Here is a 57,671-nt window from a genome sequence, read left to right as displayed (position 1 = left end):
CCGACGAGAGGCGATCGCCCTGCCTGTGCTGCTAGAAGAGGTGCTAGAGGAACAGGAGAGCATCGCTGCCGATAAGCCCGTATCGCTGAATTTAGAAATCAGTCCAGAGCTTCAGCAATTGCCTGATGCTGTGCAGATACAGGGCGATCGCGATCAGCTCATTCGCCTGTTTACGAACCTAATCGGCAACGCGATTCAGTACACGCCTGCGAACGGCAAAGTGACCGTTTCGGTGAGTCGAAATAAGCACAATCCAACGCATGTCCAGGTTCAAGTTCGTGACACCGGGACAGGCATTCCTGCGGAATCACTGCCGTACCTGTTTGATCGCTTCTATCGCGTGGACCCCGCCCGCACCTCTGATAGCCGCAGCAAGGCCAGCGGTGGCTCCGGCCTCGGACTGGCGATCGCCAAGGTGATTACCGAAAACCACCACGGACAAATCCAGGTAGATAGCGAACTAGGCAAGGGGACAGTATTTACGGTGACGCTGCCTGCGGGGTGAGCCAGGGTTGGCGTGTTGCGAATGAGAAGACTGGATCGCCCTGCTTGACTGACAAAACAGGTTAAAGCTGGAACGAAAGCCATGCGGGAAGCAGAGCATGATTTAGGCTGAGAAGTAACCACACAAACCAGTCAAATCAATGTCACCGACTTCCCGTCTTTATGATGCGTTGAATGATTTTCTGCGTCAATGCGACATTCAGTGGCAGGATGCTCGCCATCTGCAAACACTGTGCTGGATGATCATTGGCATGATTGGAAGCCAAAACGTTCATCTCAATGGATTTGGGGTGTATGTGAGGAGTCGCGCTCAAATGGCTCAATCCCACCAACGCCGGTTTCGCCGCTGGTTGTCGAATCGGCGGATCAATGTCGCGTCCGCTCATCATGCGCTGATTGGGCAGGCTCTGTCCAACTGGCAGACCCAACGACTCTACTTAAGCCTCGATACAACGGTCGTATGGAATTGTTTCTGCATCGTCTGGGTCGCAGTGGTGTACCGAGGAAGAACGGTTCCGGTCGCTTGGAAAGTGGTGGCGCAATCAAGCAGCACCGTCAGGTTGTGGACGATTCAACGGGTACTGCGGCAAGCGCAACGGCTGATGCCCGAGGGTGTCGCGATTGTCCTTTTGGCAGACCGAGGGTTTGCCGATGGCAAGTTGATGAAATACCTCCGGGAGAATCTGGGTTGGCATTTCCGCATCCGCATCAAACGCTCCTTCCAATTTCAGCACCAAGGGCAGTGGCGCCAGGTATCGTCGGTTCAATTGCAACCAGGACAAGCTTACTTTACGCCTGCAGTGTCGGTGGGTAGAACAAAGCCCTACGACAATGTTTACCTTGCCTTTGCCCACGACAAACTCAGCAGCGAGAATTGGACAATTGTGAGTGATGAGCCGACGAACTTGCAGACGTTTGCCCAATATCGACTGAGATTTCAGGTGGAGGAGTCGTTTTTGGATTTGAAGTCCAACGGGTTTAATCTCGAAGCCTCCAGACTCAGAGACAAGGTTGCCCTTTCCCAGTTGTGTGGGGTAATCGCCTTGACGATGCTGTTCTTAGTTCTCCAAGGGGTGCAAGTGGTCGCATCCGGCAAGCGTCGCCAAGTCGATGCTCACTGGAAGCGCGGCATGAGTTATCTCAAGCTGGGCTGGAATTGGATTCGGCTGGCTATCACTCACCAGTGGAAGATTCACGTTTATCAGTTCCTCTCCTGTTCACCTGACCCTCAACCTGCCATCGCATCAAGGCGACAACACGATGACTCCCTAAAGCGTGAATTCACTGTCCTCAGCCGTATTCCAGCTTCTTAGTTTTGTCAGTCAAGCAGCTGGATCGCCCTTCATCTCCCAACACCCGTACCTCTGGGCGATCGCCCCCCGGATACCTTTTGAGACATCGCACACTGACCCAAGTCTGTCGCTACTCAACCTCTACGGCCGACCTGAAAGCTGTTGGGAGTGTTCGGCTTGACCCAGATCTTGAAGAACCGAGCCTTCGCAATTGGGGGGTGAATCGCCTACATACCGATAAGCTGACAGAACCAAGGCACTGAGGGCTAACGGTTGAGTTCAGCGGTGTCTAGTTACTTTGGCATCTCCGCCAACCATTTTTATCCCGCCGCTGCAACAATTTGTTAGCACGCACTGCAACCCTAGACCAGACCTAACTTTGCGCGATCGCCTAACCCATGAAACTCATTTAAGAACCAGCAGTTCACTTAACTTATTCTTCAAATCTGGGGATACCATCAGTGGCTGATAAACTTCGCCTTCATAAGGCTGCCAAACGTAGCCAGTGCTGAAAGGTCGAAATAAGGTCGAGGCTCCGAGCGATCGCCAAACTGTTTCACCCAAGACTAAACCTGGAAAACTGGGAATGGTCGCCTCTGAGGTCAACTCATGATAGGTTCTGAACTCATCGACTTCTACACCAACCAGGGCATACCGAAAAGGCGGAGCAGATTGTAACCGTTGATAGAGTAAGATGCCCAACTCCGTCATCTGGTAAGCAATGTCGGATCTATCAATCCCCATGTCACTGATGCCACTGGGACAAACCTGACACCACCAATTTTCTTCAATATCCTGAAAAACTGCTGTATGGCATTGGGACTGCTGACCGTTGGCAAGAACCCAGGAAAGACCGTCAAAATGCTGGGCAAATTGCTCAGCGGCAACCTGCTCTGCTCCACATTCAGCCGATAAACTAAATGCCCACACCATTTTAACTAACCCTCTCCCAGTCATTTTGGGTATTGGCTAAGGCAGTTTCGTACTTTTCTAAAAGCATCGTAACCCTTGGCCTAATGCTAACGTGTGTTGCGCTGTCTTGGACAGCCTCAAGAACACCACCGATTTTGCTGTCTTCAATTTGCAACAGGGGATCTCTCCCCATTCCTCCAAAAGCTGTAGGTCTGCGAAAGGCAGGTAAGCTCTCGATCGAGAGTGATGTGGACATCCCTTTTGTGCTTCTAACGGCTATAACCACCACCTCTCCTGTGGCTGTGGCTTTGCGCTCTGCTTCGGGTCGCAAGTATCCTTGGTCATCCAGCCAATCTTTTGGTATTTCTTCAATATCAATGTCAATGCCAAGTCTGACTCCCAAGAGTCGGGCACTACGCCCCACTTTAGGTTTACCGTTTGCTTCTGCCATGCCTCGATCCAGCAGACAGGCTTTGCAAGTCTTGATAAGGCATGGCATTTCCTGGGTGCATCCCAGTCTTACAAGACTCAGGATGAGAATTGACCATTGAGATAAGCGCAGCGATGGCGAAGGACTTGTGGAACGTTGTCTTCCTTCCACTGAGCGCCTGAAATTTTCACCCGCCTACCAATTTGCTTGATAGTCGACTCCACGGCACCCGAGCCAATTGAAATCCCCTCAGCTTGGTAGTAGCTGTAGTTAACGATACGGAGCCGATGCTTAGCCAGATAGCCGATAAACTGGTCTACCCGCTCATGGGACCAGTCGTCGAATAGCCTAACCGCCCCATCCACATCCCCTTGCCACAAGCAGGCTTCGACGGCATCAAGACGCTGTTGAGACCCACCCACGTTACCCAAATTCTCCATCAGGTGGTACCAGTCCAAGATCTCAAGGCGCTCGCTGCGATGCCCGATCTGTGAAAACAGGTTCCAGATGCCGTCGTGACCATCCCCAAGACAAACGAGGGGATGCGCTAAGGGCTGCTGGTTGAGCCAGTTGACCAAGCTGTCGTTGTCTTTGTAGAAGGCGCTAATGCTGCACTGATGCAGGTTTACCCCCTTGTAATCGCGCCACTGGCAGGGCTGCCCCTGAGGAGTCCGCAGACGGACTTTGCCCCCGTCTAAGCTCATTTCCTTAACCCCGCTGTCCACCGCTGGTGGCTCTAGGTCTTGACGATGCACCAGCCGTTGCTGGGTACTCCCTGACACGCACACCCCGGTGAGCACAGCGATATCGTCGGCAGCTCGCGCATAGGCTTCGTTGGCACTCAGCAGCAAGCAGCACGTCTCAACCTGAGGACTCCACTGGGTGCGGGCCTTGACCTTAAGCCGCTGGCTCTGGCGCTGACTCAGACTTAAGCGTCCGACGATACTCTGGATGTGCCGCTTTCGCCCAGAGCTTGTGCCGCTGCTTGTGCAGATAAAAAATTTCCGATCTCAGGCCCCACATACTCCAGTAGGTGGTCACGAACGGCGACTTCGATCCCGGCCAATGTTTTGACTTGTTCAGGGTCTGTCTCGTCGTAAAGCAACTCCGCTAACGCCAGTGCATGGGCTTTGATTTGGGCTTCCTTGGTGGCATCCATCGCTTCAACTATCCTTAGAGCAACTGCTCTGAGCCTACGGCGTCTGCCCTTAATCTGCACTAAGCACTTCTACTCATTGCATAACTGGGATGCACCCCATTTCCTCCTTGGATTTAGTTTTGCCATGCGCCTACCCATCTTTGCAAGCTTTTATCCCTAACTGACACATTCCCTCCCATTCATGCAGGAGGTCTACTATAGCACTACGTATTTGGGTTAGGACGTTATCATAGAGCCATCAGGAGAGTTTAGGAACACCTATGCCCGCCCCCTTACAGCTACGACTTGCGTTGCAAAGCGATTGAAGCCGTGAAACAAGGTCACCGCAAAGTTGATGTCTGTCGAATGTTCAACATCAGTCGCAATACCTTAGACCTGTGGTTGAAACGGGAAAAAGAAACGGGAGATTGCCGAGCGATGACTGGGTTTCAGCGAGGAAATCGGCATAAGATTACCGACTGGTCGCGCTTTCGTGAGTTTGTCAAGCAGCATGGGGATCAGACCCAAGCGAGACTGGCAACCCTGTGGGGGGATAATGTGACACAGCAGGACATCAGTCGAGCCTTGCGAAAGATTGGGTTTAGTCGAAAAAAAAGACCTATGGCTATCGGGAACGAGACGACCTGAAGCGACAAGAGTTTCAAGAGCGCTTGAGGAGTAAGCTGCCGCATCAGGTTGTCTATGTCGATGAAGCAGGCATTGATCATCGAGACGTTTATCCCTACGGCTACTGCGAGGTTGGAGACCGCTTCTATGGGCTTAAATCAGGAAAACGCACCGAACGAGTCAGTTGGATTGCGGCCTTACGAGAGAACAGCCTCTTTGCGCCAATGACCTTTGCTGGCTCGTGCAACCGGGATTTAGTGGAGAGGGGGTTGGAGGAGTGCTTAGTCCCCCAACTGCGAGCGGGAGATGTGATTGTGATTGACAATGCCAGTTTCCATCATTCTCAAACCATTGAAGAGATCGTGGCTCAAGCAGGGTGTGAGATTTGGTATTTACCCCCTTATTCCCCAGACTTGAACGAGATTGAGCATTGGTGGTTTGTGCTGAAGAATTGGATGCGGCAACGCTGGGATGAGTTTGATATAGCGTTTTTCATTCTGGCGAGGCATAGTAACAGCAATGGGAGAACCAATTCTGTAGGTCATTCAATGACACTTGGGAGAAGGACTCCTCAATGGCTTTGTCTAGATCAAGATAGCTCCGTGCCCCAAGGGAGCGCAGAATACTCTTAATCTTTGAAAAGCAATTCTCGATGGGTGAAAAGTCCGGCGAGTACGGCGGTAGAAACATCAGTTTAGCACCTGCATCCTCAATCAACCTCCTAACTTCTTCACCAAGATGAATCGAGCAGTTATCCATGATGACACATGCCCCTTTCCACAACTTAGGAACGAGTCTCTGGGAAATGAAGGCTTCAAAGGTAAGTCCATCGACTGAACCGATGAGATTGGAATAGGTAATTACCTTTTTAAGGCTAATTGCACCAAGAATCGAGACCCGTTTCCCTCGTTTGCTGGGACGCTTGCCATGGGCTCGTTTTCCTTTCGGGGCACGTGCCCGGAGTCGAGTCAAAGCCAGGTTCACTCCTGATTCGTCAATAAAGATTAAGTCTTGAGCCAGGAATCCTCGAACCAGTTGCCAAAATTTGACTCGTTCGATTTGCACCCGTTCAGTTTCCTTTTTGTCGGGATACAGCGTTTTTTTTAAGGGTTAAGTTCAGTTTCTCTAACATACGAAACATCGTCGAAACGCCAATCCGAACACCGACCCTTTGTTCCAGCAAGTCACACAACTCTGCCAATGTCGCGTCATGATTTGATTCAGCAATCGTTTTTAGGATCTCTAGTTGCTCATTACTTAATTTGGTTGGCGTTTGCTCAGTGCGGCGTTTGGGGGCAATCTCACCTGTTTCCCGATATTGTTTGATCAGCTTTCGCACGAAACTGTAAGCAACTCGAAATTGTTGAGCGATTTGACGTTGCGACGTATTCCCTTCAATGTAGACATCAATAATTTTTTGTCTAAGATCTAGTGAGTAGGGTCGCATTTGAGTTAAGGGTAAAGTAAATTCACTGAATAGATTATATCAAAATACGCCTCACTAGGCTAGAAATTGCTATAACTTTCGCGATTGTGTTGATGCTGCTTTTAGAGAATGCCCTAACGTGACTGCGTAGGGCTATATCTGCCCAGTCATCTTGGGCCTGTGCATTGGCTCGTTTGCCAATGGTCAATCCATTAAACCGATTCGATAATTGGGGCGATTCTGTCTGGCGAGATAGAGACCTGGTTGACTGACAAAACTAATCGGCGACACAGCAGTACGTGTGTACTTTGAATTCGATTCGATAGGTGCGTTGCTCATGCTGTTTGCGAGATGCCATCGCGGGTTCAGGATCGCGGTTATGAGTGAAACAGACATGACGGATGAGTGGCCACCCGTTCTCTAGGGCGGCTTTCAGCCAATCCCATCCAATGCGGAAGTAGCTATTGCCACGAAACCAATGGGGGTCAACCCATCGCCGTTTGCCTGTTGCGACGACCTCGAGACCTTGAGCGGTGACGTAGAGCGTCGCGACGGCCAAAAGGAACCAAAGCCGGGATAGGGCGCAGAGGGAGCGAATTTCAGATTTCTGGAGATTCCAGCCGTTGGATTGGTCATCGAGAAACGCCTCCTCAATGTCGAAGCGCAAGCCGTATTCCTCGAAGGTGCGCAGGTGGGTGGGTTCATCGCTGACGATGGTCCAAAACTCGCCGTTGAGGCTGTTATGACCAAAGGCGATATGCACCGGCCCGTACCACTCGCCTTTGTGGAGCTTCACGGTGTGCCAACAGAGAGCCTCCCCGCGCTGAAGGTGAATGTCCTTCAATTGACACCATCCATGGCCCGCCCGCCAAATCCAAGTATTCCGCTTGATGCGGATGCGGTAGTGCCACCCGAGTTCAGCGGTTATGGCGGCTCATGGCCTCGGTGTGAATGAAGCCCCGGTCGGCTAAGACGACCACTTTTACCCCCGCCGGCAAGCGATGGGCGGCTTGGTGGAGCATCTCCCGGTAGTCACTGAAGGCGACGGACGCACTGCGGTGCTGGAGCACCCGCCAGACCACAGGCAACGCCCGGCCTCGATGCACCACCGCTAGGCGAATCAAGCAATACTCATCCCAAAACAGCGAGGTGTCCAAGCTCAGGTACAAACAATCCTCATCCCAATGGGCTAATGCCGCTTGAATCAGGGGCTTGTACAGGCGATGGACGTTCAGGCGACTGTTGTGCAGCCAGCGGCTTAGCCGTCGTTGTTTGCTTTGTGCCTGCACCCCTCGACACGGCACATAGGGCAGCCAGCGAGTCAGGTTGATTTCTCCGCGCTGGAGCAAAGCCACCACCATCCACAGGCAGGTCGTCAGATGGCTACGATGAGCCCAGGGCACCGATTGACCCAGCCAAGCGTTCAAGGCATTGTAGAGGGGGGAGTTTTTTTCACAGCATCTACGCTTTTGAGTGGTATCTAAGCTTAGAACGCTGGCTCCCCACTTCTTCCTCCAATCCCTGAAACTACCGCGCCACAAGCTGTTCAGCAGATTTCAGGTAACTTTTGTCAGTCAACCAGCCTTGGGCGTGTTGAAGAATGGTTTCCATGACCGTCTTCTGATTTTTTGCTACGCCCTTTCTTTCAGATTTTGCTTCCTTTAGCAACCCTTACTGAGAATGGTGCAAGATCTCAGAAAACGCTCTAGCGGGCGATCGCCCCAGACTCTAGCCCGACTAGCCCAAAACGACCTGGACGGCATCTCCAACCGCTAATCCCAACTGCTGTTGAGCATTGCCTTGGTTGCAGGCAATCTCGACATAGCCGTGGCTGCCAATCAGCGCCAGCAGGCTACCGCGGGCCGAGTCGGCATAGGTTTTGCAGCCAGGAATCGGGCCATATTGCTCCGCAAGACTAGCGGCAACGCCCACGCGCAGATTCCAGATATATCCCAACACCGCGGAGCCGGGAATCGTGGTAATGGCGTTCCCAAAATGGTCGATTGCCTGGACATGTCCTGTCAGAACTTGGCCCTCTCGGTTCCAGGGCGGCAGGTCGAATTGAATCAGCGAATCGGGGGCGATCGCCCGTCCCAGTTCTGCCAAGGCCACACCGCTTGCTAGGTGAGCGCCCACGGGGGCAAACACATCGCGGCCGTGAAAGGTGGCGCTGGGGCTGGGCACACGCCAATAGGCGGGATGGGAGAGTTCCACCGCCGCCAGCACGGGACGATGCTCTAGCACGCCGCCAAACAGGCCATTGTCTGGCCCGACGAGATAGCCGTCTGACAACTGAAGCGCGATCGCCCGCCGCTGTCCACCCACCCCCGGATCGACTACTGCCACATGCACCGTGTCCGCCGGAAAATACGGGTAGGCCGTCATCAGATGAAAGCGAGCGGCGGCGATGTCCTGCGGCGGGATTTGATGCGTCAGGTCAATGACCGTCAGCGTGGGGTTAATTTGGGCGATCGCCCCTTTCATCACCCCGACGTAGGTATCCGTCAGCCCAAAGTCGGTGAGTAACGTGAGAACTCCCATCAGAATGAGGAATTACATAACGTTTTGCAGGAAGACAGAAATGCGTTTAAGAAAATACATTTAAGAATTTTTTAGTGTCTTTCGCGAGAACGATTGTAGGAATTTCAAGTGGGGGATTTCAAGTGGGAGTTTTTAAGTGGGGGCTTTCAAAGGACTTTAGTTTGGACTAACTGGCATCACAATAATGCTCAACAGGATGCCATAAAGAATCTGCTCAACCGTTCATAACAGTTGAACTTAAGGAATTGGATACAATCCTGCTCGCAGTTAAGCTGCTGTTGCAACCGGACTGTTCAGGGATTGTTCGGATGTCTTGCGTTTCGAGGCTCGTTTTTTGACCATCGGATAGCAGGGACGAGGAGTTGGCTTGTGCCCCTTGCCTCGTCCTGGCGATTTACCACGAGGTTTAGGCGCAGGAGCAGGGGTGCCAATCGCTGCCAAAATGCCTGCAAACGCTTGTGCGACCCGACCCGGAGTCAACGTTTCTTGCGGTGCCTGCCAGGGCAAGGGGTGGTCAGTACAGTCCTTTCGCGCTAACCACAACTGCCAACTGAGCAACGGCATCAGGCTGCTCCACTGTTCGGTTGCCGATACAGAACTGAACTGGGGATGTGTCCAATATAGCCTCTGCTTGGCAAAGCGATACCAGTGTTCAATGGCAAAGCGACGGAGGTAGTGCAACCACAGGGTTTCTAACGGAGGCATCTGCTCACCCAGCCAAACTAACCACAAAGGAGCCAAGCGTCGCGTGCTGCTCTGTGTCTCCAGCACCTCCACGCGCAACACTTCCATTGCCCGTTTGGGGGATTTGCGGAAATGGTATGCACTCCAACGACTGACCCGCACTCGTCCCCAGTTGGGATCATCGACTTCAACGGTTTCGACCGGGACACTCCAAGTGTCAGGGTCATTGAGTTTCATCTTATGTCCATGCTTGGCAGGTGCGCCTCGCCCTCGATACGCTGGGGGCGCGCCATAGACACATCGATTGGATGTAACCCGCAGCAGCAAGTCTGCCTCAATCCCTGCCGTTTGGTTGACAAAACTGGCATTGCCGTACCCTCGGTCGTAGATCGCCAACGGACGCACCGCTAACTGCCGAGTCACTTGTTTGAGTTGGAATGCCGCTTTACTGGCGGGTGTTTCAAAGCTGGTGATGCGCTCATGCCGCAATGGTAATGCCCAACTGCCCCTGTCTTCAGCAATCCAGGCTAAGGTACTGTAGTTTTGTCCGGCTATCGGGGCATGTCCTGTTCTGCCTGATAAGGTGCGGTCTTTCAAACGCCTGGCAGCAGGACGGTTCCACCGACTCGCATCACCTGCCAACAACGGTTGCTGCTGAGTCGGTATCTGCTGCACCAACAGCTTCAGCACCTTTGATCGGGGTAGGCGGCTATCGCGCAACGCTTCATAGGTGCTCGACCACTGGCGACGAAAGACAGGACTCTGCGATAGCCTCACAAACGACACGATGCACGCACTCACTAACACGGCATCCATCAGATCAAACAGGGCATCTCTGGCGTTTCCCAAGCTGGCATACAACGTTTGGCGAAATTGCTGAAGTTCGTTGAAAATCATGGGGTCAATGTTGGTTGTACTTCATTGACCTTACGGCAGTCGGTGCTTCTCATTGACTGCCTTCCTCTTCACCATTAGTCCAAACTAAAGCAAAGGAAAAGGGGCTTTCAAACTAAAGGGCACCTCGATTAATTGCCTTATTGATAATTGCCTTATTGAGAATTTTAGGAGCCTGAAAATCTCGTTTTCTCGTAGCCATTCTCAAGAGAATCTGAATTTTTCGAGGTGCCCTAAAGCTTGAATTCGCTTAGATGACTTAAAGCTTAAGAGGTTAACAAAAACGTGGCAACTCTTGTGAAAACTTTTAGATGATAACTCTCAAAATGTTGCCTTTTCAAAGGCTGATGAAAGGTTGATATGAAGGCGCTTGATCAAAGGGGGATGAATTTCAGAGCTAATTTATGAAGCAAATCTTAAGAAGCCTGAAACTCTTGGCATGTGTGGCTTTGAGGTCATGTTTGCCTAGGAAAAGCGGTTTCTCGGAAATCCTTGATTAACAAGGCTTTCATGCTCCTTTACAAATTAGCTCTCAGATGCGAATTATAACTTGGGCAAAAATTGGTTGCAGATGGGTTGCAGCCTGGGTACAAGTTGGTGGGAGCTGACTTCTCGACTTGGGCAAAAATTGGTTGCAGATGGGTTGCAGCCCAATCCCGAATTTAGGCTTCTTGGAGTTGGGCATTTTCGCCAAAACACAGTTCGTAGCCGTCCGGATCGGTAATGCGAATCTCGTTCATGCCATAAAACGTGACCACCGTTTTGCCGACCACCATGCCGCTGTCGATCAGGTGGGCGCGGACTCGCTCCACGCTCTCTGGGTAGAAATAAAGCACCACATCCCGAAACTCGCCCTCTGCGCGGTCATCATTCGCATCGCGAGTCGTCACCATTAGCTCCACATCCTCATCTGCCTTAAAGCGGGCCCAAAAGGGCTTGCCGCCATTTTCCAGCAGCCCCATCAACTGAAATCCGAGCGTTTGCGTATAGAAATGGATGCTGCGACCGACATCGGCGACCGCCAGCATGGGCACCATGGACTGAAATTTCATACTTGTGTACACAAGCTCAACCTTTTCATCGTACAGAAGCACTAATTTAACTGTGGATAAAACTTCGTAAAGTAGTGTAAACGAATGCGAAGGTCTTTGTTACGACGAAATTTGTTCGTTGTGTTAATGCCTTAGTCGCTCCAACAGCGTGGGCTAAACGCAATTTTTCAGCGGGCCGCCTGCTGTGATTTATTACTTCAATACATCCCCCAATTTCCGCAACAGATTGGGGGAGTGATGGGAGCGTTTTACGTCAAGCTGCTATGCAGAAATATATGCAGAAACAGTAGTTTATTCTCTCTGCTGCACGATCAATTCTCCTGTGTGGCGCGACGAATGAAATTGCCAGAAGCCTTGAAACCAGTTGACTGGCAATCCAAAATCCAAAATCGCGAATCTCTCCAAGCCGAGCGATCGCCCCTTTCCCTGCCTCCATCATCCCCAGATAGAATGAAGCTTTAGGGCGTTTGCCCCGTCCTCCTCGCTGCCTGCCTATGTTGCCCAGAGATGAATTGCTGAAGGGAATCGAAAACCGCGAAGTAGCGGTGCGCGTACTAGATCAGGCGGAGCAGGCGATCAAGACCTGGGAGGTGGTGTGTACGGATTTTCTGTCTCCCCCAGAACTGGCCGAGGCGCGGCAAATACTGGGGCGCTTGGCGGAGGTGCATCTGCTGGCGTGGGGCGGCTATCCGCAGGCCGAGCGACAGCGCGTGGCGATCGCCCGTCCCGAAATTCCCCTCGACGAAAGCCAGGTGGCACTGGCGGCGCTGGATATTAACGGCAACTTCTTGTTTGACCCGGCGACCCACCGCGATTTCTTGGGGGCGCTGCTGGGCACGGGCATCGTGCGCGAAAAGGTGGGCGATATTCTGGTGCTGGGCGAACGCGGGGCGCAGGCGGTGGTCGTCCCCGACTTGGTGGAGTTTTTGGAAATGGGGCTGACGCAGGTGCGCTCGGTGCCTGTGAAAACGCGCCGACTGGACTTTGCTGAGCTAAAAGTCCGCGAACCCAAGAAAAAAGAAATCACTACCGTAGAAGCGTCGCTGCGGCTGGATGCGATCGCCTCAGCAGGCTTTGGCATGTCGCGCAGCAAAATGGTGGATCTGATCAACGCGGGCGACGTGCGGGTGAACTGGAAAGAAATTACCCAGCCCAGCCACCCACTCAAGTCGGGCGATCTGGTGGCGATTCGCGGCAAAGGGCGGCTGGAGGTGGGAGAAATCGCCGTCACGAAGAAGGATCGCTATCGTGTACAGATGACCCGGTTTATGTAGCGTTCATGTAGCGATTTGGCGGGCATGGTGCGGCGTGTGGGGGGGCGCGCCGGGTTAATTAGCGCTTTCAGGATGGGTCTGAGGCGGGTCTGGAGCAATTCCGGGCGGGCGATCACCCTGCAAGATTATCCCCCCTGCCTCATTTCCCGCTACATTAAGAAAATGCACCCAAGTCACGGATTCCTGAACTGTTCTTGAAGAGGATATTTGTTGAGATACTTGCAGAGATATTTGCAGAGATATTTGCAGAGATATTTGCGGATATAGGGTTCCTGTGAATTTGTCCAAGGCTGTTTTGGTGCAGTTTCCAGCCCTGTATTCCCGACTTTAGACAGAGCTAAGGCTCTCACGATAGGTTCTGTCGGATCTATACACCTGTTTTACGTTAGTAGTTATTAGTAGTTATTTGGTATTCCTTGGTCAGGTACCGATCGGCAACACCGTTTAGTAAACGAGGCGATTGAGCGTTGGACGAGACTTTTCAGATTCACATTAACCGGATTGCCCGGATGACGCTGCCCGAAGCTCGCAAGACCCAGGTACAGCACATTCAATCCTCTCCCAAGTTTTCGCTAAAGGACGGACAGGTGCAGCCGTCGCCGTTCCCTGGCTACAGCATCATCACGCCGCCCTGGGTCGATGAGACAGAAAACGGCGTGTTTTATGAACAATTGCAGGCGCTTCAGCAGCAGGTGTTGCAGCAGCTTGAGCCGGGGCTGCTGGTGCCTGTGCCGTCCGCCAGCTTTCACATGACGCTGGCGGATCTGATCTGGGATAGTGCCTTTCACCATGCGGTTGAGGAAGATGCCGAGTTTGAGCCAAAATTGCGCGATCGCCTCCGCGTCCTGTTTGAACAGTTCCAGACCTCCATCGACGGCAGCCATCCTGTTTATTGGCAGGTGTTGGGGCTGATCGTCATGCCTCGTGCCGTGGGCGTGTGTCTGCTGCCCAAAGATGAAGCATCCTACCAGCGAGTAGTGGCGCTGCGCCGCTTAATTTATCAAGACCACGATCTGATCGCGCTGGGCATCGAGCAGCAGTATCATCTGACGGCTCACGTCACGCTGGGCTATTTTGGCAGTTTGCCCGATGCGCTCGACCGTGAAGCCCTGAGCGATCGCCTCAGCAAGATTAATCATGAATGGCTCGACGCGACCGATCCACAGCCGCTCTGGGTTCACCGCGCCGAACTGCGGAAGTTTGACGATATGACGCGCTACTATCGAGAGCCAGACTGGGCAGCCGTGAGTTTGTAATGAGTTTTTGATTTGTCATCAGTTTTTTGAAAGGATGAAGGATTGTTGAAAGGATGAAGGATGAGCCTTGAGCCTTCTCCGTCCCCGCTAAATCATCCCATTGTGGAGCAGAGTTTTGCGGTCATCGACCGGGAAATAGGGCCCCACCGCTTCGACCCGGCGGAATATGCGATCGCCCGTCGGGTGATCCATAGCACGGCGGATTTTGAGTTCAAAGATTTGCTGCGGTTTAGTGAGGGGGCAATTTCGGGGGCGATCGCCGCTTTGCAGCGCCAGATCCCGATTGTGGTAGACGTGAGCATGGTGCGTCAGGGCATTGCCACAATGGTCGCCAAGACGTTTTGCAATCCAATCGTGACGGCTGTAGAGGCGGCCGGTGCCGCCTTGCCCGGAAAGACCCTCACAGAAACGGGGATGCTGCGCTGTTGGGAGCAATATCCAGATGCGATATACGCCATCGGCAATGCTCCAACGGCGCTGCTCGCCCTCTGCCAAGCTGCACCAATGGCGACCGTGCAGCCCGCCCTAGTCATTGGCGCACCCGTCGGCTTTATCTCGGTGCTAGAAGCCAAGGCAACCCTCGCCCAAACCCCGCTCTCCCAGATCCGGGTAGAGGGGCGCAAGGGGGGGTCTTCCGTGGCCGCTGCCATTGTCAATGCGCTGCTGGTGCTGGCGTGGGAGGAGCATGGCAGCTAGACCTGGCAGCGATCGCCCTCATTGCACGCCAGCCGTTCTTGCCGCTGGCGCACCAGTTCCGCCAAATCTGGGCGACCCGTCAGCCGCAAGCGCCATGCAGCCCAGATGCCGTACAGCCCGTCGGCGAGCGCCCCAACCACAGGCACTCTGGTAATGGCATAAATCCAGCCCATGCCCAGCACTTCATAGACCCGGCGAAACACTTCCACGTTTTTAATCACGCTGCCGTCTGCCAGGACTGCGTGAATCCGCCCCATGGCCGTTTCAAAGTCCACGCCGCCATGCTGAGCTGGGTCGTAGTCCGCTGCGGCAATATCCACAAATTCCACCAGACCACGCCCTGCATCTTTTGCCCGCAAAAAGTTGACTTCTTTCACGCAGAGCGGGCACTCGCCATCGTAAAGCAGCTTGACCTGCCAGGTGGGGATAGCGGAGGCTCCTGGCGCGGGCACGGATGAAGACTCGGAAATTGTTGGAGATGAAGCCATACAAATTAAAAATTAATAAAAATTAAAACGCAGCGTAAACCAGAGCAAAATGCTTCAGAGAGATGCTCTTATTTTAAGAAAAATGAAGCGGCTGGGGAAATGGCTAAATCGAGGCACCAATATACTTTACGCAGCAATTTCATCCCTCGCCCTAAATTCCTCCCCCAGAGCGGGAGAGGGACTTCAAACCTTTGTCTGGCTCCCCTTCTCCCAAGCAGGGAGAAGGGGTTGGGGAATGAGGGCGGTAAGTTTGCTGTCTCAAGTATGTCAGTGCCTAAACCGACGCGGGCTGCGACAGTGGAGACTCGACCTTTGTTTGGGCGACCTTTTCTCTCTCCAGTTTTTCCTTTTCTAGCTTTTCTTTCTCCAACTTCTCAAACATCAGCTTCGAGCGCTTCACCTGTTCTGGCACGGGCACCGGATAGTTGCCCGTAAAGCAGGCTGAGCAAAAGCTTTCGGGATCGGTCTGCGTGGCCTGGAGCATTCCCTCCCAACTCAGATAGGCGAGGGAATCAACGCCAATCTGGTGGGCGATCTCTTCAACGGTTTTGGTGGCAGCGATCAGCTGATCCTGCGAATCGGTGTCGATGCCGTAGAAGCAGGGGTGCGTCACCGGGGGCGAGGAAATCCGCATGTGGACTTCTGTTGCGCCCGCATCCCGGAGGGCTTTCACGATCTTGCGGCTGGTGTTGCCCCGCACCAGCGAATCGTCCACGATTAGAATCCGCTTGCCCACCAGCACATCGCGCAGCGGGTTTAGCTTCATGCGGATGCCAGCCTCGCGCATACTCTGGGTCGGCTGAATAAAGGTGCGCCCGACATAGCGGTTTTTGATCAGCCCCTCGGCGTAGGGCACTTTGGATTCGCGGGAGTAGCCGATCGCAGCGGGAACCCCCGAATCGGGCACGCCCATCACCAGATCCACATCGGCAGGATTTTCCAGCGCCAGTTGTTTGCCTAGCCGCAGCCGATAGCTATAGAGGCTTTCCTCATGCATGAGGCTGTCAGGGCGGGCGAAGTAAATCATCTCGAAGATGCACAGCTTGCGGGTTTCGGGTTCGGCCCAGCGGACGGAGTGCAAGCCTTGCTCGTTGATCCAGACCAGTTCACCTGGCTCTACGTCGCGCAGATAATCGGCATTGATAATGTCTAGTCCGCAGGTTTCTGAGGCAACGACGTAGCGAGAGGTGCGATCGCGCTCGTCGTCCGGCAGCGTGCCAATGACCAGGGGACGGATGCCGTTGGGGTCACGGGTGACGAGTAGCCCAGCGGGTGTGCCGATGACCAGGCTAAAGGCTCCCTGACAGCGCTTGAAGGCGGCGATCGCCCCGTCGATCCAGTCCATGCCGCTGTTCACTGCTTCGGCCACGGCAAAGGCGATCGATTCAGAATCGGTCGTGGTTTGAAGCTGGGCGTTTTGTTGCAGCAGTTCCTCTCGCAGGATTCCGGCGTTGACCAGGTTGCCGTTGTGGGCCAGCGCCAGCGGGCCGAGCCGAGTTTGCACCACTGCGGGCTGGGCGTTGACCACGCGGCTCGATCCCGTCGTGGAATAGCGCGTGTGCCCCACTGCCAGGCCGCCTTTGAGCGTTGCGAGGATCTGTTCGCTGAAGACCTGCGTCACCAGCCCCATCTCTTTACATAGATGCACTTGCAGATCTAGCGGCGCGACGTTGCGGTAGCGGCTCACCTCTGAAACAGACGTGCCCTCGTAGGTGGCGATGCCGGCCGACTCTTGCCCGCGATGCTGGAGCGCAAACAGCCCAAAATAGGTTAGCTTGGCGACATCTTCGCCGGGTGCGTATACGCCAAACACACCGCAGGCTTCTTCGGGCTTGTCGGGGCGATCGCCCTCCTCTTGCTCATGCGGCTCAAACCTAGCAGACGGCAGGCAATCGTCATCATCGGGCATCATAGCGTGTCTCCAAAGGATTTGGGGTTTGGAATGGGGGATTAGGCGGAGTCCAAAGGGAAAGGCTTAACTGGTTCGCAACTTGTTTGTAACAATCCCTTAATCCTCTCATAGGCTTGCAGCGAGGCAAGGGGGAATCTTACGGACATTCGGCATGGTTTGCGGGTGGATGTCCTTTTCGGGTGGATGTCCCTTGCAGGCGGATGTCTACAGACAACATCAGTCAGCGGTGAGGCGACGCTCAATGGCATTCAACCAGCGATCGCCCATCTCGGCCATGCTAGCGTTTATCAGGCAGCGACCGTCGGCGGTAGAAATTTGCAGGGGTGCGGTTGCATCTGCGACCTGTCCCAACTTTTGCCAGCGATCGCCCAAATGCTCCCTCAAATAGGCTTCCCAGGCTGTGGTTTGCTCCGGCGCGACTGAAACTAAAATCCGCGCGCCTGCTTCCCCAAACAAAAGCAAGTCTAGCCGTTGGGACGTTGACAGCCCGCCGGACTCGCCCATCCCCAGACCCACCGTTGCACCCAAGCTGCCGCCGATGCAGCATTCTGCCAGTGCCACCGCCAGTCCGCCCTCGGCGCAGTCGTGGGCAGACTCCACCCAGCCGCGCCGGATTCCCTCCCGACAGGCTGCCTGTACCCGCCGCTCTAGGTCAAAATTCACCTCCGGCGGCCGCCCTGCCACGGTTTGGTGAACCACTGCCAGGTATTCCGAAGCGCCCAAGGTGGGCACAGCATCTGCTCCTAATAAGTAGATAACCGCACCGGGCGTTTTCCAGCCCAGCCCACATACCCGGCGCAAATCTTCGACCAAGCCCACCATGCCAACGACGGGGGTGGGGTAAATGGGCTGCGGCTTGCCCTCTGCGTCCAGCGTCTCGTTATACAGCGACACGTTACCGCCCGTGACGGGTGTTTGCAGTTCTCGACAAGCTTCCGCCAACCCCCGACAGGACTCGGCCAGTTGCCAGTAGCCAATGGGCTTTTCGGGACTGCCAAAGTTAAGATTATCCGTCACCGCCAGCGGCTCTGCCCCGACACAACTCAAGTTCCGCGCTGCCTCTGCCACAGCCATCTTTGCGCCCTCGTAGGGATGCAGGTAGACATAGCGGGCGTTGCAATCGACGGTGGCGGCAACAGCTTTGATAAAGGCAGAGGTGAGTGGGGGACTCCCTGCGGCTGTCTCCTTGCTGTCAGGTTCCTGCGGCCGCAGGCGCACCACGGCGGCATCGGCTCCACCGGGCAACAGAACCGTGTTGTTTTGCACCTGATGGTCGTATTGGCGATAGACCCAGCGCTTGGAAGCGATAGTGGGGCTATCGAGCAGGCGCAGTAGCAGGTCGTTCCAGGTGGAGAGTGTGCCGTTTATCGTGATGCCGTCGGGGGCGCTGGGGGGAAGCTGGTCTTCCGTCCAGGCCCAGGCGGTGCGGGCGTAGTCAGGCGGTTCGGGCAACAGTTCGCGATGATAAATCGGTGTGTTGTCGGAAAGGGCGGTGGCGGGCACTTCAGCGGCGATCGCCCCCTGATAGAAAATCCGCACCACGGGTTCTTCAATGACGCGCCCGGCCACCACCGCGTGCAGCCCCCAACGATGGAAGATATCGATTAGCTCTTGTTCGCGGCCAGCATGGGCCACAAACAGCATCCGCTCCTGCGATTCCGACAGCAGAAACTCGTAGGGAACCATGCCCGTCTCGCGGACGGGGATTTTGTCCAGGTCCAGCTCGATACCCACACCGCCTTTCGCCGCCATTTCCGAGGTAGAACAGGTAATTCCCGCTGCGCCCATATCCTGGGCGGCGGCAACGGCTCCGGTTTTGAAGGCTTCTAGACAGGCTTCGATCAGGGATTTTTCCAGAAACGGATCACCCACTTGAACCGCCGGGCGATCGTCCATCGACTCGTCGCTCAGTTCGGCGCTGGCAAAGCTGGCTCCGCCCATGCCGTCTCGTCCGGTCGTCGAGCCGACATACAGCACCGGATTGCCAATCCCAAACGCGCCAGACTTCACAATTTCGGGCGTTTCCATCAGCCCAATTGCCATCGCGTTCACCAGCGGATTCTCTGCATAGGCGGGGTCAAAGTAGACTTCACCCCCCACTGTCGGCACGCCCACACAGTTGCCATAGTGGGCAATGCCCGCCACCACCCCGTTCACCAGTCGTCGGGTACGCGGATCTTCCAAATTGCCAAAGCGGAGTGAGTTCAGCACCGCAATGGGGCGAGCGCCCATTGTGAAAATGTCTCGCAGGATGCCGCCTACACCCGTCGCTGCGCCCTGAAACGGCTCCACGGCCGAGGGGTGATTGTGCGACTCGATTTTGAAGGCCAGTTGCAACCCGTCGCCCATGTCCACCACACCTGCATTTTCGCCTGGGCCGACCAGGATGCGCTCTCCCGCAGTGGGGAACTGCTTCAGCAGAGGGCGCGAGTTTTTGTAGCAGCAGTGTTCCGACCACATGACACCAAACATGCCCAGTTCTGCTTTGTTGGGATGGCGACCCAGGCGGCGGACGATCTCTTCGTATTCTTCAGGCTTCAGCCCTTCGGCGGCGATTTCTTCGGGCGAAAAAGGGGGAGAGGCAGCGGCAGTCATGGAGAGGTTTGGGCGAATCGCGCAGTCGGCGCTTTGGACAAGCTTCATTGTATAGCTGCGGGTCGAGTTGCTGGGGCGATCGCCCCTCACCTGCCGCACTAGATATTTCGGCCGACGGCAGGGCAACCGTACTGAATGCGTGGCTATACGCAGCTTTTGAGGGCGATCGCAATATTTCGTTACATTTCACCCGATGGACCGTTGATGCTCTTACTCTGTCACTCGCTTCTACGTTGTCGAACATTAACGGTACTGAGACATACACGTAACTGAGCGTTACACAGTAGGGAACGCTCATTGCTATGGGTCTGTCTTATGCATCTCCGGCTTTTCAGAGGTTTAGAGCAAGAGATTCATGTACGAATTCTTAGAAAAATCAAAAGATCATCGCGAAGTGCTTTACAAGTCGAAACAGTATCGCTAAATTAGTTAACACAGGGAGGCAAAAGCACTGACCTGTACCGAATACATACCTTTCAAGCACTTATCTATCATGACAACGACCCTACAACGCACCGAACGTGCAAGCGTATGGGAACAGTTTTGCAACTGGGTAACCAGCACCGAGAACCGCCTGTACGTAGGCTGGTTCGGCGTACTGATGATCCCCACCCTGCTGACTGCCACCGCTTGCTTCATCATCGCCTTCATCGCTGCTCCCCCCGTGGACATCGACGGCATCCGTGAACCCGTCGCAGGCTCCCTGCTGTACGGCAACAACATCATCACCGGCGCAGTGGTTCCCTCCAGCAACGCCATCGGTCTGCACTTCTACCCCATCTGGGAAGCCGCCTCTCTAGACGAGTGGCTGTACAACGGTGGTCCCTACCAGCTCGTCGTCTTCCACTTCCTGATCGGCGTATTCTGCTACATGGGACGTGAATGGGAACTGAGCTACCGCCTGGGTATGCGTCCCTGGATCTGCGTCGCCTACAGCGCCCCCGTAGCCGCTGCGACCGCAGTGTTCCTGATCTACCCCATCGGACAAGGTTCCTTCTCCGACGGTATGCCCCTGGGCATCTCCGGCACCTTCAACTTCATGTTCGTGTTCCAAGCAGAGCACAACATCCTGATGCACCCCTTCCACATGCTGGGCGTAGCAGGCGTGTTCGGCGGCTCCCTGTTCTCCGCCATGCACGGTTCGTTGGTGACTTCCTCCCTAGTGCGCGAGACCACCGAAGTTGAATCGCAGAACTACGGCTACAAGTTCGGACAAGAAGAAGAAACCTACAACATCGTTGCTGCCCACGGCTACTTTGGTCGGTTGATCTTCCAATACGCCAGCTTCAACAACAGCCGCTCGCTGCACTTCTTCCTGGGTGCATGGCCTGTGATCGGCATCTGGTTCACGGCGCTGGGCATCAGCACGATGGCGTTCAACCTGAACGGGTTCAACTTCAACCAGTCCATCATCGACTCTCAGGGTCGCGTGGTGAACACCTGGGCAGACATCCTGAACCGCGCCAACCTGGGTATGGAAGTGATGCACGAGCGCAACGCTCACAACTTCCCCCTCGACTTGGCTGCTGGCGAAGCTGCTCCTGTGGCTCTGGTTGCGCCCCAAATCAATGGCTAATTCTGGCTGTGCCTTGGCGTCTGCTTAGCGTTTGCTGAGTCTGTCTGATTAGCTAGTCTCTGAGCGCCTCCTGCGGGGGGCGCTTTTTCGCGTGGGGAGGGTTTGAATATCGGCTTTTATCGGCTTTCCTGAGTGATGCTACCCATGAAATGACTAGAAGCCTCCCAAACGCTGAGACATCCAAAGTCGCAAATCCAAAACCCAAAATCTAAAATCCAAAATGAATCAGCCTTTTCCGTCCAGGCTTGCAGCGTGGTTATTGCAAACCTTTGTTGACCTGTGGATCGGGGCGATCGCCCTCTGGCTACTATTGAGCTGCTGCTGCTGAAAATGAGCAACGCTTAAACGCTACCCAGACCCACCCAGACTCATGGCCATTACGATTCGGGCAATGCAGGAAGCGGATTTGGCGATCGCCGATCATCTCTTCCGTCTGGCGTTTGGCACCTTTATCGGCCTGCCCGACCCGCAAGACTTTGCCAGAACGATGAACTACATGAATCGGTGGTATCTCGACCCATCCGCCGCGTTTGTCGCAGAAGATAATGGTCAGATCGTTGGCTCAAATATTGCGGTGAACTGGGGCAGCTTTGGCGGGTTTGGCCCACTCACTGTCCATCCCGACTACTGGAATCAGAAGGTAGGGCAGCAACTCGTCAGCGCTGCAATGGACTATTTTGCTCAGCATCAAATATCTCAGCTTGGCATCTTTACGTTTTCCAACAGCCCTAAACACCTCGCACTCTACGAGCGGTTCAGGTTTCACCCCCGCTGTTTGACGGCGGTCATGAGCAAGCCCGTTCAGCCTCAGAATTCCCAGCCCCCTCTTCAGCCCGGCCTGAGATATTCAGAGTTGGCGGCGGCCACGCAAGCAGACAGTTTGGCTCGCTGTGCTGAGCTGACCAATACAGTGTTCGAGGGACTCGACTTGAGCAACGAAATTCGCACCGTTGCCGCTCGCCACTGGGGCGAGACCGTACTGCTGGAAAGCCAGGGTTCCCCTGTCGAAAATCAACATCTGGAGGGGTTTGCGATTTGCCATTGTGGAGAAGGTACTGAAGCAGGCAAAGACGCTTGTTACGTGAAATTTGGTGCGGTGCGGTCGGGCGATTCCCGTGGGGATCGCTTCGCGAATCGCGCGTCCGAATCCCTCGCCTCTCTGTTGCAAGCCTGCGAAGGTCTGGCGGCTCAGCGCGGACTCTCAACCCTGATCTGCGGGGTCAATACGGAGCGGCAGGGTGCGTACCAGCTTTTGCGGAGCCTGGGGTTTCGCATCGACATCCTGGGCGTGGCGATGCTCTGCCCAAACCAGCCTGCGTTTAACCATCCCGGTGCGTTCGTGTTGGATGATTGGCGCTGAGGACTAGAGTCAACGATGAAACCCCTGCTGAAATCTTCCTTACCTTGAATGCGGCAGGACTTACGCAGCAAGAAATTGTCCAAAACCCCAAAAGCTTATTGCAAGTGCGTAAGTCCTGTGCGGTTCAAATGCAGTGAAATTCGGGATCGAGTCAAATCCCGACAAAAAAAGTCGGGTATGTTTGACGCTGTTTGTTGCCCATGCTACGATTCCTTGCATTGGGTGAAGGAAACCTGCAACCCTTTCCCAGACTTCATTTCACGCAAAACGAACGAGATATCACAGGACGAGACCCCTCCATGACGCTGGCAACCCACCCCACCCAAACCCGTTCCACCGCTGCTGCTTTTTCTGGCTTGAAGTGTAAAGAGTGCGGTGCAGAGTATGAAGCAAAGGCAATTCACGTTTGCGAATTGTGCTTTGGGCCACTGGAAGTGACCTACGACTACGCCCACCTGAGCAAAGTCGTGACCCGTCAAACCATCGAAGCCGGCCCCAAGTCTATCTGGCGCTATCGCTCTTTCTTGCCCGTTGCAACGGATAACCTGATTGACGTGGGCACAGGCTTTACGCCGCTGCTGAAGGCAAACCGTCTGGCGCGTCGCCTGGGTATCAAAAATCTCTACATCAAGAACGACGCAGTGAACATGCCCACCCTCAGCTTCAAAGACCGGGTGGTGTCCGTGGCGCTGACTCGCGCACGGGAACTGGGCTTTACGACGGTTTCCTGCGCTAGCACTGGGAACTTGGCAAACTCGACAGCGGCGATCGCCGCCCACGCAGGGCTAGACTGCTGTGTGTTTATTCCCTCTGACCTGGAAGCAGGCAAAGTCCTGGGTACGCTGATCTACGGGCCCACCGTCATGGCCGTTCATGGCAACTATGACCAAGTGAACCGCCTCTGCTCGGAAGTCGCCAACACCCACGGCTGGGGCTTTGTGAATATCAACCTGCGCCCCTACTATTCCGAAGGTTCCAAAACCCTGGGCTACGAAGTCATCGAGCAGCTTGGCTGGCAACTGCCGGACCACATCGTTGCGCCGCTGGCCTCTGGCTCTCTGTTCACGAAAATATACAAAGGCTTCCAAGAATTTACCAAAGTTGGCTTGGTGGAGGAGAAAGCGGTGCGTTTCAGCGGCGCTCAGGCAGACGGCTGCTCGCCTATTGCCCAGGCCTACCGCGAAGACCGCGACTTCATCACACCCGTCAAACCCAATACCATTGCCAAATCCATCGCGATTGGCAATCCGGCAGATGGGGTATATGCACTGGACATTGCCCGCAAGACCAATGGCAATATTGAATCAGTCAGCGATCCGGAAGTGGTCGAAGGCATCAAACTACTGGCCGAAACCGAAGGCATCTTCACCGAAACCGCAGGCGGCACTACGATCGCCGTTCTGAAAAAACTGGCTGAAGCAGGCAAAATCAACCCCGACGAAACCACCGTCGCCTACATCACGGGCAACGGGCTGAAGACCCAGGAAGCTGTCCAGGGCTACATTGGCGAACCCCTCACTATCGAACCCAAGCTGGAAAGCTTTGAACGGGCGCTGGAGCGGGCGCAGACGCTGGGCCGCCTGGAATGGCAGCAGGTCACGGTTTAAGAGACCCAAATTCCTAGGGGCAGGGGCTAGACTGCTTGCTTCTCAGCTTCGATAACCCTCTGTTACCCCGTCAATCCGTTTACTCCTTCCACCCCAATTTTCTCAGCTATGTCTGTCAAAGTTCTCATTCCCACGCCGCTGCAACAGTTCACTGCCAATCAGGCGACTGTAGAAGTCGAAGGCGCGACGATCGCCGAATTGCTGGATAAGCTCGATGCGTCTTTTCCTGGGATTAAGGCCCGTCTGTGCGACGACCAGGGCAAACTCCGCCGCTTTGTGAACTTCTATGTGAATAGCGAAGACATCCGGTTTTTGGACGGCGCAAACACGGTGCTGAATGCAGGCGATGAAGTGAGCATTGTGCCTGCTGTGGCGGGCGGCTAGCTGGTCTAGCCAGTCTGTGCGGGGGCGATGGCGCTCTGCGTAGGTGCTAAGAATTCGACACAGCACTCAAGAGACGGGGCCGATTTGCTGCAAGTGGGGCACTTGTCCTTGGGCAAAGGCACGGGCGATCGCATCACAGCGTTCGTTCCCGGCGTTGCCCGCGTGGCCGCGCACGTAAGTCCACTGGATCTGACGAGAATTCAGCGCGTCGAGCCGCTGCCAGAGTTCCTGGTTTAATACTGCGCCACCGCTAGAGGTTGTCCAGCCTTTGCGCTTCCAGCCATTCATCCATTGCGTGATGCCGTTGATCAGGTATTGGCTATCGGTGTAGAGCGGGATGGGCTGCGTTTGTCCGGTGGCTTTCAGGTATTCCAGCGCTGCGATCGCCGCCTGCATTTCCATGCGGTTGTTGGTGGTTTGGCGATCGCCCCCGCCCATTTCATGAACGCTGCCGTCTTCAAACACGACGAGCGTTCCCCAGCCACCCGGGCCAGGGTTTCCCGAACAGGCCCCATCGGTGTAAATCGCTTGAATTTTCATGGTTTGTCCTGACGACTGGTGCTGTAGCGACTCGTGTTGTGACTATTCAGGGTTTAGCTGACCAGGACATAACTGGATCAGGACATAACTGTTCAGAACCGTTTAGAGCAAAACTGATGATCGGATCGGGGCTAATCGCCCCCGCCCATAATCTGCGGCACTTTAAAGAACTCGCCGTCGCGATCGGGGGCGCTATCGAGAATCGCCTCGCGGTTGGGATAGGGCTGGAGCGCATCAGGACGCACGACATTGCTCACGTCGATGGCGCGAGTCGTCGGCGGCACGTCGCGGGTATCCAGCTCATTCAGTTGCTCAAAATATTCCAAAATACTGCCAAGCTGCGTGGTGAACTGCTCCTCCTCGGCGGGTGTCAGCGCCAAACGAGCGAGGTGGGCAACTTTGTGAACCTGTTCGCGATCGAGCATTTTTAGGAAAAAGGAAAAACAAAGAGACGAGGGGGGAAATCTTAGAAAAATACGTCGATCTTCATGCGGCCGGTGGTTTTCAGCCAGTTTTGGGCTTCGATGTAGTTGTTGGGCGCAAGGCGGATGGCTCGCTCCCAGTATTCCGCCGCCTGGTCATAGTTCTTGTCGGCTTCGCTGGTGTTGTTCGCCAGTTCGGCCTGTTCGCCCAGGTAGTGGTAGATCACCGCAATATTGTTGAGCGCCTGCGGCATTCGAGGGTTAAGTTCCAGCGCTTGGTGGTAGCTTTCCAGGGCGCGATCGTGTTCGCCGTTGCTGGCGTAGATTAGCCCCATGTTATATAGCACAAAGCTGCGATCGTAGGGGTCTTGCTCCAGCTTCAGCGCTTCCTCGTAGTTTGCCAGAGCTTCGGCATATTCCCCATCCGCCTGAGCCGACATGCCATCTCGATAGTAGGCAAAGGCTTCTTTGGCGGCCTTGTTCGTCGGCAGTACCTTGAGAATCAGGTCTGCCATGACGGTAAAGGTCTTATCAATGAAGTTGTCGTTGCGTTGAGATCTGGGCATAGCTGCGTTTGGGAAAAGCCTGGAAAATCCTATTTGCTACTTTATCGCTGATTTGCAACCTTTGGCCGGAGCGTTGGCAGGGGTTCCGAAAATCTACGGATTTGTCGATGATGGGCATCACGACCGGAGGGGGAAGTGAGTCACGCCGCAGGGCAAAGTGCAACCTCTCAGCCTTGGCTCCGAAACATTGTCACTTTGCTTCAAAAATTTCTAGAGTGAAGATAGTTTCTGGCTTAAGGGAAACGCTATGGCACTGGATGCCGAATTGATGAAAGCCGTCGAGCGGCTTAATTATCGAGTCACCGCAGGCGACCTGGCTTCGCTGGCAGGGCTGGACGTGAAGCGGGCCGAGCAAGGTCTGCTGGCGCTGGCATCTGAGGCGGGCGGGCACATGCAGGTGTCGGACGCGGGCGATATTGCCTATGTCTTTCCGCGCAATTTTCGCCAAGTGTTGCAAAATAAATACTTCCGGCTGCGGCTACAGGCCTGGTGGAGCAAGGTCTGGCGGGTGATGTTCTACTTGATTCGCATCAGCTTTGGGATTGCGCTGGTGGCCTCGATTGTCCTGATTGCGATCGCCATTATTGCCGCCATGCTGGCCCTCAGCGCCGCCCAGGGCGACAACGACCGCGACTTTGACGGCGGCGGCATGGTGATGCTGCCCCGCATGTGGATTGGCCCCGACTGGTACTGGATTTTTCTGCCGGACACCGATCGTCGCCATCGCCGCGAACAGGCAGAAAACGCCAGCGATCCCAAAAATCAAATGAGTTTCCTGGAATCGGTGTTTTCGTTCCTGTTTGGCGATGGCAATCCGAATGCAAATCTGGAGGAGCGGCGCTGGCGGGCGATCGCCAATGTCATCCGCAACCAGCGGGGCGTAGTGGTTGCCGAGCAAGTCACCCCTTACCTCGACCAGATCAACACCGCAACCACCGACCTAGAAGACTACATGCTGCCTGTGCTGACCCGCTTCAACGGCCGCCCAGAGGTCAGCCCCACGGGCGAACTGGTCTACCACTTCCCCGAACTGCAAGTCACCGCCCAGCAGCAAAATCGCCTCTCGGTGGCGGCATACCTGAAGGAATTGCCCTGGCGCTTTAGCCAAGCGACATCTGGGCAACTGATGATGGCGGCTGGGCTGGGCGTGGTGAATATTGTCGGCGCGCTGATGCTGGGTTCCCTGCTGCGGGGCGGCGCGGCATCGCTGGGCGGCATCGTCGGCTTGGTCGGCGGTATTTATGGGCTGCTGCTGGCCTACGCGGCGGGTTTTCTAATTGTGCCGCTGGTGCGCTATCTGTGGATTCAGGGACGCAACAAGGCGATCGCCGCCCGCAACGAAATGCGCCAGCGTCGCGCCGAAGCGCTGAATCGCCTCGGGCCGAAAATTCAGGAAAAACTCGCCTTTGCCCAGCAGTTTGCGCTGGAATCTGTCGTGGATGAAGCCAACCTGGCCTACAGCACTCAGGAAGACCTGACCCCGCAGGAACTCGCCCAGGTAGACAAAATCGATGCGGAATGGCGCAGGCGGCTGGAGGGGCATTAGGGGTGATGGGGAGGGGCGGAAAAAGGAAGAGAGAAGAACGAAGAACGAAAAGCGAAAAAAGGAAAACCAGAACCTCTTCGTTCTTCGTTCTTCTCTCTTCGTTCTTCTCTCTTCGTTCTTCCCTCCATCACTCAAACCGCTGCCTTGGCTGCCACAGGCTCCAGAGGACGACCCCTGCCAGCAGAACTGCGCCGCCGATCGCCCCAATTTGTACCAGCGGAAAGGCGGACTGTCGCACGGCGATCGCCCCATACGCCCAGATAAACACCAGCAGAAACGCGATGTCTCGCCGCTGGAAAAAGACGACAAGGGCGATCGCCGTTCCAATGACCAGCAGCAGCAGCGCCCACAGGTCTGGGGCAAGGCCGCCGCTCCAGTTGTTGGCAAACAGGGCCGAGGCAATGTTCACAATCGTCGCGACAGAAATCCACGCCAGGTAGATGCTGAAGGGAAGGTGGGCATTCCAGCGGCGATCGCGCCCCACCCGATCGCGCCCAATGCCCAGCCGCAGATAGGCAAAAATGAGCGACCCCAGGATGATCAGCATAGCCAAGACCGAGGCCCAAAACTGCCGAAATGTAAACAGATAAATCCACGCGATTTGGGCAACACAGGCGACGATCAACAGCGCGTCTGCCTGCACAATGGCAGTATCGCCAGTCTGGGCCGGGCGAATTTGGTAAATGCCGTAGGCAATCAGCCCGACGTAAATCACGCCCCAGATGATGAAGGCGTAGTTTGCAGGCAAGACCCGCACGTCCCTCAGCAGCGTGTTGGCTAGTTCGCCCACGTTCACGCCGCCGGGGGGGTTGGTGTTGGACAGGGTGTTTACCGCCAGGGTAGCCAAGATGGCAATCGGGGTGGCGATCGCCAGCACCGTTCCCCCCGTTGATTTCTGCGTTGATGATTTCATAGTGCCTACGCTGGATAAATCCGCAGCCGTCGGTTTGGCTCTTCGCCAAAACTGGAGGACTTCAGGTGATAGTGTTCCACCAGTTCATGCTGCATCTTGCGAACCTTGGCGGAGCGAGGCAGCAGTTCCACAGGTTGCCCTTTGGGAATCACAATCTGCTCCACAGCCAGCCGCGCTTCTTCCAGCGCCTCGATCTCGTCTTCGTCGCCGCTGCGCGAAAACAGGTTGAGGTTGATCGGCTCCTCCAAAAACGCATCTTCCATCTTTAGCATCCGCTGGAGGGCGCGGATAATCTGCGGCATACTATTTGACTTGACTGTAAAGATCGAAAGCTGGCGACTCTTGGCAATTTGCCGCAGTTTGGAGTGGTTCTTGATGTGCGATCGCAGCGCCAGCACCGCATCCGCCCCGTCTAGATCCTTCGTCAGCACGATGGGCAGGTTCATCGTGTGAATCACCTGTTCTACCAGATGCCGACTGACGGCGTAGGGGTAGATGTGCAGCGGCAAATCTTCGCCGTTGGGCCCTGCCGTGGGCACCTCACCGAAGGGGTCCGCTTCCTCGCTCATGAGCGATCGCTCTAGCGAGTCGTTCAGCATCTGGTCAAAGGACTGGCGCTCCGGCGACATCAGGCCGCTGAACGAATCCGTATCACGGGGAAACCGCGCTACCCGGTCATAGCGGGGCGACGGCAGCGGCATCATCTGTCCCGACGAGCGCCAGCCCGCCACCCGCGCCGCGCCCGTATCGCGCAAGGCCGTGCTGCTGTCGCCAAAGGGGAGCGATCGGACGGGTTTTGGGTCCAGCCCTTTGCCGCTCTGCTCATGGGTAATGGTGACTTCGCCTGCGTCGTTGACCTGGCGCACCTGGGGATTGGGCACGCGCCCGCGCAGCAGCGCATCCACCGTGTCTGCCACCGACTCATGCACCACCCACTTTTGCCGCTCCAGCATTTCCACCGCAATGTCGAAGGTCGGCGGCGCTTTGCGCTCCAGCACGCTCTTTTGGCTGCCCCGACGGCGGGCCTCTTCGTCGCCCAGCGTCACAGACTGAATGCCGCCCACCAGGTCGGAAAGGGTGGGGTTTTTCATCAGGTTCTCAATCTGGTTGCCGTGGGCCGTACCGATCAGTTGCACACCGCGTTCGGCAATCGTGCGGGCGGCCTGCGCTTCTAGCTCCGTACCGATTTCGTCAATGATGATCACTTCTGGCATGTGGTTTTCCACTGCCTCGATCATCACCTGATGCTGGTTTTCGGGATGGGCCACCTGCATCCGCCGGGCCCGACCGATGGCGGGATGGGGAATGTCGCCGTCGCCGGCCACTTCGTTGGAGGTGTCGATGATGACGACGCGCTTTTCTAGCTCATCTGCCAGCACGCGGGCGATTTCGCGCAGGGCCGTGGTCTTGCCCACGCCTGGACGCCCCAGCATCAGGATCGATCGCCCCGATTCTACTAGGTCACGAATCATGCCAATCGTGCCGTAGACCGCCCGCCCGACGCGACAGGTGAGGCCGATAATTTCGCCAGCGCGGTTGCGGATGGCGCTGATGCGGTGCAGGGTTTTTTCAATGCCCGCCCGGTTGTCGCCGCTAAAGATGCCCACGCGGTCGATACAGTGCTGCAAGTCTGCTTTAGTGATGGCATCTTCGGAGAGATACTCAGACGTGCCAGGAAAGCGGGCTTCGGGGCGGCGACCCAGATCTAGCACCACTTCCACCAGCACGTTGCGCTGGGGATGCTGTTCTAGGCGATCGCGAATTGGGTCAGGCAAAATCGCCAGCAGTTGATCCAGGTCGTCGGTGATTTGCAGCGGCTGGGCGGGCTTGGCATCCGCGCTGGCCGCAGCGGGGGTAACGGAGGGGCGATATTCGGCAGAATCGTTCCCGTTGAATGTCATAGGTGGTTGCTAATAAATAACGAACAACGTTGGGGGAAAAAGCGCAGGTCGCGAATTGGACACTGCTTCAAAACGAGAGCCAATAAAACGAGAGGCAATAAATTGAACAGGAAATTGAACAGGATTAAATCGAAACTGCTTGACGCTCATGGCCGGGTACCAAAGGATGTAAGAGGTTGGAAATCTAGGGGTAGCGCTGAACGTTAAAAAAACTTGTCAGGGCTGGAGGGGGATCGCGACACTTGTGGAAGCAGAATGCCAGTATTCATCCAGGCTTTAGCAAGACTGGCTCGACGGCAGGCGGGTGATGGAGGGAAAACTGCGAAGGAGGGGCTGATTCAGTTGCTAAATGCAGGTCGGCGGCGGGGGCAGGGGCGATCGCCAAGTCAGGCTGGGGCTTGAGTTGCGACACTAGGGCGATCGCCCGTGCTACGGCCTGCGTGAGTAAGTCTGGGTCACGTTCTAGATGTGCAACGTGTGCAACGTGTGCAACGTGTGCAACATGTGCAACATGTGCGACATGGGCAGGAGGGGGAGCAATTGATTCTGGCGGCGAACCTGAAAGCGGGTCATACCCCGCAGAATCCGGAGCAAAGTGAGGGAGAGCATCGGCGTGGGGAGGCGGGGAAGAAGCGCCAAGCAACTGGGGGGCGATCGCATCTAGCTGGTCGAGGATGGGCGACAGCAGCACCCTGGCATAGCTGCCGTAGGCCACGCCTGCAATGAAGGTGGAAGCAGCGGGTTGGGGCAGATCCTCAGCGCGAGGTGCGGAGTGATCCCGCCGGGCATCGCCCAGGGTAGATTCCTCAGACAACAAGCCCAGCGCCCGCAATTTCGGAACGGTGTGGTGATTCGTCCCGCCGGCCAACTGCACATAGCCCGGTAGCCCCGCCGCCAGCACCTTTTGTCCCAGCTTGACGGTGGCGCGAGTGGCTCCGGCGCCGATGTCGCCGCTCATGGGTCGCCCATCTGTCTGCCAGATCAGCGGACAGGGCAGCGGGCTATCCTCTGGTGAAATGTGCTGGTAGAGCGATCGCAGATAGTCGATCAGCCCGTCGCCGTCGGGACAGCTAATCGCCACTAGCTTGAGCCTGTGAACCACGGGGGCGATCGCCCGCCACAGTTGCCGAAATTCTGCCAGCCGCCCGACCTGCGTATGGATTTCCAGCGCGTCCACCTGCGCCAGCAGGTCCGGAATCATTTCTGGCGTAATGGTGGTGGACTGGGTGGCAATTTGCTGAATTGGGCACAGCGGCAGACAGCGCCCACAGCCATAGCAGCGGCTCTCGATCACGCCAGAGTAGCCGCCAGAATATCCCTCAGTGGGGCGATCGAAGGTAATCGCCTGGGCAGGGCAAATGGTTTCGCAGGGGCGGGGACAGTCTGCCGGACAGCGGGCCGGGTCGAAGACCGCTTTGCGGAAGTGGGGATCTTCGCCGTCGTTGAGGCTGACCATGAGCCAGGGGAGGCGATCGCACCCCAGCCCTGCCGCAGCGGCTAGCCCTTCCTTTGCCGCATGAATGACCGCCGGGTCTGCCGCCACATCCACACAGTCGGCACCCGCCAGCGCATAGGCCAGAGTTAAATTCCGAATTGCAGGGAGGTGCTGAAAGCTGGCTCCACAAATTAACTTGAACCAGCGACCCTCCCTTAAGGACTGCAAGGGAGTGTACAAATTGGTTGCCCTGACTCAGACCGCAGGGAAGCAAAGAACGAGGATAGCACCCTCTGGCGATGAACCCAGAGCTTGCTGTTAAACCATGCACCCGGATGGGGATCACCCACCTTGGCCCTCAGTGTACACCAAAAATGCCGTTTGCAAAGAGCGTCAAAACCTTTTGCAGCAAACTTTCTGGGTGGATTGACCCCAGCGATCCCCAAATCTAGAGGCGATCGCCCTAAAGCATCCCCAAAATGGCCACATATCGCGGCTCGATAGCAGCCTGGTCAGGTTCGAGAAACGATTGCTTTCGAGAAACAGTTGCTAAAGAATCTGGCTAAGCAGCCGCCAGAATGTCCTTCAGCGGTTTCCAGGTAAACTGGCGATCGCCCCCCATCTCCAGCACCACCTTGATGCGAGAGTCGGTCTGGGGCAGGGTCACCAAAAATTCTAGCTCGGAGCGCGACAGGATGTGCCCCTCCAGCATCCAGATCACCAGCCCCTTTGCGCCCTTGGGCAGCACCTCAGCCTCGTAGGTAGCCACGGGTGGCACGAAGTAGCGATAGCCGACGGCCCCTTCACGTCCCAGGTTCTTTTTGCCCAGGTGGGGCGGGCGTACCCCGTGGACATCTAGTAGGTAGGACGACAAATCGCCCAGCCCCCGCGCCGTAATGTTGAGAACCTTGTAGCCTGCGCCTCGCAGCCGTCGCTGATACCGCCCCTCCAGGCCGCCCTCCAGCGGCACGTATACGCCCAGCGTCCCGGCTGCTTCTAAAGCACGAATGAAGGGCTTGCCAGAGGTAATTAGCGTGAGCGGATTGCCGAGGATAGACATGGAAGGAATCGGGGGTAAGGACTGTGGATCAAAGGACTGTGGATCAAAGGAGGATCAAAGAATCAAACGCAGAGCGGGCCAAACGCAACGCTGACCCTAACGAAACTTGACTAAACAAAACTTTAGCATGGGCCCGATCTGCGGTGCGTGGGGCAGCGATTAGATTTTGCTAGAGTCATGGCAGGCGATCGCTTATCGATGCAAGTATCGGTTCAAGTCAAGTAGCGGTTCAAGTGTCGATTCAAATCCCCCCGCAATATTTCATGCCCGTCAAGATTCCAGATCTTCGATCAGCTTGGGAACGCCTGCCGTCAGCACCTCATGGCCAGTCGGCGTGACCAGCACATCGTCCTCAATGCGGATGCCGATGCCGCGCCAGCGTTCGGGCACGTCGGGCTGTCCTTCGGCGGGGGTGATGCCGGGGCCGATGTAGATGCCCGGTTCAACCGTCGTGACGTGGCCCGGCTCCAGGTTGTGGGCCGTGTCGCCGTGGGCATAGACCCCCACGTCATGCACATCTAGCCCTAGCCAGTGCCCGGTTTTGTGCATGTAGAAGGGCTTGTATTTCTCTTCTTTGATAATTTCTTCGATATCGCCCTGGAGCAGCCCCAAGTCCATCAGCCCCTCCACAATGACGCGCACGGCGGTATCGTGCATCTGGCTGTAGGGATTGCCGGGGGCTACTTGGGCGATCGCCGCGAGTTGGGCCCGCAGCACAATGTCGTAGAGGATACGCTGCTCCTCGGTGAACCTGCCGCTAATGGGGAAGGTGCGCGTAATGTCCGAGTTGTAATATTCGTAGGCGCAGCCCGCGTCGATTAGCAGCAGGTCGTGTTCCTGCATCTGGCGCGTGTTTTCGGTGTAGTGCAGGATGCAGGCGTTGGCTCCGGAGGCGACGATGGAGGGATAGGCCGGGCCCAGTGCGCCGCTGATCCGAAAGGTATGCTCGATTTCGGCCTGCACCTGGTATTCATAAACACCGGGTTTGGCGTAGGCCATTGCCCGGTTGTGGGCGGCGACGGCAATCTCGGCGGCTTTCCGCATCCGCTCTAGCTCTGCGGGCGACTTGGTCTGGCGGAGGGAGTGCAGCGTCGGGGCCGGATCTTCGATGGCGATGGGGCCCGTGCCGCGCCGGGGATAGCCGCGCATCAGCCGCTGCCACAGTCCAAGGATTTTGTCGTTAAAGCGGCGATCGCGCCCCAGTCGGTAGTAAATCCGGTCGGCTTTTTCGACGTATTGCGTCAGCTTTTCGTCCAGTTCCTCAATCGGATACACCGCGTCGGCCCCAAAGCGCTCCTGGGCAGCCTCCACGCCCACGCGATAGCCCGACCAGGTTTCTTTTTCTGGGTCTTTGGGTCGCACAAACAGCACAAAGCGATGCTCTTCATGGTGCGGAGCCAGCACGGCCACGGCTTCTGGCTCGTCGAACCCGGTCAGGTAGAAAAAGTCGCTGTCTTGCCGAAAGTTGTATTCGACATCATTGTGCATCACGGCCTGGGGCGCACTGCGGAAAATCGCCGTGCCCTTGCCAATTTTGTCCATCAACTGCTGGCGACGCTGGGCAAATTCTGTCTGCATGGGAAGGGGGGAACGGAGGGATAACTGGCTGAGCCGCCCGACGCGGCGACCGGGACAACTCAGCCGCTGATAAATCCATGCTAACGAGCGATCGCCCTAAAATCTGTAGCTCAGCAGTTCAATTCGGGCCCCTTCCGACGGCAGTTCCGAGCGACGCAGCGTGATCGTGTCACCGGGTCGCCGCACGGGTACGCCGTCCATCAGCGACAGAAATTCATCTACTGGCGAAATATCGCAGGCATTGGCATCAGCGGCCGCCGTCCGAAAGTGCGTCGGCACAATGATGCGCGGGTTCAGCGCCAGCACGGCCTGTCGGGCTTCCGTCGCGTTGTAGGCCTTGGGGCCGCCGCCCACAGGCACAAACAGTACGTCCGGGCGACCAATCAGGATTTGCTGCTCCACCTCAATCGGAGCCGCCGCGCCGCCCATGTGCGCCAGGATCAGCCCGCTCTGGTTCCAGCGCCAGGTGACGTTAAACCCAAAGCGCCGCCCGCCCTGGCGATCGTGGGGCGATCGCACGCCTTGGATCTGCACACCGCGATACTCATAGATGCCCGGTTCTGCCAGCAGGCGCGGACTGCCGGGGAGTCCCTCCAGGGAACCCTCGTCAAACAGACGGCTGCTAATCATCACCAGGTCCGCAGGAACACGGGGGGGGCGATATCCCTTGGTGCAGCCAATCGGGCGAAACGGGTTAACCAAAATTCGCAGACCGCCGCCTGTAAACAAAAAGCAGGTATGTCCCAACGCCTGAATCGTCACCGCGTTGCTGGTCTGGGCTTGGGCTTGCTGGCTCTGGGATAGGCCGACGGTGGCGGCCGCCGCTGCCAATCCGCTGCCTGCATATTGAATCAACGTGCGCCGCTTCATGGTCTCCTCAGGGAAATGGGTAAGGCGTAGGGTGAGGGCGAGGGGATTAGGCTGTAGGTGAGGCCCGGCTCTTGGGTCTGGCTGGTGCAGCCTAATATTCCTGGGCGATCGCCCCAGCCCATCCTCGCCGCAAAATTTGCATCTTTAAGCTTACAGTGATTGAGGCGATCGCCCAAAAGTTCCAATCGACAAGCAATTTGCCCCAGATCCCCGGCCCTTTACCTCAGCCTTCCATCAGCAGCGGTCGGAAGCCGTGCTTCAGCGACACCTGCCCAATCAAATCCATCTTTTCCAGCGTGATCTGGTTTCGCCCCCAGGAAAAATTGGTGTAGAGCTTCTCAAACTCCAGCAGCATGGACTCGGCAAAGCAGGCAAACAACTGGCGGGCCGGCACGTCCATGTTGACGATGTTCATGATTTTCCAGTCGATATCCAGCGAATGCTCCACGATGCCGCCGTTCAGCACATGCACGCCAGGATGCTGAATCTTCGTACCTAGGTTTTTGGGATAACCGCCGTCGATCAGCAGGCAGGGCTGCTTCAGCGTGGTCGGGTCGATCTCCACGCCCTTGGGCATACTAGCCACCCACACGATAATGTCGGCTTCGGGCAGCGCCTCTTCTAGCGCCATGATTTTGCCGCGCCCCAGTTCTGCTTGCAGATTTTGCAGCCGCTCCTGATCTCGCGCAATCAGCAGCAGTTCTTTCACATCTGCACGTCCATTCAGCCAGCGGCACACCGCACTGCCAATGTCGCCCGTCGCGCCGCAAACCGCCACCGTCGCCTCCGATAAGTGAATCCCCACTTGCTTAGAAGCCTGCTCGACCTGGCGGCAGATGATGTAGGCGGTGTGGGTGTTGCCAGTGGTGAAGCGGGCAAAATCTAGCGTCACATCACGCACCTGCTGAATTTGCGACAGGTTAAAATTCTCAAAAATAATCGAGGAAAAGCCGCCCAGTGCCGTAATGTTAATGCCGTGCTTTTGGGCGTGAGCCATGGCATTAATCACTTTTCGAGTGGCGGCTTTGATGCGGCGCGTTGCCAGCATTTCCGGCAAAAAGCAGGATTCCACATACTTGCCCTCGATCACCTGCCCGGTGGCGCTGGTGACCTTGATGTGATCGACGATTTGCGGCGGCGCGCTGCACCAAAAATCAAGCCCCTGATCGGCGTATTCGGGATAGCCCAGATCGCGGGCGACGGCTTGAGCGTGTTCCAGACTTGTCAGATGACCAATTAGACCAAACATTCAATATGCTCTAGGTTGCGAAAGGTAGGGCCCGGTGGGGCGAGAGAGGGGAAGATTGCGCCTGCGGCAAAGGGTGATTCCCGTAGGGAGTGCTTCGAGAATCGCCCTTTTTACAGACACGCCAAACAGACAGGACTGACGCACTTGCAATCAGTTTCCTAGATTTTTCTAGATTCTGGACGATGTCTCTTGGGCTGTGCCTGCGAGAAGTCGTCCAACTGCGTAAGTCCTAACAGAAATCAGGGGACTTAACGTTCAGTGTCAAGCTAGGATGCACCGTCGCGCCAAAAAACAAACTGAAGGTTAAGAAATCTCAAAGAGAATACTACACAAAAATGATTCCCACTGGCAGGGGCCAAAGGATAGAGTCGGCCATCAACTCAGATCAATCGGTTCAGATTGGTCAACCCAGATCAATCAACCCAGATCAAGCTGTCTGTAGATTAGGATAGGGACACATTTTAGTCTCTCGTCAATGCGTATCCAGTACACCACCAATGCTCGCGCAGAGCGTGAAGCGTTAGAAAAACTTGCCCCTCCCCCAGCCGTCGTCTGGGTAAACGAATTTAAGTCCGAAGCCGTCAAGCCTTTTTTGGAGCAATTTAACCGAGCAGTAGAATCCCTCCAGCCAGTGGTTCCGGTGTTGATCGATTCCTATGGCGGCGAAATCGACACCCTGATGGCGATGGTCGATATTTGTCGCTCGTCGCCCAAGCCGATCGCCACGGTTGTCATGGGCAAGGCCATGAGCGCGGGAGCGATTCTCCTTTCTTGCGGCTGGCACGGCTACCGCTATGCCGCTCCCAATAGTCGAATCATGATCCACGACTGCCTCACCGTCACCTTTGGCAAAGCTGGCGAGATCATTGCCGATGCCGACGAAGTGAAACGGCTGAATGCCCTGCTGTATCAAATCCTGGATGAAAACTGCCAGAAGCCGCCGGGCTACTTTGTCGAGCAGGTGCATCAGCGGGGCCATGCCGACTGGTATCTCACCCCAGAGCAAGCCCTGGCGCATAACCTGGTGAATCACGTAAAAATTCCGACGCTCCAGGTGAATTTGTCCACGACCTATGAGTTTTTGGGGTAGAGAGTTTGAGATGATGAGCGCGTTGCGCTCGTCATCTCAAGTTTTAAGCGCCCACCCGACTGAGCAGTGGTGCAGCGTTCAGGAGCGTTTGCGTGTAGGGGTGCTGCGGGTTGGCAAATAGCTCAGCGGTGGGGCCGAGTTCGACGATTTTGCCTGCGTTCATGACGGCAATGCGATCGCACAAAAATCGTGCCAGCCAGAGGTCGTGTGTGATGAACAGGTACGTCAGGTCAAATTCCTGCTTCAGGTGCAGCATCAGCTCTAGCACTTGCGACTGGACGCTGGCATCGAGCATACTTACGGGTTCGTCGCAGATCAGTAGCCGGGGGCGGGTAATTAGGGCACGGGCGATCGCCACTCGCTGCTGCTGCCCACCTGACAAATCGCCCGGATAGCGCTGGGCATAGTCTTCTGGCGGCGTTAGCCCCACCCGCTCCAGCATTTGCAACACCTGCTGCCTTGCGCCTACTGTGTCTGCCAGATCGTGAATCAGCAGCGGGTCGGCGATGCTCTCGCCCACCGTCATCAGCGGATTCAGGCAGGCGTGGGGGTCTTGAAACACCATCTGCATCTGCCGTCGCTGTTTTCGCAGATCTTCCCGCGAGAGGTGCGTCAGGTCTTGACCCAAAAACTCAATCCGACCGCCCGTCGGCTCCACCAGCCGCAGGATCGTTCGCGACAAGGTGCTTTTGCCGCAGCCCGACTCGCCCACCAGTCCCAAAATTTCTCCCGGATACAGATCGAGCGAGATGCCGTCTACGGCGCGGATGACGGTGTCTTGCTTGCCTGCTAGGAGTTTGGCAACGAGGTTAGATTCCAGGGTGTAGTGTTTTTGGAGGTTTTCGAGCTTGAGGAGGGGCGCTTCTGTGGGTTCGGGGGTAAGCGGTTTGGAGGATTGGGGGGTTGCCTGGATGTGGAGGGCAGACTGGAGGAGGGACTGGGTGTAGGGGTGCTGGGGCTGGGTGAGGACGGTGGCGGTGGGGCCTGTTTCCACCACCTTGCCGTCGTACATGACGGCGATGCGATCGCAGTATTCGCCCACCAGCGCCAAGTCGTGGGAAATCAGCAGCAGCGCCATATCGCGTTCCTGGCAGAGGCGGGTGAGTTCCTGCAAAATTTGGGCAGACACGGTAACATCCAGGCTGGTCGTGGGTTCGTCGGCGACGATCAGCTTGGGGTTGAGCAAGAGCGCCAGGGCGATCGCCACGCGCTGCCGCATCCCGCCGCTAAATTCGTGGGGATATTGGCTCCAGCGGCTGGGGGGAATGTTGACGGCTTCTAGCGTGGCGATCGCCCGTTCTCTGGCCGCCGCCCGCGAGAGGTCTGGGACGTGCGATCGCAGCGTTTCCACACAGTGGTCGCCGATGGTCATCAGCGGATCGAGCCGGGTCATCGGGTCTTGAAACACAATGGACACGACCTCGCCGCGAAATTTCCGCAGTTCCGCCGGGTTTAGCTCGAAGACATTGCGTCCCTGAAACAAGACGCGCCCCTCGATGCGCGTATCCGTCGGCAGCAGGCGAACAGCGGCCCGCCCCAGCGTCGATTTGCCGCAGCCCGACTCGCCCACCAGCCCAAGGCGATCGCCCGCCTTCAGCACCAGCGACACATCATCCACCGCCCAGTCCAGCGCGTCTGCCTCCGTCGCAACCTGCTGCCCCCGCTGAAACGGATAGGCCACGCGCAGACGCTCAATTTCAAACAAAGACTCACCCACCGAGGATAGCTGTACCAGGGTGTCACTCATTTCGCCAAACTCGCCTCACCAGAAGACACGCCGACCCGCATCAGGGTCATTATACGCGCAACAGAATAGGGCTATGGGTCGAATCTTTCTTGCCTGTAGCTGTGGATCGCAAGTACGTAATTCCTGTGGAGCGATTGCCACCCATGAAAGCGGCGGCCGTTGTGGAATTGTACTACCGGATGATTGAACATTCGCACCGGGCGATCGTCAGGATAAATAAGATTGCAAGCGTAAGTCATCAGGACAATTGACGGGGGCGATCGCATCCAGTACAATCGTCCATCAAGCTGCCCGTTGGTTCCCTTCGACGCAGCCCACTTTCCCCCGAAATTTTGGTCGTTTAGTCACCTACGGTGTCGGTAGATGCGGCAAACATCTACCAACACCTGACCCCTCGACAGTCCTAGCCTGTCTCAGGGCTGCGTCCATTGTAGGCCGCCCTGTCCCAGCGCTTCACGTCCGTGGGCGGCCAACATTTCGGGGTTTCCTACCCCACTCGTTTCCAGGAGGAAACCCCAAATGCTGACAATTCAATACACCTGGTCGTCCCCACGCTCGGAGGCGACCCAGTTTTCGCTGCCCCCGCTCACCTGCGAACTGCCCCACCGTCGCCGCCTGCGCCACTGCATCATCGGCCTCCCTGAAGATGCCCAGATGGCGATTGACCGGCTCCACCTGCTCCGCTATGCCGAACGCTTCGAGTGGACGCACGCCCTGGATTTCCCGCCTCACGGCATCGTCCTCGACGGTCGCCCTGGCGAAGTGCTGCGCTATCTGCACCGCGACATCCGCAGCAATCCTGGTGCAAACGAGTAAGAACAGATAAGGAGGATTTTGGGTTTTGGATTTTAGCAGGGCATCCCCTCAATCCAAAATCCAAAATCCCCACTCCAAAATCCCCCATTCCTAACCAAAGACCTCGCAGCCTCGCTTGTCTAAAGCCTTTGTGAACCCATCTGCCTAACTCCCCAAAACAGAGATATTATGCAGACAACTGTCAGTCTATTTCCCCGATTTGGGATCTTAGACAGACAATCGTCAGCCTATTTCCCCGATTCGGGATCTTAGACAGACGGCTGTCAGCCTAATTCCCCTCCTAGATGTAGATAGGCAGACGGGATCAGTCTAATTAGTAGTTAGCCTGTCAATGTGGGAATCCTTTGGGTGCAAGAGTGTTGTTTTTGGCTCATTACTAAAGGAAATAGAGAGTATGGATCAACTTGTTGATAAGATTGCTGCACTTGGTGTACCTGGTTTAGTGCTCATAGTTGCTATGGCAGTTACAGGTTGGGCAGGTGCTGCTGCATTAACTGCGGCTTTAGCCTTTCTTGGCGGTTCATTTGGGATGCTTGGAGGAATCGCAGTACTTGGAATACTTGGACTAATCTCAAAGGGTTTGTCAGACTATGGATTTGAAGCTATTTTTAAGGCAACTGTAGAGGAGCTAAGGAGAAAAGGTAATCCAAAGTCGATATAGAACGGGAGGTTGAATCATATCCAATTTCACGAGAGCTAAAGCTGAAGATCAAGGATTACCTTCGGACCAGAAGTGTTGAATTGAGACATAAAACTTTACATTCAACCCTACGAAGCTCCTACGAGTGTCTCTGGCAGCAGATCGTAGCTCCAATGGACAATCGAACAACGACGACTCAATTCAAGTTGCAAATAGCGCAACTTATCTAGTAATTGATGACCATAAAACTCTGGAATTTCTATCAATTGCAGAATCAGATAGGCAATCAACACCATGTAGATTTGAATGGTGACTCCATTGACACTCTTAGAGATTAGTTTATCTAGCTTCAAGTGCATCTTTAGAAACTTCCACAGCACTTCTATCTGCCACCGATGGCGATAGACTTCACTAATCTCTTCATTCGTCATCAGTTCTACATTGGTCGCCAGCCGAAACTCCGTTTGGCTCTCTAAGTCACAAAACCAAACCACTCGATATCGCTCATGCTCAAACTCGGTCTTCATCGTGTTCTTAAGGCGGACAACAAAGCGAGTCTGATCCTGGCTTAATTGGTCAAGGAAATCCCAACTGGCAAAGCCTCTATCCATGACGCCGATGGCATCTTCAGGAATCATTCCTGTCACTCTGTCAGCAAATTTTGCGTCATGTCCTTGACCAAAATGAATCAGGCATTCACTGGGATTACCTTGCGTTAAGTTGACTCCATTAAGCAATTTGACTTGATGATAGCCTTGCATCCAGAACAACTTGCTTGTCAATGTGATGACCGTTGAATCAATGGAAAACAGCATCTGTGCTGTCGCTGGATTTTTTTGTTTTAGCTGTCTTATGAGCTCAGCGTAGATGCGACAAAAGTGTTCATCCTGTCGAGTCTTGCAGGCTTTAGAAAAGGTGGAAATATCAACCTTGATTCCTGCTTTGTTGAGACGATAAAACAGGCTTCTCATGCTCGTTAAACCCTGGTCTAAAACGAAGGTCAACCAGATTTCAAAGAATAAGCGAGAGTTCAAAACAGGATAGTTATGTGGGCACAACTGCTTGAGTATCGGTTTGACAAGCGCAGGAAATGACACTAGCATCTTAAACATTGTTTTTGTTTGCTGGGGGCTAGAATACAATATTCTGCCCCCATTTTTTGTATGTTGAGCTATCTTTCAACACTTCTGCCTTCGGACAATGGCATAGTTATAGATTTAGGGCTGCTGGATAGTATTATCAAACTTAGTGGGTTGGGCTTTGCAGTGATACCCAACCCATAGGATTGGAGGCTAATAAAGGCAGTGGTATAATCAATGTATGCAGTTTGAGTGGAACAACGACAAAGCGGCGAGTAATCTATCGAAGCATAAAGTTTCGTTTGAGAAAGCAAAAACTGTTTTTGATGATCCTCTTTATTCATAATCAACTTCTCAACCAGTCTCCATAATTAATGGAAATCCTAGGGTGGACAATTACACGATGAGTAAACCTTACAAATTAATTACTGCGACAAAAACCACAAAATCTTACAATTTTGACTGCTACCTACTAAACTTGAGGTATAGGGCTTTAAGTTTGGAGACCCCATATGACTTTGTCTGAAGTTCTTCCATCTGTTCGCCAACTTTCTACTACTGAAAAGCTAAAGCTAATTCGGATTCTGGCAGAAGACCTAGAAACAGCCAAGGAGATCTCACCAGGAGCATCCCACTTTCGATGAAACAGTCAACTGGCGAGCTGTCCATTGAGGTAGGCACAGCGCAGACTCAACATGGCATTAACGGAGGCCGTATTCCAGCGAGCACCCGAAATTTGGAGGCGTCGCCCAATCTGTTTGACAGCCGATTCTACGGCTCCTGATCCAATAGAACAGAGTTGCTCAGCCTGGTAGAACCCATAATTCACGATGCGAGAGCGATGGGTGCTCAGATAGGCTTCAAAATTGCGGGCTTGCTTGCGCCGACAGTCGGCAAAGAGGGCCCTGGCGGCTTCCACTTGACCTTGCCATAACAGCATTTCCGCCGCTGCTAAGCGCTTGAGCGACCCACCGACTTTGTAGAGGTTTTCTTTGAGATGGTACCAATCGAGGATTTCCCAACGGGTCTCAACGGTGGTGAGTTGAGCAAACAGATTCCACACCCCAGCGTGACCATCGCCCAGACAGACCAGTGGGGAGAGCAAGCGTTGAGCGCTGAGATAATCAATCAAGCTGTCATTGTCTTGGAAGAAGGCGTTGTAATAAATCCCCTCCACCCGCACCGCTTTGTAGTCTCGCCACGGGCTATCGGACTCTAGCAGGTCACGCAGACGGACTTTGCCGCCATCAATGCTGACCTCACTGACGCCTTGTTTAGCCTCGGCAGACTCGAACGACTGACGCCCCACCAGACGTTGTTGGGTCGAGTGCCCGACCCGCATCCCGGTCAGGGCTACGATGTCATCCTCTGCATCTTGAAACGATTCGTTGGCACTTAAGCGTAGGTTGGCTTTCTCTAGGCCACCACTGAGACGGCTGTAAGCCTTTACGCCTAACCGTTCTGCCTGACTTTGACGAATCTCAAGGACCCCTACCAAACTCTTCAATCGGCGAACCCGGCCTCGGGCGGGGTAGGCTTTCTGGTTGACAAAAAAAGGGCAACTCGAGGGCTCACCTCCTCTAGCATTTGCCGTCGTACAGTCTGCTCGATGCCTTCTAGACTATCGAGCCCCTCTCGGTTGCTATTGCGATACAAAATCTCGGCGATCTCTGCTGTACAAGTTTCCAATCGCTTTTGGTCTTCAGGTGTCATGGTGAGTCATCCCTGGGGCTACCCTCCCATTCTCACCCTTCGCACTGTTTTCGCGAAAGTGGGATGCTCCCGATCTCACCTCTAGAACCCCTGGTTGACTGACAAAACTAATCGGCGACACAGCAGTACGTGTGTACTTTGAATTCGATTCGATAGGTGCGTTGCTCATGCTGTTTGCGAGATGCCATCGCGGGTTCAGGATCGCGGTTATGAGTGAAACAGACATGACGGATGAGTGGCCACCCGTTCTCTAGGGCGGCTTTCAGCCAATCCCATCCAATGCGGAAGTAGCTATTGCCACGAAACCAATGGGGGTCAACCCATCGCCGTTTGCCTGTTGCGACGACCTCGAGACCTTGAGCGGTGACGTAGAGCGTCGCGACGGCCAAAAGGAACCAAAGCCGGGATAGGGCGCAGAGGGAGCGAATTTCAGATTTCTGGAGATTCCAGCCGTTGGATTGGTCATCGAGAAACGCCTCCTCAATGTCGAAGCGCAAGCCGTATTCCTCGAAGGTGCGCAGGTGGGTGGGTTCATCGCTGACGATAGTCCAAAACTCGCCGTTGAGGCTGTTATGACCAAAGGCGATATGCACCGGCCCGTACCACTCGCCTTTGTGGAGCTTCACGGTGTGCCAACAGAGAGCCTCCCCGCGCTGAAGGTGAATGTCCTTCAATTGACACCATCCATGGCCCGCCCGCCAAATCCAAGTATTCCGCTTGATGCGGATGCGGTAGTGCCACCCGAGTTCAGCGGTTATGGCGGCTCATGGCCTCGGTGTGAATGAAGCCCCGGTCGGCTAAGACGACCACTTTTACCCCCGCCGGCAAGCGATGGGCGGCTTGGTGGAGCATCTCCCGGTAGTCACTGAAGGCGACGGACGCACTGCGGTGCTGGAGCACCCGCCAGACCACAGGCAACGCCCGGCCTCGATGCACCACCGCTAGGCGAATCAAGCAATACTCATCCCAAAACAGCGAGGTGTCCAAGCTCAGGTACAAACAATCCTCATCCCAATGGGCTAATGCCGCTTGAATCAGGGGCTTGTACAGGCGATGGACGTTCAGGCGACTGTTGTGCAGCCAGCGGCTTAGCCGTCGTTGTTTGCTTTGTGCCTGCACCCCTCGACACGGCACATAGGGCAGCCAGCGAGTCAGGTTGATTTCTCCGCGCTGGAGCAAAGCCACCACCATCCACAGGCAGGTCGTCAGATGGCTACGATGAGCCCAGGGCACCGATTGACCCAGCCAAGCGTTCAAGGCATTGTAGAGGGGGGAGTTTTTTTCACAGCATCTACGCTTTTGAGTGGTATCTAAGCTTAGAACGTTGGTGCGGACGGAACAGAGGTTATCTGTGAGAGTTAGAGGTTATCTGCCGCCGCACAACTTCATCGTTAGACCGCTTTGCCCCTTGGTGGTGGAACAGTTAAAGTCCTATCAACAAGCTATGAGTACCAAATGGCTAAAATCTTTTATGTATAATTTGTCTTGACAAGACGGGCACCTCGAAAAATTCAGATCCTCTTGAGAATGGCTACGAGAAAACAAGGGTTTTAGGCTCCTAAAATTCTCAATAAGGCAATTGATCGAGGTGCCCCTATCTTATAACTTTTCCTGTCTAGCTACTTATTGCCGCACAATATGGATTTGAAATTGTTCTCAAATCATTGCCCAGCTTGACTTATTGGGAAAGGTGCAAGATCTGAGTTTTCCTTGCTTTTTCCCTATCGCCAGCGCAGATAAGGCACGCCGCGATAGGTCAGCCGCATGGCGGTGTCCGGTGCTGTTGTCGGCGTTGCTGTTTCTTCTTGAAGCGATGCGCCAGTTTGCAAGTCCGGATGGCTTGCGGCTTCGCCCAAAGGAGCCGAAGAAACGCGGGCACTCCAGCGAGCGATATTGCGCCGCGAGGCCAGCGCCAACGCCCCCAGCACCAGCCCCACCAGCGTCACCGCTGACCATTGCAGCACATCATCCATCCCAAAACGCTCCCCAGCCCTGCATACAAAAATTCCCCCGCCCAACAGACAGAGGAATTTTGATTGAAAATTGCTTAAAAGTTTTTGGGCATTGCTTTAAAACTTCCTAGGTCGGTGATTGCCCTGAGTCGATCCCCCTAAATCCCCCTTGAAAAGGGGGACTTCCGGAGCGGCTTGGCCCAGTTCCCCCCTTGTTAAGGGGGGCTAGGGGGGATCAAAGGATTCTAAAACATGCCCTAGCTTAAAAGTTCCCCACAACGCCGTCTTACCTCAGTTTTTGACCTGGATAAATCCAGGTGGGACTCTCGGCCTCGATTTAAAGTTTCTGAGTACACGCTTGTTGCCAAGACAGGCTCAGTCTACTGCCATCGAGACATCACGACTCCCGTTTAGTCGAAGCATAGATCATAAAACGTTATTGGCAGTCACCAACGCCGCAGTAGAACTAAGCCCCATTGTAGCGATATTCGACACGCCGCTGGCAAGACGGAAAACCGAAACTCTACCTGTGGGCTGAGTTCTTTGGGCTGAGTTTTGGGGCTGAGTTTTGGGGCTGAGTTTTGCAAATTACGGGCTTTCCTTGAGCGGCAACGCCTCTAGCCCCATACCGCTAGGGCAGTGCCTTCTAAATTCTTAACCCCGTCCTTAACCCTGCTCTTAACCCCGATTTACCTGGCTGCCGTGGCTACGCGGGTCGTCGGGTGTAGCTTTGGCAGCGGCAGTGTTCACTTTAGAAACCTGACCGCTGGCGGGCGCGTAGGGCAGGGGGGTATTGTTCGACAGCGCCTCTAGGTTCGCAGCCATCACGGCGCGGGGCTGTTCGCCGATGATGCTGGCGATCGCCTCTCCCTGCCGATCTAAATACACAAAATGGGGAATGCCATCGACTCGATAGGCCAGCATCTCTGGCAGCCAGCGGTCGTTGTCTACATTCAGCATGACAAAATTGACGCGATCGCCATACTCTTCTTTCAGTTCGCCCAGGTCTTGCGCCATCGCCTGACAGCTTGTACACCAGTTGGCATAAAACTCCATCAGCGTGGGTTTGTCATTGGCCAGCGCTTCCTCCAGGGGCACCGCAGATTCGGCCAACAGCGCCAAGTTGCCCGATCCGTTGGAAGATTGCAAGCCGAAGAAGATCGAGGTGCTGAGGGCGATCGCCACCATTGCAATCAGGAAATTCCGAATGCGGGCAGCATTTCCCGGCTCAGACGGCGGCAGGGGGGAGGCGGGTTTGGGAGATTGGGCGGTCATAGTGGGTTGGGGGAGATAGCGATTTTGGATTTTGGGTTTTGGATTTTGGATCGCGGGTTTTGGATTGCGGGTCTAGCCTGCCCGGTTCAGGCGGTGTCAATCGCGTTTCTTCTATCCTACCCTCAGGGCTGCGATCGCCCAGATCACCAGTCGCGGGCTTTGGTGGCAACCAGCACGCCCATCATCCCTCCGGCGATCGCGTGGTGTTCGGCGTAGGGGAACCCGGCTTGTTTCGCCAGGCGCACTTGCTCCGGCCCCTGGGGAAACCGCTCCAGGCTGGGAAAGATGTAGGCATACTCATCCTTCATGCCCAGTCGGGCGGCAGTAGGCACGACGAGCGTATCCAGATACCACTGCTGGAAGGCTTGCAGTTGAGGAGAGTCGGGGCGGTGAAAGTCGAGAATGGCGACCGACGCACCCGGTTTGAGGACGCGATGCAGTTCCGCCAGCGCCCTGGGAATATCCACCACGTTCCGCAGGCCGTAGCCCATCGTCGCCGCGTCAAACTCGTTGTCACCAAAGGGCAAATTCAGTGCGTCGCCTTCGACCCAGGTAACGTTGAGGGGAATGGTCGATTGGGCGGTGCGTTCCTGGGCGATCGCCAACTGGTTTGCCGAAAAATCTAGCCCCACGACTTCGCCAGTCGTGCCCGCCCGCCACGCCAGCAGCCGCGCCAGATCGCCACTGCCACAGCACACATCCAAACAGCGATCGCCCGGTTTTGCGCCGCTCCAGCCGACGGTCATACGCTTCCAGACCCGATGAAACATCAGGCTCAGCCCATCGTTCAGCAGGTCATAAACGGGCGCGATGCGGTTAAAGATGGCTTGAATTTCGGAAGATTGAGAGTTGGAAGATTGAGACACAGCGAAGGGAGGTTACGAGAGACGGTGAACCGGGTATCCGTCGTTTGGGATTGAGGGACTGGATTGACTGGCTAGGTTGACTTGCTAGGTTGGCTGATTGGGTTGGCTTGCTGAATTGGCGGACTGGGTTAGCTTGTTGAGTTGGCGGATTGGGTTAGTGTGCAGGCCTATTCTTCGGGCACTTCGCCGCCGACGACGATATTGCGAATGCGGAGACTAGGGCCGCCGCAGCCCACGGGTAGCCCGCTCTGACCGCCCTTGCCGCAGCCGCCCGACTCGTCCCACAGAAAATCATCGGCGATCGCCTCAATATCTGCCAGCGTAGTGAATACGTTGCCCGATAGCGTCACATCGCGCACGGGTTCCGCCAGTTCCCCATTGCGGATCATCCAGGCTTCGCCTGCGGTAAAGGTAAACATTTCGCCGTTGGTCATGCCGCCAATCCAATTGCGAGCGTAGACCCCTTCCTGAATATCGGCACAGAGGTCGGCGACAGGCGTGGTGCCAGGGGCAATCCAGGTGTTGGTCATGCGGACAATGGGCGGATAGTGATAGTCCAGACAGCGGGCGTTTCCGGTAGCCGCTTCACCCAGCTTGCCCGCCGTTTCGCGGGAGTGCAGCCGCCCGACCAGCACACCGTCCTGAATCAATTGCGTCGTGGTCGCAGGCACGCCCTCATCGTCGTAGGCATAGCTGCCGCGATGTCCCTCTGGGGCCGCGCCGTCAAAAATTTGTAGCTCTGGCGAGCCAAACCGTCGCCCCAGCGTCATCACTTCCATTAGATCGGGGTTTTCGTAGGTCATGTCGGCTTCCGACAGATGCCCAAACGCCTCATGCACAAACAGCCCCGTCAGGATGGGATCAATGACGACGGTATAGGTATTGCCCTTGACGGGGGGCAGCGAAAGGGCGTGAACGGCCCGCTGGGCTGCGCCACGCACCTGTTCATCCAGGTTTTCCAGGTCTTCATAGCCCTTGCGGGAACCTGTGGTTTCGCGACCTGTTTGCACGGTTTCGCCGTTCCGGGCAGTGGCAGCAAAGCGCATTTCCATATCCGCCCAAGACTGCTCGATCAGCGTTCCGTCGGAGGTGGCCAGCAGCATGTGCTGAATGCTGTCGCCATAGCGGACGGAGGTGGTGGTAATGCGATCGTCTACGCTGCGAAGAATGTCGGCGTAGTGGCTACAGAGTTCCTTTTTGCGGGCGAGGGGAACATGGCGCGGGTCTGTGCCTGCTAGCACGAGGGAACGGATATCGCGGACAGGATCGACCGGGGCCAGCAGGGTTTCATCGTCGCCGACAAGCCGGGCCGCGGCGATCGCCTCTTCAATTCGCTCCACCAGCGTTTCCAGCCGATTGAAGCTGGCAAAGCCCCAGCCGCCCCGATAGCAAGCCCGCACTTGCCCGCCCACGGCAATGCCTTCGCTGAGGGTTTCCACCTTGCCCCCCCGCAGCAAAATGTCGGTGGCTTCCGATTCTTCTAGCCGAATCGAAAGATAGTCCACACGGGGACTGTAGCGGGCGATCAGGTCGCTCAACAGGTTTTGGGCATCGGGGAGACGGAGAGACATAGGAATGGAAGGTGAGGGGCTGGGGGTTGGAGGAGTGCCAGCACGCCTTACCTTGCAGCATAACTCGGACTGAGTTCGGTGTACCGATTTTGGATTAGGACTTACGCAGTTGGATGATTTCTCGCGGGCGCAGCCCGCGAGAAATCATCCAAAACCTAGAACACTTATTGCCAGTGCGTAAGTCCTGTGGATTTTGATTGCGCTTGGATTGCGCTTGGATTGCGCTTGGATTGCGCTTGGATTGCGCTTGGATTGCCAGTCCAATGCCTGAATTCTGCTACAAAAGCTAAACCCCGATTGACACGAGCAGGCAATCGGGGTTACGGGGAGATCGGGAGATTGTTGGTATAGCGTGGGTAGACCGTGTTGCAGGGTGCAGCAAGGCGTAGTCGTAATGCACCCCCCTATCAGGCTTGGATGCAATACGCTGACGCGAAACACATCCTCCGAAAATCGTAGCGCGGCTCTACCACAAACCAGGAATGGGCGCAGGGGCAGGGGCGGGGGCGGGCGCAGGAGCGGGCGCAGGCCGTGGGACGGGCTGTGCCTGGGGTTGCTGCACCAGCGTCGGTCGGTTAAAGCGGGGCACGTTGGCGGGGCGGGTGGTCACTTCGACTTCGCTCACTTCGATCACTTCGGCAACCCCAATGAGGCGAGCCACGCAGCGTGTGGAGTCAGTTCCGCCTTCGACATCTATAGACGCAGATTCCAAATCGTCCCCGGTCGATAGGGTATAGGTGCCATCGCTGTAGGTGTCGTTGCTAGTTTGAGGTAGCTCGATAATGTCGCCATAGATGCCGTCTGTAACGGGATCGACGAAGGCAATCCGAGCGCGATCGCTGTAGTATTCTGCTCGGAAGCTCTGCCCTCTGGCACAGTCGTAGCGGACAGTGGTGACGGTTTCCGCCTGAGCGGGCACAGCGGCGATCGCCGCCAGGGTCAATATTGAAAAACCAGTACCGATCAGATGTTTTTTCATGAGGCTCACACCTATAGTTTCAAGGAATTCCAAGGAACGTCTACAAGTCACGTTTGGGTAACGTCTTGGTTACGTTTCATGGGTTATATTTCGTGGGTCATGTTTCAATGGGGCGGTCGATGCTTAGCCAACTCTAATGAACTAGCCTATCCCCCTGAGGCAATCCGGCAAGCTCGAACGGGCTGCATTGCTGCTGCATTGTAGCTGCATTGATTCAATGAAATGCCACCTTTTCAATTGAATGCCCTCTATGCAGCTAGCCGCTTGTCTGATGAAGCTTGCGGGACAATACCGGATGATTATAGAAGAGATGTCTTGTTTCGCAACCCTGTGCTGAAATTCTGTCGTAATTCTTAAGTAGACGGCGGTTGACTGGGGTTATGGGGTGCGATCGCCCGTTTCCATTTCCCCATCTACGATCTCTGCGCGATTCCTGAAAGCCTGGAATTCTGGAATCTCTGGAATCTGTAGACGCAACGAGTGGCTTTGCAGGCTTTTCGGGCGATTGCCCCGCTAGTTCGGTAGGATAGAGAACGGAAGCGATGGAGCGCAAAACCCTAAGCGCGATGCCATTCAGAGCAATGCTGTGAGCAATGCCGTTCGGAGCAATGCCGTTCGGAGCAATACCGTTCGGAGCAATACCGTTCGGAGCAATAGTCTGAACCGCTGTTTCCACCACTTGGAGAGCAGATTGGCGAATTCAACGCTGCCTCTGCTTCCATCTGTGGGTCGTCTGGGTCGTCCTTTCGCTCACTGGCATCTGTCTTGCTGGAGCTTGTTGGATCTGTGTTTGGAGAGGTTTGCTGAATGAATCTGGTTTCACTCCAGGGCTGGCTGGATAATGCCGCCTTTGCGGTGTTGTTTGTGACGATGCTGGTGTATTGGGCAGGCGCGGCGTTTCCCACCGTGCCCTACCTGCAAACGGCGGGAACGACGGGGATGGCGATCGCCAATCTCTGCATCGCGGGGCTATTGGGCGCTCGCTGGATCGAGGGCGGCTATTTTCCCCTCAGCAATCTTTACGAATCACTGTTTTTCGTTGCCTGGGGCATTACTGCGATGCACCTGCTGGCGGAAAACATGAGCCGCAGCCGCCTAGTGGGAGCCGTCACTGCACCCGTGGCGATGGGCATCGCGGCCTTTGCGGCGCTGTCTCTGCCCGATGCCATGCAGCATTCCGAGCCGCTGGTGCCTGCGCTCAAGTCCAACTGGCTGATGATGCATGTCAGTGTCATGCTGCTGAGCTACGCTGCGCTGATGGTGGGGGCGTTGATGGCGATCGCCTTTTTGATTGTGACGCGGGGGCAGGAGGTCGAGTTACGCGGCAGTTCTGTGGGCACAGGGGGCTTCCGGGATGCCCGGTATCGCATCAAGCGGGCAGGCCAAGCGGTGGACACCCTAGAGCCACTTACTGCCAGCACTGGCAACACCGCTGTCTTGGAAACTGCGCCTGCCGTTGCCGCCGCGCCCTTGTCGCCCCAGCGCCTCAGCCTAGCCGACACCCTCGACAATATCAGCTATCGCATCATTGGGCTGGGCTTCCCGCTGCTCACCATCGGCATCATCGCCGGAGCCGTCTGGGCCAACGAAGCCTGGGGTTCTTACTGGAGTTGGGACCCCAAAGAAACCTGGGCGCTAATTACCTGGCTGGTCTTTGCGGCCTATCTCCACGCCCGCATCACACGCGGCTGGCAGGGTCGTCGTCCGGCGATTCTGGCGGCATCGGGCTTTTTGGTGGTGTGGGTGTGCTACCTTGGCGTGAACCTGCTGGGCAAGGGACTGCACAGCTACGGCTGGTTTCTGTAGCAAGACTCCTGCCAGACGAGTCCATCTGCCAAACCCTGCCCGCAAAGCCCTGCCACCAAAACCCTGTAAGCAAAACCCTTTAAGCAAAACCCTGTAAGCGAAGTTCTATAGAAACTCCAAAACCTATGAATCAACTGCCAACGCCGCTGAGTGACGACGAAGTAATCTACATCAGCGTGGGACGAGTGCTGATGAGCAATCCCACGTTTAAGGTGGGCGAATTTTTGGACGCGCTGGCGCAGGCGGTCAGCGAGCAGCAGGGCGAATGGTCGGACGAGTGCGAAGACTGGTTTGGAGATGGCGCTCGCTGCGAAGTGCTGCGGTTTGGCAATCAGGGCTGGCAGCGCGGCCGCATCCGGATTCGCCTAGAGTTTTTCCCCGAAAACCAAAAGCTGCTCCAGGCAGAACGACCCCGGCAAGAGCGCAGCGGCGGGCCGCGAGAACGGGCCGGTCGCCCCCCCCGCGACGAAATCTACAGCCGCCGGGATGAGGTGTACGAGGTGTATCGAGAGGACGATTATTAGAGAACTCAGGGGAATTCAGGGAAATTCCCGGCTCTGCTTCCTGCTACACCCATGACTCTTTCCCCCTGGACACCGCTTCATGCTCAGTTGCACCGGGGCATCCGGCAGCGGCAGTTGTTTTGCAGGGGCGATCGCCTCTTGATGGCGGTGTCGGGCGGCCAAGACTCGCTGTGTCTGGCGCAACTGCTGATGGACTTGCAGCCCAAGTGGGGGTGGGAACTGGCGATCGCCCACTGCAACCACCGCTGGCGACCGGATGCCGGGGCAAATGCCGACTACGTGCGATTGCTGGCGGAATCCTGGGGCGTTCCGGTGTTCATTGAAACGGCAGCAGATATTCCGGCGAGCGAGGCGGCGGCGCGGGCGTGGCGCTATGACGTGCTAGGGGCGATCGCCCGTGCCCACGGCTATTCCCGCGTTGCAACCGGCCACACAATGAGCGATCGCGCCGAAACGCTGCTGTATAACCTGGTGCGCGGCAGCGGAGCCGACGGACTGCAATCCCTCACCTGGCGGCGCGAACTGTGCCCCGGCGTGGCGCTGGTGCGGCCGCTGCTGGACGTGCGCCGGGTAGAAACCGCCGAGTTTTGCCAGTCGCGGGGCTTGCGCGTGTGGGAAGACAGCACCAATCAGGATTTGCGCCATCCCCGCAACCGCATCCGCCAGGACATCTTGCCCGCCCTGAAAGCGCACTTGAATCCCCAGGCAGAGGCGGCTCTGGCCCACACCGCCGAACTGCTCCGCGCCGACGTGGACTACCTGGAATCAGCCGCTGCCGATCTGCTGCACCGGGCACTGCCACCCGCCGCCCCGCCAGACGAACATCCCCAACTCCATCGACCCACGCTGCAAATTGCGCCCCTCGCTCTCCAGCGCCGCGCCCTGCGCCAGTTTCTCGCCCGCCATCTGCCGGAAGCCCCCGGCTTTGAGCCAGTGGAAAAACTGCTGGCCCTGCTCGACGCACCCAACCGCAGCCAAACCGATCCGTTTGCTGGTGGGGCGATCGCCCGTGTCGCTGGAGACTGGATCGAACTCGTTGATCCTGCCAACCGCGCAAAGCAATAAACCGCAAAGAAATAAACAATTTCTCGCGGTTTAGATTGCGTATAATGCCGTAGAATCTGGCTGGGCTGGGCGCTGGTCTGCTAGGTGGAGCCTGGTTATGCCCGCATCCCCCTGACCCGCGCTGCTGCCCGATGATCCGATGCTTTTGATGATGCTGACGCTGCGATCGCCCACACCATGCAATTGACTCCCCAGGAAAAAGACAAACTCCTCATCTTTACTGCCGCCCTGCTGGCCGAGCGCCGCAAAGCCAAAGGCCTGAAGCTCAACTATCCCGAATCTGTTGCCTACATTTCCGCCGCCATCCTGGAAGGCGCACGGGAAGGGCGCACCGTCGCCGATCTGATGACCTACGGCACCACCCTCCTCAGCCGCAGCGACGTGATGGACGGCATCGCCGAAATGCTTCACGAAGTACAAGTCGAAGCGACCTTCCCCGACGGGACGAAGCTAGTGACCGTGCATGATCCGATTCGATAATGCTCGATGAGGGTGGATGAAGTGGTGGCACCGCTTCATCGCTCTCATCCATCGCGCCCTGCTATCCCAACCCCACAACTCCTGCCCATGATTCCTGGCGAACTCTTCATCGAACCTGGCGACATCGAACTCAACGCGGGCCGTCCGACGGTGACGCTGATGGTGGCAAATACGGGCGATCGCCCCATCCAGGTCGGCTCCCATTTCCACTTTTTTGAGGTGAACGCAGCGCTCTCGTTTGACCGCAACCAGGCGCGGGGAATGCGGCTAGACATTCCCGCAGGAACGGCAGTGCGCTTTGAACCGGGCGACGAAAAAGAAGTGACGCTAGTGGCGCTGGTGGGCAGCCGTCAGGTCTATGGGCTGAATGCACAAATAAACGGGCCGCTGGATTAGAACGGCCCGTTTGTGCCCGGTCGAAATTGGGTCGAAACTGGGTCGAATATTGGGGCGAAATTGGGGCGAAACTGGGCTGAATTCGCCCATTTCTGGATTAGCCCTTCAGCGCCCGTCTGAAGTTCTGCCGATAGGATGCATTGAACAGCATCACCGGCCAGAATAGCGTCAGCATCAGACGATTTTGGTTGAAATTCGTGCGGTTAAACCCGGTCCAAAATTTCCACGCGCCCCCGATGTAAATCACCAGCGCAAGAAACGTAAAAAGGCTCATCTTGACCTCTCAATAATGCTCAATAACTTAGGACAATAACTTAGGACGTTGAACGAACGAACGTAAACCCGGATTGCGCTTGACCTGAATTGCATCAACGCGATCCCTGCTAAGGATTACAACACCACAAGAAACCTTTTCTCCAGTCTAATTCGCGGCTTTGGGGTTGAAGCGGTTCGGTTTTACGGATATCCCAGAGATCAGGCAGGACGGGCGATCGCCCCACCCCAGTTTCCCCAACTTTCTGCGTGAACCCCAGCACCGTTCCCTAGCCCGGTGCAGCGCATCCCGGCGGCAACGGCTGAACATCCTGAAACCTCGATGGTTCCGGCAGGTTCGCCAGCAGAATCACTTCGCCCGTTGCGGTCTGCCGCCAGCCCCGCGCTTCTTGCAGCGGCCTGGACGCTACCGACAAGGCAGCATCCGATGGCTCTCGCAAGGTCAGCGGCGAGGTTCGGGAATCTGGGTCATCGGGCGGGGGCAAGACCGTCAGATTGGCGGTGTGTAAGCTGGCAGCATCCTGATTATTAGCAGCGTCCCGATTGGCAGCATCCAGATTGGCAGCATCCAGAGCCGCTGCCTGTGCCGGAGGGCGGGCATGAATCGGTGCGTTCATGCTGCTGGCCGGCGCGGACTCTGCCCAGGGAACCCGAACCGATGGGAGATCGAACGCATGATTGGGGCCGGGGGGCAGACCGCCGCGACCTGTGGCTACGAAGGCGCTGCGATCGGCGGCGATCGCCGAACTGGCCGCACACCGCTGGGCAATCAGCCGCGACGCATCCACGGGTGCAGCAGGCAACTCGGTTACACCCTGCGTCGGATCGGTGCTAGGCGGCGTGGTAATGGTAATCGTGCCGCTGTTGCCCCGCTCGGAGGTTGCCGTAATGTCGCTCTGGGGCGTGAGTTGCGGCTGCGGCAGAATGCCCGTAATGCCCCTGGTAAAAATATTGACCGCGCCACCATCGCCCGTAAAGGCATTGGCCGTGATGTCATTGTTCTCCGTCAGCACCGACAGAATGAAATCTGCTTGCAGCGTGATGTTGCCGCCATCGCCCCCCTGCCCTGCAATGCCCGCCGAAGTGCTGATCTGGCTGTTGCGCCGCAGCAAGAGATAGTCTTGCGCCGTCAGGCTCAGGTTGCCGCCCACACCAGAGTTGGTATTGGCGACGATGTTGCCCTGGTTTTCTAGCGTTGCGGAGCGAGTCGCTAGGGTCAGATTTCCCGCTCCCAGGGCATTTGGGTTGGCATCAAAGCTGCCCGTGGCGATGTAGGCTCCGTCTCGCACTACGAGTTCCCCCGTGGCGATGGACAGGTCGCCCCCCCGTCCCGTCGCCCCCGGCGCAAAGATGTAAGGAGTTCCCGGTGTGCCGCCCGACTGACTAAAGATTCCTGCGGGCACGGCTCTCGTATCTGGCGTTGCCGGAGAGAGTCCCTGCACCTCGACCCGCTCACTCGCCCAAATGCTCAGGTTGCCTGCATCCGCAACGCCAAAGGTCGAGGTCTGAATCGTCGCGCCGTCTTGCACCCGCAGCCGTCGCGTTTGAATCTCGATCTGGCTGGGAATTGCGTCGGTGGATTGAAACGACTGGGAGCCAAAAATCGCTGCCGACAGCGTGCTGGGAACCGGAAAATTTAGATCACCCGCAAGATCGCCCGCAATCGGATTGCCCTGCCCATCGAGCGCTACGCCTGCAATGTTGATCTCATCGGCCAGGATTTGCAAACTTCCCGGACGGCCGTTGCCAATCGTGTCGAGGCTGATCTGCCCGCCGTCCAGCAGGTTTAGCTGCCTGGTCGTCAGCACGATGCGCCCGCCGTTGCCAGTCGCGCCGTCCTGCACTCGCACGAATACACCGCTGCTTTCCGGGCCGTCGCTGCCCACCACTGCCCCTAGGATTTGGATTTGACTCGTCGCCAGAAGGTCAATGCGTCCAGCCGGGCCGCTGCTTCGGGTATTGGCAAAGATCTGGGAGCCGTTGAGCAGGGTGAGGCGATCGCCCCGAATCGTGATGCGCCCGCCTGCCAAACTGCCCAGCGTGTCGGCGCTGATGTAGGATGCCTCATCCAGTCGAATCTCGCTGGCCCGCAGGCGGACTGTGCCGCCGCGATCGCCATTGGCGCTGATATCGGCAAAGCCCGCCAGGTGAATCTGCCCAAACGCCCGCACATTGGAATAATCCACCGACCAGCCCTGTGCTGTGGGAACCAGCCCGACCGTGCCCGCCTGGGCCACGCTGCCCAACTCGATGCGCCCGCCCGGTGCGGTGATTTCGCCGCCTGGAAAATCCAGATTGCCGCCGATCAGGGCGATCGCCCGATCCGGCAACACGCTTAGCCCAGCGTATCTAGATGCCCCGAAATAGCCCGTTCTCCGCAGCGGACGCGAAAAATTTGCCGCAAGACTAAACGAAGCATTCACAATTGGCGCAGGCGCAGGGCCAAATTGTAGCCCAGTGGGAATGCTGACGGTCAGCAGCGGCGACGCTTGCGGATTGCGGGCGCTGAACTGAGTGCCATCGGCAAAGCGAATTCGTTCGGCGGTGCTGAAAATGACGGAGCCACCCACGTCTAGGCGAGCGTTTTCTCCAAATAAAATGCCGCTGGGGTTGATCAGAAAAAAATCGGCAGGGCTGATCTGCCCGTCGCTCTGCAACAGGCGGAGGATGC

General features: G+C 56.1%; 51 protein-coding genes, 1 other RNA gene and 3 pseudogenes (2 of these 55 running past the window's edge). 20 read left to right on the top strand and 35 right to left on the bottom strand.

The genetic code is table 11. From position 1 onward, the window contains the following. Together HPC62_RS17030 and HPC62_RS17025 are read left to right on the top strand one after the other, a co-directional pair. Window positions 1-505: the final stretch of a sensor histidine kinase gene (locus HPC62_RS17030; RefSeq protein ID WP_172357590.1), read on the top strand. 806 nt of this gene lie to the left of the window's left edge; 505 of the gene's 1,311 nt are visible here — the last part of the coding sequence; the start codon falls outside the window, past its left edge; its stop codon occupies window positions 503-505. 139 nt (window positions 506-644) lie between these two features. Continuing rightward, window positions 645-1,817 (top strand): transposase, encoded by a 1,173-nt coding sequence (locus HPC62_RS17025; protein ID WP_172353422.1) that lies wholly within the window; start codon window positions 645-647, stop codon window positions 1,815-1,817. Between the two features lie 384 nt (window positions 1,818-2,201). Here HPC62_RS17025 and HPC62_RS17020 read toward each other — a convergent pair whose 3' ends face one another. The 3 genes from HPC62_RS17020 to HPC62_RS17010 form a co-directional block, all read right to left on the bottom strand. Continuing rightward, window positions 2,202-2,729, bottom strand: coding sequence for a hypothetical protein (locus HPC62_RS17020; protein ID WP_172357589.1), 528 nt, complete (start codon window positions 2,727-2,729; stop codon window positions 2,202-2,204). A gap of 1 nt (window position 2,730) precedes the next feature. Further along, the gene (locus HPC62_RS17015; RefSeq protein ID WP_449369349.1) at window positions 2,731-3,207 is read right to left on the bottom strand and encodes a Tse2 family ADP-ribosyltransferase toxin; all 477 of its coding nucleotides are present in this window, start codon (window positions 3,205-3,207) and stop codon (window positions 2,731-2,733) included. A 29-nt stretch (window positions 3,208-3,236) separates the two neighbouring features. Then, window positions 3,237-4,297, bottom strand: a protein-coding gene (locus HPC62_RS17010; RefSeq protein ID WP_172353248.1) for an ISKra4 family transposase whose coding sequence is annotated in 2 segments (ribosomal slippage) — window positions 3,237-4,141 and window positions 4,141-4,297 — 1,062 coding nt in all. Because the reading frame shifts where the segments join, the coding sequence is not laid out codon by codon here. A 285-nt stretch (window positions 4,298-4,582) separates the two neighbouring features. On the opposite strand from HPC62_RS17010, the pseudogene HPC62_RS17005 reads away from it, so the two are divergent. Next, window positions 4,583-5,385 (top strand): annotated as a pseudogene (locus HPC62_RS17005) (IS630 family transposase); the annotation flags it as partial. A 10-nt stretch (window positions 5,386-5,395) separates the two neighbouring features. Here HPC62_RS17005 and HPC62_RS17000 read toward each other — a convergent pair. From HPC62_RS17000 to HPC62_RS16975, 6 genes are all read right to left on the bottom strand, one after another. Continuing rightward, a protein-coding gene (locus HPC62_RS17000) for an IS630 family transposase (RefSeq protein ID WP_205370770.1) occupies window positions 5,396-6,350 on the bottom strand; the annotation gives its coding sequence in 2 pieces (ribosomal slippage) (window positions 5,396-6,008 and window positions 6,007-6,350; 957 coding nt in all). 256 nt (window positions 6,351-6,606) lie between these two features. Beyond that, window positions 6,607-7,125: a hypothetical protein gene (locus tag HPC62_RS16995; RefSeq protein ID WP_225910564.1), complete on the bottom strand. Its 519-nt coding sequence runs from the start codon at window positions 7,123-7,125 to the stop codon at window positions 6,607-6,609. Between the two features lie 121 nt (window positions 7,126-7,246). After that, the gene (locus HPC62_RS16990) at window positions 7,247-7,732 is read right to left on the bottom strand and encodes a hypothetical protein (protein WP_172354058.1); all 486 of its coding nucleotides are present in this window, start codon (window positions 7,730-7,732) and stop codon (window positions 7,247-7,249) included. A gap of 334 nt (window positions 7,733-8,066) precedes the next feature. Beyond that, complete coding sequence (locus tag HPC62_RS16985) at window positions 8,067-8,870, bottom strand: SAM hydrolase/SAM-dependent halogenase family protein (RefSeq protein WP_172357587.1); 804 nt, start codon at window positions 8,868-8,870, stop codon at window positions 8,067-8,069. Window positions 8,871-9,137: 267 nt separating this feature from the next. Continuing rightward, entirely contained in the window at window positions 9,138-10,451 is a 1,314-nt protein-coding gene (locus HPC62_RS16980) for an NF041680 family putative transposase (protein ID WP_172353244.1), read from the bottom strand. Window positions 10,452-11,110: 659 nt separating this feature from the next. Further along, on the bottom strand, window positions 11,111-11,500 hold the full coding sequence (locus HPC62_RS16975; protein WP_068511313.1) for a VOC family protein: 390 nt from the start codon (window positions 11,498-11,500) through the stop codon (window positions 11,111-11,113). Window positions 11,501-11,994: 494 nt separating this feature from the next. Between HPC62_RS16975 and HPC62_RS16970 the strand changes: the two genes are divergently transcribed. The 3 genes from HPC62_RS16970 to HPC62_RS16960 all read left to right on the top strand — a co-directional run bounded on the left by HPC62_RS16970 (window position 11,995) and on the right by HPC62_RS16960 (window position 14,726). Next, a complete protein-coding gene (locus HPC62_RS16970; RefSeq protein ID WP_172357586.1) occupies window positions 11,995-12,774 on the top strand; it encodes a photosystem II S4 domain protein in 780 nt (259 codons plus the stop codon). Between the two features lie 467 nt (window positions 12,775-13,241). Continuing rightward, a complete protein-coding gene (locus tag HPC62_RS16965; protein WP_172357585.1) occupies window positions 13,242-14,030 on the top strand; it encodes a DUF1868 domain-containing protein in 789 nt (262 codons plus the stop codon). Between the two features lie 60 nt (window positions 14,031-14,090). Continuing rightward, entirely contained in the window at window positions 14,091-14,726 is a 636-nt protein-coding gene (locus HPC62_RS16960; RefSeq protein ID WP_172357584.1) for a cobalt-precorrin-8X methylmutase, read from the top strand. Here HPC62_RS16960 and HPC62_RS16955 read toward each other — a convergent pair. The 3 genes from HPC62_RS16955 to purL form a co-directional block, all read right to left on the bottom strand. Then, window positions 14,723-15,214 (bottom strand): thiol-disulfide oxidoreductase DCC family protein, encoded by a 492-nt coding sequence (locus HPC62_RS16955; protein WP_172357583.1) that lies wholly within the window; start codon window positions 15,212-15,214, stop codon window positions 14,723-14,725. The two genes, HPC62_RS16960 and HPC62_RS16955, sit on opposite strands and share 4 nt — an antisense overlap. Window positions 15,215-15,488: 274 nt before the next feature. Beyond that, complete coding sequence (purF, locus tag HPC62_RS16950; RefSeq protein ID WP_172357581.1) at window positions 15,489-17,126, bottom strand: amidophosphoribosyltransferase; 1,638 nt, start codon at window positions 17,124-17,126, stop codon at window positions 15,489-15,491. A gap of 216 nt (window positions 17,127-17,342) precedes the next feature. Then, a complete protein-coding gene (purL, locus tag HPC62_RS16945) occupies window positions 17,343-19,721 on the bottom strand; it encodes a phosphoribosylformylglycinamidine synthase subunit PurL (RefSeq protein WP_172359006.1) in 2,379 nt (792 codons plus the stop codon). 493 nt (window positions 19,722-20,214) lie between these two features. Here purL and psbA point away from each other — a divergent pair, with 493 nt between their 5' ends. The 4 genes from psbA (at window position 20,215) to HPC62_RS16925 (ending at window position 24,648) form a co-directional block, all read left to right on the top strand. Then, window positions 20,215-21,297, top strand: coding sequence for a photosystem II q(b) protein (gene psbA / locus HPC62_RS16940; protein WP_068510112.1), 1,083 nt, complete (start codon window positions 20,215-20,217; stop codon window positions 21,295-21,297). A gap of 370 nt (window positions 21,298-21,667) precedes the next feature. Further along, a complete protein-coding gene (locus HPC62_RS16935) occupies window positions 21,668-22,657 on the top strand; it encodes a GNAT family N-acetyltransferase (protein ID WP_172357580.1) in 990 nt (329 codons plus the stop codon). A gap of 299 nt (window positions 22,658-22,956) precedes the next feature. Further along, window positions 22,957-24,264 carry a threonine synthase gene (thrC, locus tag HPC62_RS16930; protein WP_172357579.1) on the top strand — a complete coding sequence of 436 codons (1,308 nt, stop codon included), beginning with the start codon at window positions 22,957-22,959 and terminating at the stop codon, window positions 24,262-24,264. 108 nt (window positions 24,265-24,372) lie between these two features. Further along, window positions 24,373-24,648, top strand: a complete 276-nt coding sequence (locus HPC62_RS16925; RefSeq protein ID WP_172357578.1) for a ubiquitin-like small modifier protein 1 — start codon at window positions 24,373-24,375, stop codon at window positions 24,646-24,648. Between the two features lie 81 nt (window positions 24,649-24,729). Here HPC62_RS16925 and rnhA read toward each other — a convergent pair. The 3 genes and pseudogenes from rnhA to HPC62_RS16910 all read right to left on the bottom strand — a co-directional run. After that, window positions 24,730-25,188: pseudogene (gene rnhA, locus HPC62_RS16920) on the bottom strand (ribonuclease HI); the annotation flags it as partial. A gap of 131 nt (window positions 25,189-25,319) precedes the next feature. Then, window positions 25,320-25,613 carry an Asp-tRNA(Asn)/Glu-tRNA(Gln) amidotransferase subunit GatC gene (gatC, locus tag HPC62_RS16915; protein WP_172357576.1) on the bottom strand — a complete coding sequence of 98 codons (294 nt, stop codon included), beginning with the start codon at window positions 25,611-25,613 and terminating at the stop codon, window positions 25,320-25,322. 41 nt (window positions 25,614-25,654) lie between these two features. Continuing rightward, window positions 25,655-26,176, bottom strand: a complete 522-nt coding sequence (locus HPC62_RS16910) for a photosystem I assembly protein Ycf3 (protein WP_068511273.1) — start codon at window positions 26,174-26,176, stop codon at window positions 25,655-25,657. Between the two features lie 247 nt (window positions 26,177-26,423). Here HPC62_RS16910 and HPC62_RS16905 point away from each other — a divergent pair, with 247 nt between their 5' ends. Further along, the gene (locus HPC62_RS16905; protein WP_172357575.1) at window positions 26,424-27,722 is read left to right on the top strand and encodes a hypothetical protein; all 1,299 of its coding nucleotides are present in this window, start codon (window positions 26,424-26,426) and stop codon (window positions 27,720-27,722) included. A 127-nt stretch (window positions 27,723-27,849) separates the two neighbouring features. Here the strand turns inward: HPC62_RS16905 and HPC62_RS16900 are convergent, their stop codons facing one another. From HPC62_RS16900 to HPC62_RS16870, 7 genes are all read right to left on the bottom strand, one after another. Further along, the gene (locus HPC62_RS16900; protein ID WP_172357574.1) at window positions 27,850-28,635 is read right to left on the bottom strand and encodes a tryptophan-rich sensory protein; all 786 of its coding nucleotides are present in this window, start codon (window positions 28,633-28,635) and stop codon (window positions 27,850-27,852) included. A 5-nt stretch (window positions 28,636-28,640) separates the two neighbouring features. Then, on the bottom strand, window positions 28,641-30,536 hold the full coding sequence (locus HPC62_RS16895) for a R3H domain-containing nucleic acid-binding protein (RefSeq protein ID WP_172357572.1): 1,896 nt from the start codon (window positions 30,534-30,536) through the stop codon (window positions 28,641-28,643). A gap of 265 nt (window positions 30,537-30,801) precedes the next feature. Continuing rightward, window positions 30,802-32,199, bottom strand: coding sequence for a circadian clock protein LdpA (ldpA, locus tag HPC62_RS16890; protein ID WP_228721639.1), 1,398 nt, complete (start codon window positions 32,197-32,199; stop codon window positions 30,802-30,804). 334 nt (window positions 32,200-32,533) lie between these two features. Further along, window positions 32,534-33,031, bottom strand: coding sequence for an NAD(P)H-quinone oxidoreductase subunit N (gene ndhN, locus HPC62_RS16885; protein ID WP_172357568.1), 498 nt, complete (start codon window positions 33,029-33,031; stop codon window positions 32,534-32,536). A 270-nt stretch (window positions 33,032-33,301) separates the two neighbouring features. Next, the gene (locus HPC62_RS16880; RefSeq protein ID WP_172357566.1) at window positions 33,302-34,609 is read right to left on the bottom strand and encodes an aminopeptidase P N-terminal domain-containing protein; all 1,308 of its coding nucleotides are present in this window, start codon (window positions 34,607-34,609) and stop codon (window positions 33,302-33,304) included. Between the two features lie 96 nt (window positions 34,610-34,705). Then, entirely contained in the window at window positions 34,706-35,479 is a 774-nt protein-coding gene (locus HPC62_RS16875; protein ID WP_172357564.1) for an MBL fold metallo-hydrolase, read from the bottom strand. 223 nt (window positions 35,480-35,702) lie between these two features. Beyond that, the gene (locus HPC62_RS16870; protein WP_172357562.1) at window positions 35,703-36,728 is read right to left on the bottom strand and encodes a long-chain acyl-[acyl-carrier-protein] reductase; all 1,026 of its coding nucleotides are present in this window, start codon (window positions 36,726-36,728) and stop codon (window positions 35,703-35,705) included. Window positions 36,729-37,203: 475 nt separating this feature from the next. On the opposite strand from HPC62_RS16870, the gene HPC62_RS16865 reads away from it, so the two are divergent. Further along, window positions 37,204-37,818: a ClpP family protease gene (locus tag HPC62_RS16865; RefSeq protein WP_172357560.1), complete on the top strand. Its 615-nt coding sequence runs from the start codon at window positions 37,204-37,206 to the stop codon at window positions 37,816-37,818. A gap of 43 nt (window positions 37,819-37,861) precedes the next feature. Here HPC62_RS16865 and HPC62_RS16860 read toward each other — a convergent pair whose 3' ends face one another. Further along, window positions 37,862-39,535 carry a dipeptide ABC transporter ATP-binding protein gene (locus tag HPC62_RS16860; protein ID WP_172359005.1) on the bottom strand — a complete coding sequence of 558 codons (1,674 nt, stop codon included), beginning with the start codon at window positions 39,533-39,535 and terminating at the stop codon, window positions 37,862-37,864. 549 nt (window positions 39,536-40,084) lie between these two features. Here HPC62_RS16860 and HPC62_RS16855 point away from each other — a divergent pair. Together HPC62_RS16855 and HPC62_RS16850 are read left to right on the top strand one after the other, a co-directional pair. Continuing rightward, window positions 40,085-40,381, top strand: a complete 297-nt coding sequence (locus HPC62_RS16855) for a hypothetical protein (protein ID WP_205370775.1) — start codon at window positions 40,085-40,087, stop codon at window positions 40,379-40,381. Between the two features lie 394 nt (window positions 40,382-40,775). Beyond that, window positions 40,776-41,042: a hypothetical protein gene (locus HPC62_RS16850; RefSeq protein ID WP_205370776.1), complete on the top strand. Its 267-nt coding sequence runs from the start codon at window positions 40,776-40,778 to the stop codon at window positions 41,040-41,042. A 107-nt stretch (window positions 41,043-41,149) separates the two neighbouring features. Here HPC62_RS16850 and HPC62_RS16845 read toward each other — a convergent pair whose 3' ends face one another. Then, a complete protein-coding gene (locus HPC62_RS16845; protein ID WP_172358810.1) occupies window positions 41,150-42,124 on the bottom strand; it encodes a transposase in 975 nt (324 codons plus the stop codon). A 217-nt stretch (window positions 42,125-42,341) separates the two neighbouring features. On the opposite strand from HPC62_RS16845, the pseudogene HPC62_RS16840 reads away from it, so the two are divergent. Next, window positions 42,342-42,440 (top strand): annotated as a pseudogene (locus HPC62_RS16840) (BrnT family toxin); the annotation flags it as partial. Window positions 42,441-42,749: 309 nt separating this feature from the next. Here HPC62_RS16840 and HPC62_RS16835 read toward each other — a convergent pair. The 9 genes from HPC62_RS16835 to HPC62_RS23170 form a co-directional block, all read right to left on the bottom strand. Then, window positions 42,750-43,813, bottom strand: a protein-coding gene (locus HPC62_RS16835) for an ISKra4 family transposase (protein WP_172355863.1) whose coding sequence is annotated in 2 segments (ribosomal slippage) — window positions 42,750-43,657 and window positions 43,657-43,813 — 1,065 coding nt in all. Because the reading frame shifts where the segments join, the coding sequence is not laid out codon by codon here. Window positions 43,814-43,920: 107 nt separating this feature from the next. Further along, window positions 43,921-44,439, bottom strand: coding sequence for a hypothetical protein (locus HPC62_RS16830; protein WP_225910564.1), 519 nt, complete (start codon window positions 44,437-44,439; stop codon window positions 43,921-43,923). 121 nt (window positions 44,440-44,560) lie between these two features. Continuing rightward, window positions 44,561-45,046, bottom strand: coding sequence for a hypothetical protein (locus tag HPC62_RS16825; protein WP_172354058.1), 486 nt, complete (start codon window positions 45,044-45,046; stop codon window positions 44,561-44,563). 488 nt (window positions 45,047-45,534) lie between these two features. Further along, on the bottom strand, window positions 45,535-45,786 hold the full coding sequence (locus HPC62_RS16820) for a hypothetical protein (protein WP_172357556.1): 252 nt from the start codon (window positions 45,784-45,786) through the stop codon (window positions 45,535-45,537). Window positions 45,787-46,031: 245 nt separating this feature from the next. Next, a non-coding RNA gene (ssrS, locus tag HPC62_RS16815) (6S RNA) lies at window positions 46,032-46,232 on the bottom strand. 211 nt (window positions 46,233-46,443) lie between these two features. Then, window positions 46,444-47,040, bottom strand: coding sequence for a thioredoxin family protein (locus HPC62_RS16810; RefSeq protein WP_172357554.1), 597 nt, complete (start codon window positions 47,038-47,040; stop codon window positions 46,444-46,446). A 143-nt stretch (window positions 47,041-47,183) separates the two neighbouring features. After that, entirely contained in the window at window positions 47,184-47,906 is a 723-nt protein-coding gene (gene ubiE, locus HPC62_RS16805) for a bifunctional demethylmenaquinone methyltransferase/2-methoxy-6-polyprenyl-1,4-benzoquinol methylase UbiE (protein WP_172357552.1), read from the bottom strand. 167 nt (window positions 47,907-48,073) lie between these two features. After that, a complete protein-coding gene (locus HPC62_RS16800) occupies window positions 48,074-49,477 on the bottom strand; it encodes a TldD/PmbA family protein (RefSeq protein ID WP_172357550.1) in 1,404 nt (467 codons plus the stop codon). 466 nt (window positions 49,478-49,943) lie between these two features. Continuing rightward, the gene (locus HPC62_RS23170; RefSeq protein ID WP_205371512.1) at window positions 49,944-50,456 is read right to left on the bottom strand and encodes a hypothetical protein; all 513 of its coding nucleotides are present in this window, start codon (window positions 50,454-50,456) and stop codon (window positions 49,944-49,946) included. A gap of 807 nt (window positions 50,457-51,263) precedes the next feature. On the opposite strand from HPC62_RS23170, the gene ccsB reads away from it, so the two are divergent. The 5 genes from ccsB to HPC62_RS16770 all read left to right on the top strand — a co-directional run bounded on the left by ccsB (window position 51,264) and on the right by HPC62_RS16770 (window position 54,727). Beyond that, window positions 51,264-52,262, top strand: a complete 999-nt coding sequence (gene ccsB, locus HPC62_RS16790) for a c-type cytochrome biogenesis protein CcsB (RefSeq protein WP_172357548.1) — start codon at window positions 51,264-51,266, stop codon at window positions 52,260-52,262. 125 nt (window positions 52,263-52,387) lie between these two features. Then, complete coding sequence (locus HPC62_RS16785) at window positions 52,388-52,786, top strand: KGK domain-containing protein (protein WP_172357546.1); 399 nt, start codon at window positions 52,388-52,390, stop codon at window positions 52,784-52,786. 51 nt (window positions 52,787-52,837) lie between these two features. Then, window positions 52,838-53,851 (top strand): tRNA lysidine(34) synthetase TilS, encoded by a 1,014-nt coding sequence (gene tilS, locus HPC62_RS16780; protein ID WP_172357544.1) that lies wholly within the window; start codon window positions 52,838-52,840, stop codon window positions 53,849-53,851. 177 nt (window positions 53,852-54,028) lie between these two features. Then, complete coding sequence (gene ureA / locus HPC62_RS16775; protein ID WP_068516556.1) at window positions 54,029-54,331, top strand: urease subunit gamma; 303 nt, start codon at window positions 54,029-54,031, stop codon at window positions 54,329-54,331. Between the two features lie 87 nt (window positions 54,332-54,418). Beyond that, window positions 54,419-54,727, top strand: coding sequence for an urease subunit beta (locus tag HPC62_RS16770; RefSeq protein WP_172357542.1), 309 nt, complete (start codon window positions 54,419-54,421; stop codon window positions 54,725-54,727). 97 nt (window positions 54,728-54,824) lie between these two features. Here the strand turns inward: HPC62_RS16770 and HPC62_RS16765 are convergent, their stop codons facing one another. Next, window positions 54,825-55,001, bottom strand: coding sequence for a hypothetical protein (locus tag HPC62_RS16765; protein WP_172357540.1), 177 nt, complete (start codon window positions 54,999-55,001; stop codon window positions 54,825-54,827). Between the two features lie 268 nt (window positions 55,002-55,269). Then, window positions 55,270-57,671 carry the 3' portion of a beta strand repeat-containing protein gene (locus tag HPC62_RS16760; RefSeq protein WP_172357538.1) on the bottom strand. It continues 316 nt past the right edge of the window, so 2,402 of the gene's 2,718 nt are visible here — the last part of the coding sequence; its start codon lies beyond the right edge, outside the window; it ends in the stop codon at window positions 55,270-55,272.

It is taken from the genome of Thermoleptolyngbya sichuanensis A183, from assembly GCF_013177315.1.
Lineage (GTDB): Bacteria > Cyanobacteriota > Cyanobacteriia > Elainellales > Elainellaceae > Thermoleptolyngbya > Thermoleptolyngbya sichuanensis.
Note: the sequence above shows the minus strand (reverse complement) of the source record. Positions and strands in the feature narration are given on the sequence as shown.

Bases quoted from the DNA above. Each gene is read 5' to 3' on its own strand.
- HPC62_RS17025 (WP_172353422.1), top strand. From the start codon at position 645: ATGTCACCGACTTCCCGTCTTTATGATGCGTTGAATGATTTTCTGCGT.
- HPC62_RS17020 (WP_172357589.1), bottom strand. From the start codon at position 2,729: ATGGTGTGGGCATTTAGTTTATCGGCTGAATGTGGAGCAGAGCAGGTT.
- HPC62_RS17015 (WP_449369349.1), bottom strand. From the start codon at position 3,207: ATGCCATGCCTTATCAAGACTTGCAAAGCCTGTCTGCTGGATCGAGGC.
- HPC62_RS16985 (WP_172357587.1), bottom strand. From the start codon at position 8,870: ATGGGAGTTCTCACGTTACTCACCGACTTTGGGCTGACGGATACCTAC.
- HPC62_RS16980 (WP_172353244.1), bottom strand. From the start codon at position 10,451: ATGATTTTCAACGAACTTCAGCAATTTCGCCAAACGTTGTATGCCAGC.
- HPC62_RS16975 (WP_068511313.1), bottom strand. From the start codon at position 11,500: ATGAAATTTCAGTCCATGGTGCCCATGCTGGCGGTCGCCGATGTCGGT.
- HPC62_RS16970 (WP_172357586.1), top strand. From the start codon at position 11,995: ATGTTGCCCAGAGATGAATTGCTGAAGGGAATCGAAAACCGCGAAGTA.
- HPC62_RS16960 (WP_172357584.1), top strand. From the start codon at position 14,091: ATGAGCCTTGAGCCTTCTCCGTCCCCGCTAAATCATCCCATTGTGGAG.
- HPC62_RS16955 (WP_172357583.1), bottom strand. From the start codon at position 15,214: ATGGCTTCATCTCCAACAATTTCCGAGTCTTCATCCGTGCCCGCGCCA.
- purF (WP_172357581.1), bottom strand. From the start codon at position 17,126: ATGATGCCCGATGATGACGATTGCCTGCCGTCTGCTAGGTTTGAGCCG.
- purL (WP_172359006.1), bottom strand. From the start codon at position 19,721: ATGACTGCCGCTGCCTCTCCCCCTTTTTCGCCCGAAGAAATCGCCGCC.
- psbA (WP_068510112.1), top strand. From the start codon at position 20,215: ATGACAACGACCCTACAACGCACCGAACGTGCAAGCGTATGGGAACAG.
- HPC62_RS16935 (WP_172357580.1), top strand. From the start codon at position 21,668: ATGGCCATTACGATTCGGGCAATGCAGGAAGCGGATTTGGCGATCGCC.
- thrC (WP_172357579.1), top strand. From the start codon at position 22,957: ATGACGCTGGCAACCCACCCCACCCAAACCCGTTCCACCGCTGCTGCT.
- HPC62_RS16925 (WP_172357578.1), top strand. From the start codon at position 24,373: ATGTCTGTCAAAGTTCTCATTCCCACGCCGCTGCAACAGTTCACTGCC.
- gatC (WP_172357576.1), bottom strand. From the start codon at position 25,613: ATGCTCGATCGCGAACAGGTTCACAAAGTTGCCCACCTCGCTCGTTTG.
- HPC62_RS16910 (WP_068511273.1), bottom strand. From the start codon at position 26,176: ATGCCCAGATCTCAACGCAACGACAACTTCATTGATAAGACCTTTACC.
- HPC62_RS16905 (WP_172357575.1), top strand. From the start codon at position 26,424: ATGGCACTGGATGCCGAATTGATGAAAGCCGTCGAGCGGCTTAATTAT.
- HPC62_RS16900 (WP_172357574.1), bottom strand. From the start codon at position 28,635: ATGAAATCATCAACGCAGAAATCAACGGGGGGAACGGTGCTGGCGATC.
- HPC62_RS16895 (WP_172357572.1), bottom strand. From the start codon at position 30,536: ATGACATTCAACGGGAACGATTCTGCCGAATATCGCCCCTCCGTTACC.
- ndhN (WP_172357568.1), bottom strand. From the start codon at position 33,031: ATGTCTATCCTCGGCAATCCGCTCACGCTAATTACCTCTGGCAAGCCC.
- HPC62_RS16880 (WP_172357566.1), bottom strand. From the start codon at position 34,609: ATGCAGACAGAATTTGCCCAGCGTCGCCAGCAGTTGATGGACAAAATT.
- HPC62_RS16875 (WP_172357564.1), bottom strand. From the start codon at position 35,479: ATGAAGCGGCGCACGTTGATTCAATATGCAGGCAGCGGATTGGCAGCG.
- HPC62_RS16870 (WP_172357562.1), bottom strand. From the start codon at position 36,728: ATGTTTGGTCTAATTGGTCATCTGACAAGTCTGGAACACGCTCAAGCC.
- HPC62_RS16865 (WP_172357560.1), top strand. From the start codon at position 37,204: ATGCGTATCCAGTACACCACCAATGCTCGCGCAGAGCGTGAAGCGTTA.
- HPC62_RS16855 (WP_205370775.1), top strand. From the start codon at position 40,085: ATGCTGACAATTCAATACACCTGGTCGTCCCCACGCTCGGAGGCGACC.
- HPC62_RS16850 (WP_205370776.1), top strand. From the start codon at position 40,776: ATGGATCAACTTGTTGATAAGATTGCTGCACTTGGTGTACCTGGTTTA.
- HPC62_RS16845 (WP_172358810.1), bottom strand. From the start codon at position 42,124: ATGCTAGTGTCATTTCCTGCGCTTGTCAAACCGATACTCAAGCAGTTG.
- HPC62_RS16820 (WP_172357556.1), bottom strand. From the start codon at position 45,786: ATGGATGATGTGCTGCAATGGTCAGCGGTGACGCTGGTGGGGCTGGTG.
- HPC62_RS16810 (WP_172357554.1), bottom strand. From the start codon at position 47,040: ATGACCGCCCAATCTCCCAAACCCGCCTCCCCCCTGCCGCCGTCTGAG.
- HPC62_RS16800 (WP_172357550.1), bottom strand. From the start codon at position 49,477: ATGTCTCTCCGTCTCCCCGATGCCCAAAACCTGTTGAGCGACCTGATC.
- HPC62_RS23170 (WP_205371512.1), bottom strand. From the start codon at position 50,456: ATGAAAAAACATCTGATCGGTACTGGTTTTTCAATATTGACCCTGGCG.
- ccsB (WP_172357548.1), top strand. From the start codon at position 51,264: ATGAATCTGGTTTCACTCCAGGGCTGGCTGGATAATGCCGCCTTTGCG.
- HPC62_RS16785 (WP_172357546.1), top strand. From the start codon at position 52,388: ATGAATCAACTGCCAACGCCGCTGAGTGACGACGAAGTAATCTACATC.
- tilS (WP_172357544.1), top strand. From the start codon at position 52,838: ATGACTCTTTCCCCCTGGACACCGCTTCATGCTCAGTTGCACCGGGGC.
- ureA (WP_068516556.1), top strand. From the start codon at position 54,029: ATGCAATTGACTCCCCAGGAAAAAGACAAACTCCTCATCTTTACTGCC.
- HPC62_RS16770 (WP_172357542.1), top strand. From the start codon at position 54,419: ATGATTCCTGGCGAACTCTTCATCGAACCTGGCGACATCGAACTCAAC.
- HPC62_RS16765 (WP_172357540.1), bottom strand. From the start codon at position 55,001: ATGAGCCTTTTTACGTTTCTTGCGCTGGTGATTTACATCGGGGGCGCG.